At 64.8% G+C, this 55867-nt stretch carries 55 protein-coding genes, 1 tRNA gene and 2 pseudogenes (2 of these 58 only partly in view); 34 read left to right on the top strand and 24 right to left on the bottom strand.

All coding sequences use genetic code 11. The annotated features are described in order from the left end of the window. The 3 genes in view from ACU5E9_RS05655 to ACU5E9_RS05645 are tightly spaced (at most 16 nt apart) and all read left to right on the top strand, a layout consistent with a single transcriptional unit that may run on beyond the window. A protein-coding gene (locus tag ACU5E9_RS05655; RefSeq protein WP_456812640.1) for a 3-isopropylmalate dehydrogenase crosses the window boundary here: on the top strand, nt 1-862 show its 3' portion. It extends 218 nt beyond the left edge of the window; the window shows 862 of its 1080 coding nt (coding positions 219-1080); its start codon lies off the left edge, out of view; it ends in the stop codon at nt 860-862. 16 nt (nt 863-878) lie between these two features. Further along, entirely contained in the window at nt 879-2027 is a 1149-nt protein-coding gene (locus ACU5E9_RS05650; RefSeq protein WP_456812639.1) for a branched-chain amino acid aminotransferase, read from the top strand. Beyond that, on the top strand, nt 2024-2806 hold the full coding sequence (locus ACU5E9_RS05645) for a fumarylacetoacetate hydrolase family protein (protein WP_456812638.1): 783 nt from the start codon (nt 2024-2026) through the stop codon (nt 2804-2806). Before ACU5E9_RS05650 ends, ACU5E9_RS05645 begins: the two co-directional genes overlap by 4 nt. A gap of 82 nt (nt 2807-2888) precedes the next feature. Here ACU5E9_RS05645 and ACU5E9_RS05640 read toward each other — a convergent pair whose 3' ends face one another. After that, nucleotides 2889-3479 carry a TetR/AcrR family transcriptional regulator gene (locus ACU5E9_RS05640; RefSeq protein ID WP_456812637.1) on the bottom strand — a complete coding sequence of 197 codons (591 nt, stop codon included), beginning with the start codon at nt 3477-3479 and terminating at the stop codon, nt 2889-2891. Nucleotides 3480-3672: 193 nt separating this feature from the next. Between ACU5E9_RS05640 and ACU5E9_RS05635 the strand changes: the two genes are divergently transcribed. The 3 genes from ACU5E9_RS05635 (at nt 3673) to ACU5E9_RS05625 (ending at nt 7610) form a co-directional block, all read left to right on the top strand. Beyond that, nucleotides 3673-4713: an NADP-dependent oxidoreductase gene (locus tag ACU5E9_RS05635; protein ID WP_456812636.1), complete on the top strand. Its 1041-nt coding sequence runs from the start codon at nt 3673-3675 to the stop codon at nt 4711-4713. A gap of 48 nt (nt 4714-4761) precedes the next feature. Further along, nucleotides 4762-5466 (top strand): type 1 glutamine amidotransferase domain-containing protein, encoded by a 705-nt coding sequence (locus tag ACU5E9_RS05630; RefSeq protein ID WP_456812635.1) that lies wholly within the window; start codon nt 4762-4764, stop codon nt 5464-5466. Between the two features lie 248 nt (nt 5467-5714). Beyond that, nucleotides 5715-7610 carry an amino acid transporter gene (locus ACU5E9_RS05625; protein WP_456813501.1) on the top strand — a complete coding sequence of 632 codons (1896 nt, stop codon included), beginning with the start codon at nt 5715-5717 and terminating at the stop codon, nt 7608-7610. Nucleotides 7611-7617: 7 nt separating this feature from the next. Here ACU5E9_RS05625 and ACU5E9_RS05620 read toward each other — a convergent pair whose 3' ends face one another. The 3 genes from ACU5E9_RS05620 to ACU5E9_RS05610 form a co-directional block, all read right to left on the bottom strand. Continuing rightward, nucleotides 7618-9144: a hypothetical protein gene (locus ACU5E9_RS05620; RefSeq protein WP_456812634.1), complete on the bottom strand. Its 1527-nt coding sequence runs from the start codon at nt 9142-9144 to the stop codon at nt 7618-7620. 382 nt (nt 9145-9526) lie between these two features. Then, nucleotides 9527-10234 (bottom strand): alpha/beta hydrolase, encoded by a 708-nt coding sequence (locus ACU5E9_RS05615; protein ID WP_456812633.1) that lies wholly within the window; start codon nt 10232-10234, stop codon nt 9527-9529. A 106-nt stretch (nt 10235-10340) separates the two neighbouring features. Further along, nucleotides 10341-11471: an aminotransferase class V-fold PLP-dependent enzyme gene (locus ACU5E9_RS05610; RefSeq protein ID WP_456812632.1), complete on the bottom strand. Its 1131-nt coding sequence runs from the start codon at nt 11469-11471 to the stop codon at nt 10341-10343. 81 nt (nt 11472-11552) lie between these two features. Here ACU5E9_RS05610 and ACU5E9_RS05605 point away from each other — a divergent pair, with 81 nt between their 5' ends. The 7 genes and pseudogenes from ACU5E9_RS05605 (at nt 11553) to ACU5E9_RS05575 (ending at nt 16748) form a co-directional block, all read left to right on the top strand. After that, nucleotides 11553-12518, top strand: coding sequence for a LysR family transcriptional regulator (locus ACU5E9_RS05605; RefSeq protein ID WP_456812631.1), 966 nt, complete (start codon nt 11553-11555; stop codon nt 12516-12518). A gap of 47 nt (nt 12519-12565) precedes the next feature. Then, complete coding sequence (gene gltX, locus ACU5E9_RS05600; RefSeq protein ID WP_456812630.1) at nt 12566-14086, top strand: glutamate--tRNA ligase; 1521 nt, start codon at nt 12566-12568, stop codon at nt 14084-14086. Beyond that, nucleotides 14083-15126, top strand: coding sequence for an NAD(P)/FAD-dependent oxidoreductase (locus tag ACU5E9_RS05595; protein WP_456812629.1), 1044 nt, complete (start codon nt 14083-14085; stop codon nt 15124-15126). The genes gltX and ACU5E9_RS05595 overlap by 4 nt, the downstream gene beginning before the upstream one ends. 35 nt (nt 15127-15161) lie before the next feature. After that, nucleotides 15162-15233 (top strand) — tRNA-Gln (locus ACU5E9_RS05590). Nucleotides 15234-15429: 196 nt separating this feature from the next. Further along, nucleotides 15430-15624, top strand: a complete 195-nt coding sequence (locus tag ACU5E9_RS05585) for a helix-turn-helix transcriptional regulator (protein WP_456812628.1) — start codon at nt 15430-15432, stop codon at nt 15622-15624. Between the two features lie 142 nt (nt 15625-15766). After that, nucleotides 15767-16075: pseudogene (locus tag ACU5E9_RS05580) on the top strand (efflux RND transporter permease subunit); the annotation flags it as partial. Nucleotides 16076-16166: 91 nt separating this feature from the next. Continuing rightward, complete coding sequence (locus tag ACU5E9_RS05575) at nt 16167-16748, top strand: TetR/AcrR family transcriptional regulator (protein ID WP_456812627.1); 582 nt, start codon at nt 16167-16169, stop codon at nt 16746-16748. 24 nt (nt 16749-16772) lie between these two features. On the opposite strand, the gene ACU5E9_RS05570 is transcribed toward ACU5E9_RS05575, so the two are convergent. Next, nucleotides 16773-17378 carry a TetR/AcrR family transcriptional regulator gene (locus ACU5E9_RS05570; RefSeq protein WP_456812626.1) on the bottom strand — a complete coding sequence of 202 codons (606 nt, stop codon included), beginning with the start codon at nt 17376-17378 and terminating at the stop codon, nt 16773-16775. A gap of 99 nt (nt 17379-17477) precedes the next feature. Between ACU5E9_RS05570 and ACU5E9_RS05565 the strand changes: the two genes are divergently transcribed. After that, nucleotides 17478-18653, top strand: coding sequence for an FAD-dependent monooxygenase (locus ACU5E9_RS05565; RefSeq protein WP_456812625.1), 1176 nt, complete (start codon nt 17478-17480; stop codon nt 18651-18653). Between the two features lie 66 nt (nt 18654-18719). Here ACU5E9_RS05565 and ACU5E9_RS05560 read toward each other — a convergent pair whose 3' ends face one another. The 12 genes from ACU5E9_RS05560 to mdcA all read right to left on the bottom strand — a co-directional run bounded on the left by ACU5E9_RS05560 (nt 18720) and on the right by mdcA (nt 28860). Beyond that, entirely contained in the window at nt 18720-19514 is a 795-nt protein-coding gene (locus ACU5E9_RS05560; RefSeq protein WP_456812624.1) for a coniferyl-alcohol dehydrogenase, read from the bottom strand. 110 nt (nt 19515-19624) lie between these two features. Next, on the bottom strand, nt 19625-20524 hold the full coding sequence (locus ACU5E9_RS05555; RefSeq protein WP_456812623.1) for an SDR family NAD(P)-dependent oxidoreductase: 900 nt from the start codon (nt 20522-20524) through the stop codon (nt 19625-19627). Nucleotides 20525-20980: 456 nt separating this feature from the next. Next, nucleotides 20981-21430, bottom strand: a complete 450-nt coding sequence (locus tag ACU5E9_RS05550) for a hypothetical protein (RefSeq protein ID WP_456812622.1) — start codon at nt 21428-21430, stop codon at nt 20981-20983. 169 nt (nt 21431-21599) lie between these two features. Then, complete coding sequence (locus ACU5E9_RS05545; RefSeq protein WP_456812621.1) at nt 21600-22028, bottom strand: hypothetical protein; 429 nt, start codon at nt 22026-22028, stop codon at nt 21600-21602. A 66-nt stretch (nt 22029-22094) separates the two neighbouring features. Beyond that, on the bottom strand, nt 22095-22436 hold the full coding sequence (locus tag ACU5E9_RS05540) for an SGNH/GDSL hydrolase family protein (RefSeq protein ID WP_456812620.1): 342 nt from the start codon (nt 22434-22436) through the stop codon (nt 22095-22097). Nucleotides 22437-22780: 344 nt separating this feature from the next. Then, nucleotides 22781-23704 (bottom strand): ACP S-malonyltransferase, encoded by a 924-nt coding sequence (locus ACU5E9_RS05535; protein ID WP_456812619.1) that lies wholly within the window; start codon nt 23702-23704, stop codon nt 22781-22783. Next, a complete protein-coding gene (locus tag ACU5E9_RS05530; RefSeq protein WP_456812618.1) occupies nt 23701-24363 on the bottom strand; it encodes a malonate decarboxylase holo-ACP synthase in 663 nt (220 codons plus the stop codon). The genes ACU5E9_RS05535 and ACU5E9_RS05530 overlap by 4 nt, the downstream gene beginning before the upstream one ends. A 13-nt stretch (nt 24364-24376) precedes the next feature. Continuing rightward, a complete protein-coding gene (gene mdcE / locus ACU5E9_RS05525) occupies nt 24377-25204 on the bottom strand; it encodes a biotin-independent malonate decarboxylase subunit gamma (RefSeq protein WP_456812617.1) in 828 nt (275 codons plus the stop codon). Continuing rightward, the gene (locus tag ACU5E9_RS05520; protein ID WP_456812616.1) at nt 25201-26040 is read right to left on the bottom strand and encodes a biotin-independent malonate decarboxylase subunit beta; all 840 of its coding nucleotides are present in this window, start codon (nt 26038-26040) and stop codon (nt 25201-25203) included. Before ACU5E9_RS05520 ends, mdcE begins: the two co-directional genes overlap by 4 nt. Beyond that, on the bottom strand, nt 26037-26345 hold the full coding sequence (mdcC, locus tag ACU5E9_RS05515) for a malonate decarboxylase acyl carrier protein (RefSeq protein WP_456812615.1): 309 nt from the start codon (nt 26343-26345) through the stop codon (nt 26037-26039). Before mdcC ends, ACU5E9_RS05520 begins: the two co-directional genes overlap by 4 nt. Further along, nucleotides 26345-27202 carry a triphosphoribosyl-dephospho-CoA synthase gene (locus tag ACU5E9_RS05510; protein ID WP_456812614.1) on the bottom strand — a complete coding sequence of 286 codons (858 nt, stop codon included), beginning with the start codon at nt 27200-27202 and terminating at the stop codon, nt 26345-26347. The genes mdcC and ACU5E9_RS05510 overlap by 1 nt, the downstream gene beginning before the upstream one ends. Next, nucleotides 27202-28860 (bottom strand): malonate decarboxylase subunit alpha, encoded by a 1659-nt coding sequence (gene mdcA, locus ACU5E9_RS05505; protein ID WP_456812613.1) that lies wholly within the window; start codon nt 28858-28860, stop codon nt 27202-27204. The genes ACU5E9_RS05510 and mdcA overlap by 1 nt, the downstream gene beginning before the upstream one ends. Before the next feature lie 105 nt (nt 28861-28965). Between mdcA and ACU5E9_RS05500 the strand changes: the two genes are divergently transcribed. Further along, nucleotides 28966-29880 carry a LysR family transcriptional regulator gene (locus tag ACU5E9_RS05500; RefSeq protein WP_456812612.1) on the top strand — a complete coding sequence of 305 codons (915 nt, stop codon included), beginning with the start codon at nt 28966-28968 and terminating at the stop codon, nt 29878-29880. Nucleotides 29881-29889: 9 nt separating this feature from the next. On the opposite strand, the gene ACU5E9_RS05495 is transcribed toward ACU5E9_RS05500, so the two are convergent. Then, entirely contained in the window at nt 29890-30678 is a 789-nt protein-coding gene (locus ACU5E9_RS05495) for an SGNH/GDSL hydrolase family protein (protein WP_456812611.1), read from the bottom strand. 169 nt (nt 30679-30847) lie between these two features. Between ACU5E9_RS05495 and ACU5E9_RS05490 the strand changes: the two genes are divergently transcribed. Together ACU5E9_RS05490 and yidC are read left to right on the top strand one after the other, a co-directional pair. Then, nucleotides 30848-31786 (top strand): alpha/beta hydrolase, encoded by a 939-nt coding sequence (locus ACU5E9_RS05490; RefSeq protein ID WP_456812610.1) that lies wholly within the window; start codon nt 30848-30850, stop codon nt 31784-31786. A 120-nt stretch (nt 31787-31906) separates the two neighbouring features. Continuing rightward, nucleotides 31907-32755: a membrane protein insertase YidC gene (gene yidC / locus ACU5E9_RS05485; RefSeq protein ID WP_456812609.1), complete on the top strand. Its 849-nt coding sequence runs from the start codon at nt 31907-31909 to the stop codon at nt 32753-32755. 27 nt (nt 32756-32782) lie between these two features. Here the strand turns inward: yidC and ACU5E9_RS05480 are convergent, their stop codons facing one another. Together ACU5E9_RS05480 and ACU5E9_RS05475 are read right to left on the bottom strand one after the other, a co-directional pair. Further along, entirely contained in the window at nt 32783-33283 is a 501-nt protein-coding gene (locus tag ACU5E9_RS05480; RefSeq protein ID WP_456812608.1) for a MarR family winged helix-turn-helix transcriptional regulator, read from the bottom strand. A gap of 132 nt (nt 33284-33415) precedes the next feature. After that, entirely contained in the window at nt 33416-34036 is a 621-nt protein-coding gene (locus tag ACU5E9_RS05475) for a TetR/AcrR family transcriptional regulator (protein WP_456812607.1), read from the bottom strand. A 142-nt stretch (nt 34037-34178) separates the two neighbouring features. Between ACU5E9_RS05475 and ACU5E9_RS05470 the strand changes: the two genes are divergently transcribed. From ACU5E9_RS05470 to ACU5E9_RS05460, 3 genes and pseudogenes are all read left to right on the top strand, one after another. After that, nucleotides 34179-35312, top strand: coding sequence for an alkene reductase (locus ACU5E9_RS05470; protein ID WP_456812606.1), 1134 nt, complete (start codon nt 34179-34181; stop codon nt 35310-35312). Next, a pseudogene (locus ACU5E9_RS05465) lies at nt 35251-35598 on the top strand (alpha/beta hydrolase); the annotation flags it as partial. The gene ACU5E9_RS05470 and the pseudogene ACU5E9_RS05465, both read left to right, overlap by 62 nt. A gap of 14 nt (nt 35599-35612) precedes the next feature. After that, the gene (locus tag ACU5E9_RS05460) at nt 35613-35930 is read left to right on the top strand and encodes an alpha/beta hydrolase fold domain-containing protein (RefSeq protein ID WP_456812605.1); all 318 of its coding nucleotides are present in this window, start codon (nt 35613-35615) and stop codon (nt 35928-35930) included. Nucleotides 35931-36085: 155 nt separating this feature from the next. Here the strand turns inward: ACU5E9_RS05460 and ACU5E9_RS05455 are convergent, their stop codons facing one another. Beyond that, a complete protein-coding gene (locus tag ACU5E9_RS05455; RefSeq protein WP_456812604.1) occupies nt 36086-36616 on the bottom strand; it encodes a TetR/AcrR family transcriptional regulator in 531 nt (176 codons plus the stop codon). Between the two features lie 140 nt (nt 36617-36756). On the opposite strand from ACU5E9_RS05455, the gene ACU5E9_RS05450 reads away from it, so the two are divergent. Beyond that, entirely contained in the window at nt 36757-37701 is a 945-nt protein-coding gene (locus ACU5E9_RS05450; RefSeq protein WP_456812603.1) for an alpha/beta hydrolase fold domain-containing protein, read from the top strand. 3 nt (nt 37702-37704) lie between these two features. On the opposite strand, the gene ACU5E9_RS05445 is transcribed toward ACU5E9_RS05450, so the two are convergent. Further along, complete coding sequence (locus ACU5E9_RS05445; RefSeq protein ID WP_456812602.1) at nt 37705-38298, bottom strand: TetR/AcrR family transcriptional regulator; 594 nt, start codon at nt 38296-38298, stop codon at nt 37705-37707. A 113-nt stretch (nt 38299-38411) separates the two neighbouring features. On the opposite strand from ACU5E9_RS05445, the gene ACU5E9_RS05440 reads away from it, so the two are divergent. Further along, entirely contained in the window at nt 38412-39515 is a 1104-nt protein-coding gene (locus ACU5E9_RS05440) for an SDR family oxidoreductase (protein WP_456812601.1), read from the top strand. Nucleotides 39516-39655: 140 nt separating this feature from the next. Here the strand turns inward: ACU5E9_RS05440 and ACU5E9_RS05435 are convergent, their stop codons facing one another. After that, nucleotides 39656-40705, bottom strand: coding sequence for a LacI family DNA-binding transcriptional regulator (locus ACU5E9_RS05435; protein ID WP_456813500.1), 1050 nt, complete (start codon nt 40703-40705; stop codon nt 39656-39658). Nucleotides 40706-40845: 140 nt separating this feature from the next. Here ACU5E9_RS05435 and ACU5E9_RS05430 point away from each other — a divergent pair, with 140 nt between their 5' ends. The 10 genes from ACU5E9_RS05430 (at nt 40846) to ACU5E9_RS05385 (ending at nt 53084) form a co-directional block, all read left to right on the top strand. Continuing rightward, nucleotides 40846-41859, top strand: coding sequence for a LacI family DNA-binding transcriptional regulator (locus tag ACU5E9_RS05430; protein ID WP_456812600.1), 1014 nt, complete (start codon nt 40846-40848; stop codon nt 41857-41859). A 291-nt stretch (nt 41860-42150) separates the two neighbouring features. Further along, a complete protein-coding gene (locus ACU5E9_RS05425) occupies nt 42151-43587 on the top strand; it encodes an ABC transporter substrate-binding protein (protein ID WP_456812599.1) in 1437 nt (478 codons plus the stop codon). 90 nt (nt 43588-43677) lie between these two features. Then, nucleotides 43678-44583 carry a carbohydrate ABC transporter permease gene (locus ACU5E9_RS05420; RefSeq protein WP_456812598.1) on the top strand — a complete coding sequence of 302 codons (906 nt, stop codon included), beginning with the start codon at nt 43678-43680 and terminating at the stop codon, nt 44581-44583. Then, complete coding sequence (locus tag ACU5E9_RS05415) at nt 44576-45505, top strand: carbohydrate ABC transporter permease (protein ID WP_456812597.1); 930 nt, start codon at nt 44576-44578, stop codon at nt 45503-45505. The genes ACU5E9_RS05420 and ACU5E9_RS05415 overlap by 8 nt, the downstream gene beginning before the upstream one ends. A gap of 67 nt (nt 45506-45572) precedes the next feature. Then, complete coding sequence (locus ACU5E9_RS05410) at nt 45573-46958, top strand: Gfo/Idh/MocA family protein (RefSeq protein ID WP_456812596.1); 1386 nt, start codon at nt 45573-45575, stop codon at nt 46956-46958. Further along, a complete protein-coding gene (locus tag ACU5E9_RS05405) occupies nt 46958-48415 on the top strand; it encodes a tagaturonate reductase (RefSeq protein ID WP_456812595.1) in 1458 nt (485 codons plus the stop codon). Before ACU5E9_RS05410 ends, ACU5E9_RS05405 begins: the two co-directional genes overlap by 1 nt. Before the next feature lie 48 nt (nt 48416-48463). Then, nucleotides 48464-49849 carry a glucuronate isomerase gene (gene uxaC / locus ACU5E9_RS05400; protein WP_456812594.1) on the top strand — a complete coding sequence of 462 codons (1386 nt, stop codon included), beginning with the start codon at nt 48464-48466 and terminating at the stop codon, nt 49847-49849. 56 nt (nt 49850-49905) lie between these two features. Further along, nucleotides 49906-51450 (top strand): UxaA family hydrolase, encoded by a 1545-nt coding sequence (locus tag ACU5E9_RS05395; RefSeq protein ID WP_456812593.1) that lies wholly within the window; start codon nt 49906-49908, stop codon nt 51448-51450. Further along, nucleotides 51450-52451: a sugar kinase gene (locus ACU5E9_RS05390; RefSeq protein ID WP_456812592.1), complete on the top strand. Its 1002-nt coding sequence runs from the start codon at nt 51450-51452 to the stop codon at nt 52449-52451. The genes ACU5E9_RS05395 and ACU5E9_RS05390 overlap by 1 nt, the downstream gene beginning before the upstream one ends. 3 nt (nt 52452-52454) lie before the next feature. Next, the gene (locus tag ACU5E9_RS05385; RefSeq protein WP_456812591.1) at nt 52455-53084 is read left to right on the top strand and encodes a bifunctional 4-hydroxy-2-oxoglutarate aldolase/2-dehydro-3-deoxy-phosphogluconate aldolase; all 630 of its coding nucleotides are present in this window, start codon (nt 52455-52457) and stop codon (nt 53082-53084) included. A gap of 63 nt (nt 53085-53147) precedes the next feature. On the opposite strand, the gene ACU5E9_RS05380 is transcribed toward ACU5E9_RS05385, so the two are convergent. Beyond that, on the bottom strand, nt 53148-53708 hold the full coding sequence (locus ACU5E9_RS05380; RefSeq protein ID WP_456812590.1) for a TetR/AcrR family transcriptional regulator: 561 nt from the start codon (nt 53706-53708) through the stop codon (nt 53148-53150). 94 nt (nt 53709-53802) lie between these two features. On the opposite strand from ACU5E9_RS05380, the gene ACU5E9_RS05375 reads away from it, so the two are divergent. Both ACU5E9_RS05375 and ACU5E9_RS05370 read left to right on the top strand, forming a co-directional pair. After that, on the top strand, nt 53803-55278 hold the full coding sequence (locus ACU5E9_RS05375) for an MFS transporter (RefSeq protein WP_456812589.1): 1476 nt from the start codon (nt 53803-53805) through the stop codon (nt 55276-55278). Further along, nucleotides 55275-55867, top strand: partial view of an alpha/beta hydrolase fold domain-containing protein gene (locus ACU5E9_RS05370; protein WP_456812588.1) — the 5' portion only. The gene runs 466 nt beyond the window's last position; only the first 593 of its 1059 coding nucleotides appear in the window; its start codon is at nt 55275-55277; its stop codon lies off the right edge, out of view. Before ACU5E9_RS05375 ends, ACU5E9_RS05370 begins: the two co-directional genes overlap by 4 nt.

Raw genomic sequence — 55867 nt, 5'->3', positions numbered from 1 at the left:
CGGCGCCGTCGGGGGAGTGCCCGGCGACCCGCGGCTCAAGAACGCGAACATCGAACGCGGGCTGCTGCTCAAGCTGCGCTTCTCGCTCGACCACTACGTGAACCTGCGCCCGAGCGTGCTGTTCCCCGGCGTGCCCAGCCCGCTCAGCGAGCCCGGCGAGGTCGACTTCGTCGTCGTGCGCGAAGGCACCGAGGGTCCCTACGTCGGCAACGGCGGCGCCATCCGCCAGGGCACACCGCACGAGGTGGCGAACGAGGTCTCTGTGAACACCGCCTACGGTGTCGAGCGTGTGGTGCGCTACGCGTTCGAGGTCGCGCAGAACCGCCCGCGCAAGCGTCTCACCCTGGTGCACAAGACCAACGTCCTGGTCTTCTCCGGCAGCCTGTGGCAGCGCATCGTCACCGAGGTTGCCGCGGAATACCCCGATGTGGCCGTCGACTACCTGCACGTCGACGCGGCGACGATTTTTCTCGTCACGAATCCGAGTAGATTTGATGTCATCGTCACGGATAACCTCTTCGGCGACATTCTCACTGACCTGGCAGCGGCAATCAGCGGCGGCATCGGCCTGGCGGCATCCGGCAATATCAATCCGGACGGTCGTTTCCCCAGCATGTTCGAACCGGTACACGGTTCGGCACCAGACATCGCGGGCCGGCAGTTGGCCGATCCGACGGCGGCGATCCTCTCTGTCGCGCTCCTCCTCGACCACCTCGGTCTTGCGGATGCGGCGGCCAGGGTGAGCGCGGCCGTCACGGCCGACATCGGCGCCCGCACCTCCGGCAGCGCCGCCACTGGGCCACGATCCACCAGCGCCGTCGGCGATGCCATCGTGACCCGCCTGACCGACACTCCCGCCTAATCACAAGGGACTCCACATGAGCCAGCAGACCACCACGTTCCCGCTCGAATTCGAGCTCACGCCGTCCGAGACCGCGCGCACCAGCGCTGCGCGCGAGACGATCCTCTCCGACCCGGGCTTCGGCAAGCACTTCACCGACCACATGGTCACCATCGACTGGACCGTCGAGGAAGGCTGGCACAGCGCCCGGGTCACCCCGTACGGCCCGCTCCAGCTCGACCCCGCCTCCTCCGTGCTGCACTACGGCCAGGAGATCTTCGAGGGCATGAAGGCCTACCGGCACGCCGACGGCTCCATCTGGACCTTCCGCCCGGAGAAGAACGCCGAACGCCTGCAGCGCTCCGCGCGCCGCCTCGCCCTGCCGGAGCTGCCGGTGGCCGACTTCATCGAATCGATCAAGCAGATGATCGCCGTCGACGGCGACTGGGTGCCGGATGCGCCCGAGACCAGCCTGTACCTGCGCCCGTTCATGATCGCCAACGAGAGTTTCCTCGGCGTGCGGGCAGCACACAAGGTGGGCTACTACGTCATCGCCAGCCCCGCCGGCGCCTACTTCACCGACGGCGTCGCCCCGGTGAGCATCTGGCTGTCCACCGAGTACTCCCGCGCCGGCCGCGGCGGCACCGGAGCGGCAAAGTGCGGCGGCAACTACGCCGCATCGCTGCTGCCGCAGCAGGAGGCCTACGACAACGGCTGCGCCCAGGTGCTCTTCCTCGACGGGGAGACCGGCACCCACATCGATGAGCTCGGCGGCATGAACGTCTTCTTCGTGCACGGCACCGACACCCTCGTCACTCCGCGCCTGACCGGCACCATCCTCGAGGGCGTGACGCGGGACAGCATCATGCAGCTCGCCCGCGACCGCGGGATGACCGTGGTGGAGCGCGACATCACCGTCGACGAATGGCGCGACGGCGTCGCATCCGGTGAGATCACCGAGGTGTTCGCCTGCGGCACGGCCGCCGTGGTCACCCCGATCGCGCAGCTCAAGGGCAAGGGCTTCACCATCGGCGACGCAAACGCACCCGCCGGGGCGATCACCATGGCACTCCGCCAGGAACTCACCGACATCCAGTACGGCCGCCTGCCCGACCGGCACGGCTGGTTGTTGCGCCTGGACGAGGCATCGAACGTCGCCACCGCGGGAACCGAGGCGACCGCGTGAAGATCGCCCGGTACAGCCACGCCGGCACCATCGCATTCGGCATCGTCGACGACGATGAACTCGTCGTCCTGACCGGGGACCCCATGTTCGCCGGCTACAACCCCACCGGGCAGCGCCTGCCGCTGGTGGATGTGGCGCTGCTCGCACCGGTCATCCCGCGCTCCAAGGTCGTCGGCCTGGCCGGTGCGTACTTCGCGGATGCCGCGGAGAAGGCAGCTGCACTGGAGGCCCCAGGCGGTCTGCCCGAACCGCGGTTCTTCCTCAAGCCGAACACCTCGGTGGTGGGTCCGAACGACCCCATCGTGTTGCCCGCGCAGTCCGGCGATGTGCGCGTGGAGGGCGAACTGGCCATCGTGATCGGCCGGATCACCAAGAACGTCAGCGTCGCGGATGCGCCCGGCGCGATCTTCGGTTACACCATCGCCAACGACGTCACCGCCGTGGACCTGCAGCAGCAGGACGGCCAGGCGGCCAAGGCGAAAAGCTTCGACTCCTTTTGCCCACTCGGCCCGGTCATCGACACCGAGTTCGATCCGGACACCGCCCGCATCACCGGCCGGGTCAACGACACCGAGTTCGGTGGCGGCGACGTTGCGCTGCTCGGCCACTCGATGGCCGAGATCGTGTCCTACGTCTCGCACGCCTTCACCCTGCTCCCCGGCGACGTGATCCTCACCGGGTCGCCCAGCGCCGCCCGCGAGGTCACCGACGGTGACACCGCCGCGATCGAGATCTCCGGCCTCGGCGTGCTCACCAACCCGGTCCGCAGCGCCCCCTAAGCCTCAACTGTTCCCCCACCGGACAAGTGGTCCCGGCACACCGGGACCACTTGCCCGCATGGGGAACAGTTAGCGGGCTCCGTCAGGACGTCGGGAACCAGGCACGGACCTGGTCGGCGGCGGTGAGCAGCAGGGCGGTCGATTCGGCGGCGTTGACCCGGGCGAGGAGCATCGCGCTCATCGACAGGGACGCGAGCGTGCGCACCCGTTCGTCGGTTCGCTCGGCGCTGGCCTCTCCGGCGCCGACTACGGCGTTCCGGAGCGCCGCGGCGAGTTCGGTGCGGTACGCCTCGACGACCTCGCGGGCGGGTTCGTCGTGCGCGGCGAGGCCGGTGGCGCAGTTGACCAGGAGGCAGCCCCGCCGGGGGGAGTCCAGCGGCAACCGGCCAACGGCCGTGCGCAGCTCGTCGAAGTACGCCAGAAGTTCGGCGCGACCCGCCCTATCCGCTTGGAGGCCCTGCAGGCGCGGGCGGATGACGGTGTCGCGGTAGTCGGCGACGGCGGCGTCGAAGAGGCCCCGCTTGCTGCCGAACGCGTGGTACAGGCTGGACCGGTTGACGCCGGTGGCCGACTCGAGGTCGGCGAGGGATGCCCCGTCGTAACCGAGGTCCCAGAAGACGTCGCGGGCGGATTGCACGACAGTCGTGCTGTCGAACGTCTGGAGCCGTCCCATGATCTGCCTGCCTTCCGTCCGCGAACGCCTGGTCTGTGTCGATGCGGGTGTTGATGCGGGTGTTGCTGTGAATGTTCTGTACTGCTCGTTTCACTATAACCGATAGCCCGGCTATAGTAAAACGATCGGTGCAGAAAGCGAGCGGCGTCACAAACGCTGCAGGGCACCCACCTCGACCAGTTAGGAACTCTTCATGACGACTGCCACCAGTACCCAGATCCAGCTCGCGGCCCGGCCCACCGGTTGGCCCACCGCCGCCGACTTCAACACCGCCGTGATCGACCTCCCCGAGCTGACCGCCGGCCAGGTGCGCGTCGTCAACGACTACATCTCCGTCGACCCCTACATGCGCGGCCGGATGAACGACGTCAAGTCCTACATCCCGCCGTTCGTGCTCGGTGAGACCATGAGCGGCGGGGCCGTCGGCCACGTCGTCGAGTCCACCGTCGAGTCGGTGCCCGTTGGCAGCCTGGTCGTGCACCAGCACGGCTGGCGCGACGTGGTGCAGGAAGACGCCGCGGGATTCCGTGTGGTTCCCGAGATCCCGAACGTTGCGCCATCCGCCTACCTCGGCGTGCTCGGGATGACCGCGCTCACCGCCTACATCGGCCTGCTCGAGGTCGCCAAGTTCAAGGCCGGCGACACCGTGTTCGTTTCCGGCGCCGCTGGTGCCGTCGGCAGCATGGTCGGCCAGATCGCCCGGCTCAAGGGGGCCGCCCGCGTCATCGGGTCCGCCGGAACCGATGAGAAGGTGGCCCTGCTCACCGAGAAGTACGGCTTCGACGCCGCGTTCAACTACAAGACCGGCGACATCGACGCCCAGCTCGCCGAGGCTGCACCGGACGGCATCGACGTGTACTTCGACAACGTCGGTGGCGACCACCTCAGCGCAGCGCTCGGCGCGTTCAACGACGGCGGCCGGGCAGCGCTCTGCGGCGCGATCTCCCAGATGAACCGCACGGATGGCCCCACCGGCGTGCAGAACATGGTCAACATTGTCACCCGCGGCCTCACGCTCACCGGCTTCACCATCGGCAACCACCTGCAGCACTTCCCGGCGTTCACCGAGCAGATGGGCGCCTGGTTCGCCAATGGGGACATCGTCTTCGACGAGACCGTCGTCGACGGCCTCGAGAACTCCGTCGAGGCGTTCCTCGGGATGCTCCGTGGAGAGAACACCGGCAAGATGGTCGTCAAGACCTCTGCCGTCGAGTCGACCACTGCCGCCAACTAGACGTCGCAGTCACCCCGTACATTTACTGAACCAGACACTGGAGAACCTATGACTTCCGTACTTTTCGTCGTCAGCGCTGCTGACCACTGGACCCTCAACGACGGCAGCCTGCACCCCACCGGGTACTGGGCCGAGGAGCTCGCCGAACCACACCGCCTCTTCACCGAGGCCGGCTGGGCGATCACCATCGCCACCCCGCAGGGCGTCGCGCCCACGGTTGACGAGGGCAGCCTGGCAGCCGGCGCCACCGGCGGAGAGGACCGCTCGACGGAACTCCGCAGCTACCTTGACTCGATCCCCGCGCTGAAGAGCCCGTCCTCGCTCGATGACATCACCGCGGCCGACTACGACGTCGTCTTCTACCCGGGCGGGCACGGTCCGATGGAGGACCTCGCCGTCGACACCACCAGCGGCAAGATCATCACGGACACGATCACGTCCGGTCGCATCCTCGGCGTGCTCTGCCACGCCCCGGCCGCCCTGCTCGCTGCCGAGGCCGCCGACGGCACCTGGCCGTTCCTGGCCTACCGGATGACCGGCTTCACCGACGCCGAAGAAGCTCTCGGCGGCTTGGCCCCGAAGGCGAAGTGGCTCGTGCAGGCACGCCTGACCGAACTGGGTGCAGCCTTCGTGGAAGGGCCGTCGTTCGGGGAGCACATCGAGATCGACCGCAACCTCTACACGGGCCAGAACCCCGCATCCTCGGTGGCACTTGCCACCGCCATCATTGACGCGGTGGCCGCCCGGAAATAACCGCTGCCGACCGCGGAGACGGACCCGCCCGCCCGGATCGCGCGCGGGACGCCACGACCGGACACCTAGCCCCAGACGCGTCTGAGGGATAGACCGGGACGTGGGACTCAATCCTTCCCGGGCGCGTCTCGGCGGGGGTGAGGCGGAAGGGAGCCACGGTGGAACGAGCGGACCCATCCGGAATTCCGGCGCGGGTTCCCCGCCCGCTCGCCGTGGCGGCTCCGCCCGGTCGCCTCGCCGGCTGGCTGATGCGCGATCGGGTGCAGCCGGTCGGCCCCGAGGCCGCGGAGCACGGCGGCTCGACCCACTCATGGTGGCAGGTGATGTGCCTCACCGGCGTCGACTATTTCTCCACCCTGTCCTACTTGCCGAGTATCGCCATCGTCGCCGCCGGGGTGCTGTCGCCGCTGGCAACCGTTCTGATCGTGATCCTGACGCTGCTCGGGATGCTCCCGATGTACCGGCGGGTGGCGGTGGAGAGCCCGAACGGTCAGGGCTCGGTGGCGATGCTCGAACGACTATTGCCGTTCTGGCGCGGCAAGGTCTTTGTGCTCGTGCTCCTCGGGTTTGTGGCGACCTCCTGGATCATCACCATCACGCTGTCCTCCGCGGATGCCACGGTGCACCTGCTGCAGAACCCGTTTGCTCCCGAGGCCCTCAGTGGGCATGCCGTGGCCGTGACAGTCGCTTTGCTGCTCATCCTCGGCGGAGTGTTCCTGCTCGGGTTCCGGGAAGCCGTCACCGTCGCAATTCCGCTCGTCGGCCTGTTCCTGCTGCTCAACGCCGCCGTCATCGCCGTCGGGCTGGCGGAGGTCTTCACTCGGCCGGATGCCCTGACATCGTGGCTGGCCGCCGTCGCCTCATTCGGCGGCAGTCCGGGCGACATCGTGCTGCCCGTGCTGCTGGCCTTTCCGTTGCTCGTCCTGGGGCTGTCCGGCTTCGAGACCGGGGTGAGCATGATGCCCCTCGTGGCCTCCACCGGGCGCACGGCAGCCGACCGGCTGGCATCGCGGGTGCACAACACCCGCAAGCTCCTCACCCTCGCCGCCTCCATCATGAGCGTCTATCTGATCAGCAGCAGCGTCGTGACGACGATTCTCATCCCCGAGGAGGCCTTCGACGAGGGTGGTCCGGCGAACGGGCGCGCCCTGTCTTATCTCGCCCACGAGTACCTGGGCAACGGCTTCGGCAATCTCTACGACATCAGCAGCATCTTCATCCTGTGGTTTGCCGGCGCCTCCGCGATGGCCGGCCTGATCAACATCGTGCCGCGCTATCTGCCCGGATACGGCATGGCGCCGGAGTGGAGTCGCGCGGTGCGCCCCGTTGTCCTCGTCTACACGGGGGTGAGCATCCTGATCACCATCGGCTTTCGGGCGAGCGTGGACGCTCAGGCCGGTGCCTACGCGACGGGCATCCTGGTGATGATGGCGTCGGGCGCGATCGCGGTCACGATCTCGGCGGTCCGCCGCCGGGCCCGCCTCTCGGTCGCAGGCTTCGGCGTGCTCAGTGTCGTGCTGCTGTATGCCCTCGGCGCAAACATCGTGGAGAAGCCGGACGGCATCATGATCTCGGCGCTCTTCATCGCCGGCATCATCCTGGTGTCGCTGGTGTCCAGGGTGTCGCGCACCACCGAGCTGCGGGTGGAAAGCGTTGAGTTCGACGCGCAGGCGCGGCAGTTCATCGCCGATTCGCTCGCCTTCGATGGCGCGCTGAATGTGGTGGCGAACAAGCGGAAGAACGGCAGCGAGCTCGAGTACGCCGAGAAGGAGCAGGAGCAGCGCGGCATGAACCCGGTGCCGGGTTACGCCGACGTGCTCTTCCTCGAGATCGAGGTCGTCGACCCCTCGGGATTCAGCGACACCCTGCACGTGCAAGGTGTGGAGGTCGGCACCTACCGGGTGCTGCGTGCGCAGAGCCCCGCGGCACCGAATGCGATCGCTGCAGTGCTGCTCGCCCTTCGTGACGCCACCGGGGTTCGCCCGCAGGCGTACTTCGAATGGTCGGAGGGTAGCCCGGTCGGTCATCTGTTGCGCTACCTGTTGTTGGGCCAGGGGGACACCGCGCCGGTGGTGCGCGAGATCCTGCGCGAGACCGAACCCGAGCCCGCCCGCCGCCCGGGTATCCACGTGGGCGGAGGATGACTAGCGCTCAGAACGGCGGGTTTTCGGGTACCGGTGCCGACGGGTGGCGCTTGGGCTGGTGCCGGGGCATCAGATACATGTCGTCCGCGGGTCGCTTCCGATTTTTCGGTCCCACCGTCGGCAGCTTCGGCCGTGGTGGTGCGATCGGGTTGGCCGGGTCGGTGCGGTAGGTCCGGTTCCCGGGCGAGGTCCAGACCAGGACCCCGCCGGGTTCCTGGATGACCGACCATTGCGAGAGGTGTTTGAGCCTGTGGTGGCCTTCGCAGAGGTGGGCGAGGTTGTCCAGGTCGGTACCGCCGTCGTATTGCCGGTCCTGGGTGTGGTCGATGTCGCTTTTCACCGCGGGGCGGGAGCAGCCGGGGAACCGGCAGGTCTCGTCCCGCATCCGTAATACCTTCCGCATGCCTTTGGTGATCTTCTGCTGCTTCTTGTCGATGGAGAGGATCACCCCGGATTCGGGGTGGGTGAGCACGCGGGTGAAACTCGGCGCGTTCGCCGTGATCCGCCGGGCCGCCTCAGGCGAAATCGGCCCGTATCCCTCGAGGGTGGCGGGTTCCTCATCCAACCCCAGCAGGGTCATCACCGGCACGGTGATCATCACGGTGCCGCGGATGCCGGCGCCCATCCCGCTCGGCGTGATGCCGTCCAACAGGAGCGCGGCGGTGACGTCGGCGCGGAGCTGGTCGAGAGTGCGGGCGGGCGCTTCGTCGGTGACCGCTTGCTCGATTCCGAACGACGCCCCGGTCCTTTCGGCTCCGTCCCCGGTGCTCGCTCCGGATGGAGTGGCGGTTCTCGTGCCGCTATCGACACTGTCGCTGGCTGGTGCCGGGTCGCCGAGCTTCTTCAAGCCCGTGGCCGTGCTGGTGATCCGGTCCCAGGCGGCCTTGGTTTGTTCGGCGGTGCCGTACCAGTGCAACCAGCCCATCCCGTCGTGCGCGGGCTCCCAAAACGTGCGCCGCTCCGTCAACGCGTCCTTACTGCGGGTCACGATCGACTCCGGATGCCGTCTTTCCCGAAGCCGGCGGGCCCTATCCTTGAATCGGCCCACCGGCTGCGACTTCGCCACCGGCAGCACGGCCTCCTCGAACGCGGCCTGCTCCGCATCGGGGATGGCGCGGATCTGATCGAGCAGGGCGGTCGCGTGCCGGTAACTGATCTCCCCTTTCGACAGGGCATCGAAAGTGAGCGGTGCGTAACTGTAGAGGAACCGGGCCTCGTCGAGTTGATGCTCGATGGTGCGTTCGGCGGTGCGAGTCAGACACGCGGTCTCGGTCACGATGGTGCGGCGGGCGATCTTATGCTCGTCCCACCTCGCGTACGCGGCGGCGCGGGCCTGGTCGTCGGTCATGGTGGCCGCGTTCCGGTCCGCCGTCGCGATGGACTCCCGGTCACCATGCAGCCGGGACGAGACCCGGGGGTCTTCGCTCCAGTCCTGCAGTTCCAGCAGAAGCTCGATCCGACGAGCCTGCGCCTGCGCGATGACGCGGTCTTCCGCCGCAATCCGCTCGGTCTGCTCGGCCAGTTCATCGCGCACCCGCTGATCCATGGTGGGATCCGGTTGGTACGACTCGGGCGGTGCGGTTGGCGCGGGCACCGACGTGGGTGCGGGTGGGATGTCTGGGCCTGGGTTGGGTTCGGGTGTGACTATGGGCGATTGTGGATCTTGTGGATCGCGTTCCGGAGAGTGGTCGTCATCATCCGGAGCGGGCGGTGGTGCCTGATCGGGGCTACTCATAGTGAGATCGTCTCACCTACCACTGACATTCCTGCCCGCCCGACCGACCCCATCCGCGTCCCGTGAGAAGAACCCCACAAAAGGCGAAAATCTGGGGTTTAGCTCATGGCTCGCGGGAGGGGCTGGGCCGGCTCACGGGACGCGTGCGAGCCGGCTCAGCTGTGCGGAGCGGCTATTGTGCTCAGCGCGCACTGACGAGAGCGTTCTCCGCCGCTTCGGCGATCGTGTCGGAGACGACTCCGGCCTGGGTCACGTACCCGGCGTGGCTTGCCGCGACGTTGGTGATTTTCGCTCCCATGCGCTGTGCCATGTGTTGCAGCATCGCCTGGTCGAATGCTTTGTCGTCCGTCCCGATGACTGCCCAGCTGGGCTTCACACGCCAAGCCGCGGTCGTTATCGCCGTGCCGAACGCAGACATATTGATGGGCACCTGGGCGTCGCGAAGGAAGGCCGCGTCGGCATCGGACGCATCCGCCGCGAAGCCGACCTTGAACTTGTCGTGATTGAGGAACCCGTACCCGTCGTCGGCGACGTCGATGACGAAGTCCGGTGTCGGCGCGAATCCTTCGTATTGCTGGGAGGTGGTCTCGCCAGAGTCGGGTGCGAGTGCCGACACGTAGACCAGCCCGGCCACGTTCTCGTGGGATCCCGCCTCGGTGATTACCGTGCCTCCCCACGAGTGGCCGACAAGGATCGTGGGACCATCCTGCATGTTAAGAACCCTCGTCGTGGCCGCGACGTCGGCCTCCAGCGAGGTGAGGGGGTTCTGCACAACTGTCACGCGGTATCCGCGACCCGTCAGGTTGTTGTACACACCGCGCCACCCCGAGCCATCGGCAAAAGCGCCGTGGACGAGTACGACATTCTTGATTGATTGATCTGTGCTCATGATGCCTTCCGATTCGTCTCAACACCCAGTTTTGGGTGCATGCGTCGTCGCCGGAAATTTCCGGCAGTGCGCAATATATTGCGATCCTGCCGGTCTCTGAATGTGTTCAGGCTCGAAGTGCGGCCAGGACCGCGTCGACGTCGGAGGCGGTGTTCCAGATGTGGAAGCCCACGCGGGCCCGACCGGCGCGGCCGGAGGCTGTGATGCCGTCGGCGCTGAGGCGGGCCAAGTCCGTGCCGTCGGCGTCCGACCAGGTGACGATCGCCTGATCCCTCACGGGCAGGCCGAGTGCCTCGGAGAGAGCGTTGCCGAGGCCGACGTTGTGCGCATACACGGCGGCCGGATCGAGCCGGGTAAAGAAATCGAGAGCGACCCGGGCGCCCACCCAGGCCGGCCAGGCCGGCGACACATCGAACCGGCGGGCGTCGTTCGCCAAGTGCATGATCGGGCCGTAGCAGGATGCCCACGGGTCGTCGCCCGCGAACCAGCCGGCCTGCACGGGCCGCAGCACCTCCGCCAACCCGGGCAGCACCGTGAGGAACGCGGCACCCCGCGGCGCGCCCAGCCACTTGTAGGAGTGGCAGATGGTGGCGTCGAAGTCGCCGGCGTTGACGGGGAGCCAGCCGGTGGCCTGCGTCGTGTCGCAGAGCGTGAACGCACCCACCGCGGCGGCGGCCGCGCTGATGGCGCGCGCATCCGCTATCTCACCGGTGGCGGACTGCACGAGCGAGAAGGCCACCAGCCAGGTGCGCTCGGTGAGTGAGCCGGCGAGCTGGGAGACCGGCACGTGCCGCACGGTCACCCCTCGGTGCTCCTGCTGCAGGAACGGGAAGACCATCGACGTGAAGTCGCCGTCCACGCACACGACCTCCCGGCCGGCGGGCACGGATGCCGCCAACACGGCCGCCATCACCGACGCCTGCGATCCGATTGCCACCCGGTCGGCAGCGACGCCGACGAGCCCGGCGTAGAGCTCCCTGGCCCGGTCGATGTCACCTTGATAGTGCGCAGGGGAGGCTTCGCCCCGGCCCCAGATTTCGGCGTCAGCACGCAGCGCCCGCGCCGTCTCCATGGTGGGGAGGCCGGAGGTGCACGCCGCAAGGTAACGCGTAGTGGTGGGGGAGTATGCGGCCCGCGCCTCCGCAATCGTCAGTGAAGCGGGTGTCGACTGGCTGGCCAGCGGGCGGGGCTGTGCGGCTCGCTGGCTCGGGGCAGGGCGCGGGACGCTGAATTGCATGCTTCCAGCGTCCCGCCGCTCGATCCATTCGGCAATGCCCAGTGCTCGATCAGTTGCATAACCGCACGTTATGCTTCGTGCATGGCCGAGAATATCAACCGTGCACTCGACGTAGATTCCCACGCGCTCCGCATTGTGCACCGCATCAACGAGTTGGGCTCGATCACCGCGGCGGCCCGCTCCCTCGGTTACAGCCAGCCCGCGGTGAGCCAGCACCTCAAGCGGCTCGAGGCCCGGCTGGGACTGCCGCTCGTGGCCAAGTCTGGCCGTGGCGTTCGACTCACCGAGGCCGGCCGCATCCTGGCCCGGCACGCCGCCACCGTGACCCAGGCACTGGATGCCGCGGCGGGGGAGCTCAGTGACCTGGCCGGCCTCCGCAGCGGCCGGGTCACGCTCGCCGCCTTCCCCTCCGCCTCTGCCACGGTGATCCCCACCCTGCTGCGCGGGCTCTCCATCCGACACCCCGGCGTGCAGCTGAACTACGTCGAAGCCGAGCCGCCCGAGGCCGTGCGCGCGGTGCGCGACCGAACCGCCGACCTCGCGATCACCTTCAGCTACACCGGCGACCAGGCCGACCCGCACCGGCAGAGCGCCCAGGGCCTCACCGTCGTTCCGCTCTGGCGCGACGAGATGCTGGTGGTCGCGCCCCGGGAGCACCCTCTGGCCGCGCGGGACCGCATCGACCTGGCCCGACTCGCCGACGAGCAGTGGATCGGCGGCTGTCCGCGTTGCCGCGCCCACCTGCTCGACCTAGCGGCCCGCAGCGGGTTCACCCCGAGCATCTCCTACGAGACCGACAACGTCGTGGCTGTGTTCGGCATGGTCGCGGCGGGCCTGGGCGTGGCGCTCGTTCCCGCCCTCGCCATCGCCGCGTCACCGTTGCCGGCCGGCATCGTCGCCCGGCCCACCTCCGGCGGCGACTTCCGCACGATCCACCTCGTGGGCACGGATGGCGCCGACACGGTGCCCGCGGTGGCCGCCACCATCCGCGCCATCGGAGAGATCGACGCCGACCCGTGGTCCCTGGTGGGGGCCGGTCACCACTGAACCCGCACGCCCCGGTGATGGCGCACCCTCGGTAGGATGAAAGCCGTATGTCTACTACAACTGAGCACCCGTTCTCGACCGCAACCGGCACTGATGTGCGTGTGCGGTTCTGCCCCTCGCCCACCGGAACGCCGCACGTCGGCCTGATCCGCACGGCACTGTTCAACTGGGCGTACGCCCGGCACAACGGTGGCAAGTTCATCTTTCGCGTGGAGGACACCGACGCCGCCCGCGACAGCGAGGAAAGCTTCACCCAGCTGCTCGAGGCGATGCGCTGGCTGCGGCTGGACTGGGACGAGGGTGTGGAGACCGGCGGACCCAACGAGCCGTACCGCCAGTCCCAGCGCTACGACATCTACCGGGACGTGATCGCCCAGCTGATCGAGTCCGGCCACATCTACGAGAGCTTCGCCACCGGTGAGGAGATCGCCGAGCGCAACATCAAGCTCGGCCGCGACCCCAAGCTCGGCTACGACAACTACGAGCGTGACCTCACCGAGGAGCAGAAGGCCGCCTTCCGCGCCGAGGGGCGCGAGCCGGCGCTCCGCCTCAAGGTGCCCGACACCGAACTCTCCTTCGACGACCTGGTTCGCGGCGAAATCACCTTCCCGGTGGGCTCGTTCAGCGACTTCGTCGTGGTGCGCCCCAACGGACATCCGCTCTACCCGTTTGTGAACCCCGTCGACGACGCGCTCATGGGCGTCACCCACGTGCTGCGTGGCGAAGACCTGCTCTCCTCCACGCCCCGCCAGATCGCGCTGTACCACGCGCTGATCGACATCGGACTGACCACGTTCGTGCCGCGCTTCGGCCACCTGCCCTACGTGATGGGCGACAAGAACAAGAAGCTCTCCAAGCGCGACCCCGAGTCGAACCTGTTCCTGCACCGCGAACGCGGCTTCATCCCCGAGGGCCTGGTCAACTACCTGTCGCTGCTGGGCTGGTCGCTCACCCACGACCGCGACGTGTTCTCCATCGAGGAGATGATCGCCGCCTTCGACGTCGTCGACGTGAACCCCAACCCCGCGCGCTTCGACCTCAAGAAGGCCGAGTCGCTCAACGGCGACCACATCCGCCTCCTCGAGCCGGCCGACTTCGCCGCACGCGTGGTGCCCTACCTCGTGAACGCCGGCATTCTCACCGAGCCGCTCAGCGACACGGAGCAGGCCATCCTCACGGCCGCTTCCCCGCTCGTGCAGGAGCGCATCGCCCTGCTCGGGGAGACGCCCGACATGCTCGGCTTCCTCTTCGAGCCCGCGGACAAGCTCGAGCACCAGGCGGATGCGCTCAAGTCGCTTCCGCAGAACGCCGCCGAGATCCTCGCGGCCGCGACTGCTGCCCTCCGCAACATTCCCGAAGCGGATTGGAAGCACGAGCTCGTGCACACCACGCTCACAGAGACCCTCATCGACGGCCTCGGCCTCAAGCCGCGGGTGGCATTCGGCCCGCTACGTGTGGCAGTGTCGGGTCGCAAGATCTCCCCGCCGCTGTTCGAGTCCATGGAGATCCTCGGCCAGGCCGACTCGTTGGCGCGCCTGGATCGGCTCGCGGCAACCCTGGTGTCATGACGCTCGACGGTTCACTGAACTCCGGTGCCGGCAGCGAGCCTGCTGCCGGTGAGGTGAGCGTTGAAGCGCCGTACGACGTCGTGATCATCGGCGCCGGGCCCGCCGGCCTCGCTGCCGGGCTCAGCCTCGTGCGCGCCCGCCGCCGCACCTTGATGATCGACAGCAACCGGCCCCGGCACTCCGCCACCCTCCGGTCACACGGCTTCATCACCCGCGACGGCGTGCCGCCGCTCGAACTGCGCCGCATCGGCCGCGAGGAGTACGAGGCCTACCCGGCTGCTGAGTTCCACGTGGGGCTCGTGCGGTCGGTGGAGGAGTACTCGGCGGACGCCGACGCCTCGGTGCGGTTCACCGTCTCCACCAAGGGCATGCGCGGCGAGAAGAACCGCGTCGTCACCGCGCGCACCGTGCTCATCGCCACGGGCCTGGCCGAGACGCTGCCGGGGCTGCCGAGCATCCGCGCCTGGTACGGCACCAACCTGCACAGCTGCATCGCCTGCGACGGCTACGAAGAGGCCGACCGGGCCCTCGCCCTGATCGGCGAGACCGACGACCTCGCCGAGCACGCCCTGCTCATCTCGCAGTGGACCGACGACCTCATCGTCTTCACCAACGGCATCGGGCAGGTCTCCGCCGCCGATGAGGCGGCATTGGCCGCGCGGGGCATCCGCGTCGACCGGCGCCCACTCACCGATGTGGTGGGGGAGCGCGGCGCCATGACCGGAATCCAGGTCGCCGACGGTGATTTTGTGCCGCGAGACGGCGGTTTCGTGCGGCCACGCTACGCTGCCGCCGCGACGTTTGCGGGTTCCCTGGGCCTGAAGACGGATGCCGTGGGTCTGCTGGTCGTGGACGCTCAGGGCCGCACCTCGGTGCCCGGTCTCTACGCCGCCGGCGACACCACTCCGCCCGGGCCGGAGCAGCTGCTGGTGTCCGCGGGCGAGGGTGCGCGCGCCGCCGTGGCGATCAATCGCGAACTTCTCGGCCCGCTCGCGACACACCCTCCGCTCAATTTGGCGGCCCGTACCGAAGTGGGCTAGAGTTACTTTTCGGCGCGGTTCTCGGACTACGCCATTGGGGTATGGTGTAATTGGCAACACGGATGATTCTGGTTCATTTGTTCTTGGTTCGAGTCCAGGTACCCCAGCAGTAGCAGACGCAGGATTCCGCGGCGAAACAGCCCATCGCCCCTCCTCCCGATCAGGCCCAAATCGGCCACTGTGACCAGAAATGGACCAGAAACCCCCGTGCGGGGCCCCTCTCGCACTAAGTTGCCCGGGAGAGTACGGACCTGTCCCGGCTCAGTCGGATCGCTCGCGGTGCAGCGCGCACACCTTCTGAGTATGGACGCGACGGCACAGATCACTACGACGTTTCTCACCCAGCGTGAGGTCGCTGAGTTGCTCCGGCTGCCTGAGCGCACCCTGGAAGACTGGCGACTTACCCACGCTGGTCCGCCCTACCTCAAGCTCGGCCGGCACGTACGTTACGACTTTCAGGACGTACTCGGCTGGGTTCAGGAGCACCGCCATGGCTAGGCCACAGATCGCTGCCGGCGTGCTGGGCACCATAGCTGTGAGTGTCCTTCCGAACGGCCGGTATCGAGCCCGAGCATCCCTCCGTGACGACGGCGGTGCCCTGCATCGCCTTTCCGCGGTTGCTCGACGCAGCTATTGACGGGCGCGTCAGCGACTGCGACCGATACTGATGACCGCGCTCGCTACGATCTTCGCCCTCGTCCCGATGGCCCTGGGGATTCCCGGATCGAGCGGTTTCATCTCGCAGGACCTTGCTATCGTCGTGATCGGCGGCCTCACCAGCTCGACGGCGCTGACGCTCATCCTGGTACCCGTGCTGTACCGGCTCTTCGAGGGTCGCCACGAGCGCCGTGCGCACAAGCACTCGATCAAGGTCAGCGCTCCGGCAGTCGATCTCGTAACGCCCCGCGGGCAGCACGGGAACGTCAGGGCCCAGGGCCGCCCGCGGTAGAACCCGCTGTTCGAGCACGATAACGTCGTGTGGAGGGAAGGCCGAGTGAATCGCGCGGTTCTTCCCTCCATTTCTCGGAAGGACCAGCGTCATGGCTAATGGGCGTCCCGGGCGCAACCGAAGCGCCGCCTCCTGGCAGGCCATTCTCGAGGCCACGCGTGACGAACTCGCGTCGGAGGGGTACGACAGGTTATCCATCGACCGCATCGCATCGGCCGCGGGCGTCGGCAAGCAGACCGTCTACCGGTGGTATCCGTCGAAGAGCGCCTTGGTGGCCGAGTGCATGCTGCGTGGCTATGTCATGAATCCTGACGTCGAAATCGCCGACACCGGGGATGCCCGCCGCGACATTGCTGCGTGGGTCGACGACTTCGCGAACGGAAGTCAGTCGTCGCTCGGAGCGGCTCTCATCCGTGGCGGCACCGCTGCGGCGGCGGAAGATGAAGAGATTGCCGCCCGCTATTCCGAGGTGATCAATAAGGCAGAGTCGGCAATTGCCGCACGGATCGAGAAGGGTGTCGAACTCGAGCAGCTGTCTGCCGCTACGCCGGCCGTCGTAGTAGCGGAGATCCTGATGGGGACACTCGTCTACCGGGTAGTCTCGCGTCAAGAGATTACCCCGGAGTTCGTCGCCGAACTCGTCGGCGTCGTGTTCGGCGACGCCGCGGTGTAGGACGGGCGAGATCCGGGGATGACGCTACGCGCGCACCGCCCGCAGGATGAAGCCAGTCGCTTCGTCAACGATCGCGGAGTGTTCGTCTTCTGCGAGTGCGATCTGGCGCACGGCGGCGGCCATGATGCCGCTGATGAATGCGAGGTCGAGCTCGGTGTTGGAGGGCGTGCGAAATTCGCCCGCGCGTGCGCCCTCCGAGAGAACTCTCGAGATGCTGGACTGCACGGCATCGATCGAGGCGGTCGCGATCGCCTGGTCCTCCACCTCGAGCGATCCGACCTGGGCCTGCAGGACGAACACGCGATGAGTGCCGCGAGTGAACGATGTGAGAAGGAAGCCGATCACCGATCTCAGACGCTCCGAGGCGCTCATTTCGGCAGCTTGCACTAACGCGTTGACCTGCTCGTCGATGCCTGTTGTTGACCGCCGCACCGCGGCGAGGAGCAGAGCAGCCTTGTCGTTCGCATAGTTGTAAACGGTGTTTCGGGCGACGCCGGCACGGTTCGCGATGTCGGCCATGGTGATGCGCTCGTAGTCGCGCTCGTCGAGCAGGTGGTCTAGCGCGTCGAGAAGCGACTCGAGAACGAGGTGGCGGTGGCTCGCGAGATTCGAGGCCAGTAGTTTCGGCATCTAACAATTATCGACGATGTGCAGCTCATTCACATCTTTTCCTGTGCATCGTGTCGTAATCTTTTACGACAGCGCGTCGTAAAACTGAAAGGGTACACAGTGAATAGCAAGAAGAGGGTCCTGATCGTTGGCCTCGGAATCGCGGGCATGGCCACGGCTGTGCGCATGAAAGACGTGGGCTGGGAGCCGGTGATCATCGAGCGTGCTTCGGAGCGACGATCCGGCGGATACTTCATCGGACTGTTCGCCGAGGGACGGGAAGCTGCCGAACGCCTCGGCGTGCTCGATCACATCACCCGGGAGAACCCTGTCGGCAGCAAGACGTGGGAAGTCGATTCCGAGGGAGAACGCAGGCTGAGCATCGGCTTCCTGGATCAGCCCGGTTCGCCGCGGGGTGTGTTGCGAGGTGACATCGAGGCGGCCCTTTGGGGGAGGGTGAACGACGAGATCGAGGTACGATTCTCGGTCTCACCGGAATCGATCAGCGCTCTTCCTGACAGTGCGCGTGTGGTCCTCAAAGATGTGATCACGGGCGTGTTGACCGAGGAATCCTTCGACCTCGTCATTGGGGCCGACGGCCTGCGCTCGACGGTGCGGCAGTTGGCATTCGGCCCTCACTCGTCGTACATGAAGCCGTTCAATGCCATCGTCTGTGCATTCGCGCTCAACAGTCAGGTGCCCCGGTTCACCGATCGCGACGGGCTGGTTCTCGCAGAACCCGGCCGCTCGCTCTGGGTTTTCCCCTTTGGCGATCGGCCGCCCACGGCGCTGCTCACCTACCGCACTAAGAACGAGAACGCTGAGTTCGCACAGCCGCCAATCGACACGCTGCGCGCCCGTTACGCCGGAGTAGACGGTGACGGCGCGATCGCCCATGTGCTCGACGAACTGGAAGGCGCACCTGATTTCCTGTTCGACTCCGTACATCAGGTGAAAATGCCATCGTGGCACAAGGGCCGCATCGTCGTTTTGGGCGACTCGGCATGGTGTCTCACGCTGTACTCGGGGATGGGCGCGACCGCCGGTCTCCTCGGCGCGGACGAGCTCGGCAAGGCGCTCGAACAGAACCCCGACTCGATCGAGACCGCCCTGACCGAGTGGGAGACCGCGCTGCGACCCTTTATCAAGAAGCACCAGTTTTCGGCGTACATCAAGGGCCAGGTCTTCGTGCCGTCGAATCAGTTCCTCGCCCGCGTCCGCGGCAAGGTGATGAAGAAGCAGGGGCAGAAGGTCCGTGCCAACCGGTCTGAGGCTGCCCGGGTGCTCGTTCACTAATCCCCGATGACAAAAGGGCCCTGCGCGAGCAGGGCCCTCAGGCGTCGTCGAGCTAAGGAAAAGCGGTTACCAGATCGAACCCGCGAGGTTGAGTGACGCCCAATAGCCGCCGTCGACAGCAATGTCGGCGCCGTTGACGTACGAGGCGGCTTCGCTGCCGAGAAACAGGATGGGCCCGGCTTGCTCTTCGGGTGACGAGCGGCGTCCGCTCGGCACCAGCACCGGGTCGATGCTGGCTGACGTGTAGGCGTCCTCGATGGCGTCGAGCATTGGCGTCTGCACTGCGCCGGGGCTGACGGTGTTAATGCGAATGCCCTTCGCGATCAGCAGTTGCGACTGCTGCATAGTCCAGACGTCGAGCGCCTCCTTTCCAAAGGAATAGGCGTGACCGGCACGCTCTTCGTTGGCCGCGTACCAGGCGGACCCGCCGTCAAAGTCGGGAATCGCGAGCAGGTCGAGAATCAGCTCGCGCTTCGTGCGCCAGCCGTACCCACCGTCTGACGAGACATTCACGATTGCTCCGCCCGAGGGGATGTAGGGGATGATCGACTCGGTGAACAGGCGCGTACCCAGGAAATTGACCTTCAGGATGTCGGTACTCGCCAGCATCGGCGTCGCTCCCGCGCAATTGAAGAGCACGTCGACGCGGCCACCGATCTGCGACGCGGCCGCCGTAATACTCTCCGGGTCGGAGAGGTCTAGGCGGACGTGACGCGCCCCTTCGACGGCGGGAGGTCGGCTTCCGACGCCGATGACCTCGGCGCCGAGGTCGGCGAGAGCTTGCGCGGTCGCCTTGCCGATTCCCGACGATGCTCCGCTGACGACGACTCGTTTGCCGGCGTAGGTTTCGAATCCTGACATGGGTGCTCTCTTTCGTTTGTTGCGCAGGGTGTTGGGTGGCGGGTGGTGCGGTGGCACGATGCGACGCCCGGGACCGGCGCAGGAATCCGAGCGTCGCATCGGCGGTGGGGTCAGGCGAAGAGGCCAGCCGGGACTGCTTCGTCCAGCTCGTCCAGCGTCCAGAATGCGCGCAGGTCACCGTCCTTGAAGATTTCCGCTCCGTCGTCCGGGTGGTTCCAGCGGGTGACCTTCGAGCCGGTGACGGCGAAGACCTCTCCGGAAACGTCCTTCGCGGCATCTGTGCACAACCAGGTGAGCATGGGTGCGATGCGGTCGGCCGGAGGGAGGTAGAAGCTGCCGAACTCGTCTTCTGAGATGCCCTGGGCGCGCAGCGCCTCATCCATCTGGTCCTTGTACAGATCGAATGCTCGAGTGCCCGCCGCGGGAGCGTAGGAGTTGAACGTGAGTCCGGTCCCGCGGTACTGGTTGGCAAGATCGTGGGAAAGCCCAATGCTGCCGTTCATAACGATTGCGGCGATGGGGCTGGCCTGCGTGCCGCGGGCGATCTCCGACGTCGCGAATAGCATGCGGCCCCAGCCACGCTCGACCATGTGGGGCACGGCAGCACGCGCGAGCCAGAACTTTTGGCTGAGATAGAGATCGACCATGAAGTGCCACGATGCGTCGTCGGCCTGGATCCCGGCAAGTGCGCCCTGCACGACCGCGCCAGCGTTAGCGACGACTATATCGATCGATCCGAAGCTGTCGAGTGCGGTCTGAACCGCGTTGGCGCAGCCTTGCGCGTCGGCGATCGAGTCGTAGTTGGCTACGGCCTTGCCGCCGGCCGCGACAATCTCAGCCACGGTCGCGTCGGCGGCTTCTGAGCTCTTGCCTTCGCCCATCGCGCTCGTGCCCAGGTCGTTCACGACGACGTTGGCGCCCTCGGCGGCCAGCCGCAGTGCCAGTTCCCTGCCGATTCCATTCCCGCTACCGGTCACGAGAGCGGTGCGGCCAGTTAAACGATTACTCATTGCTTCGTCCTTACACAGTTGGCGGTCCGGCTGGTGCCGGAGCTGTCGCTGTCGCTTTGGACCGTCTCATTGGTGGCATGACGGTCGAACCGACGCTACCGAGTCTTTCACTTACGAGACTTCTTGTCTTGAAAAGCGGTCAACGCACAACCAGCTCCCAGTCTGGGTCCGCAAGGGTATTGCCGGATGACGCGATCGCAAGCGGACACGTGCGGTGCCGTCAGCCTGCTCCTGATCTACGAGCCTCAGTGGTCGAGGGCGTCGAAGCTCGTCGTGATAACCGGATCCCGCCAGGCCGACGTTTCGTCAACCTGATCGGCAGCGAGCGTTAGCACACCTTTTTGCCCGACTGGAGTCACGCCACACGAGCGAGTCTGGTGGTGGACTAGTGCAAGTGGGCCACGAGCAGCACGCCGACCACGACGAGCGCCAGGGCCAAAAGCAACGCCGATGAGATCAGCCGTTGGACCGGACGAAGCCCACTGCGATGCGACGCCACCAGGAAGATGAATACCAGTGTGAGTGCATAAACACCCATTCCAATCCGCAGGGCCAGCTCGGCATCAAGGATTCCCAGCCCTGCGGCGGCGAGTAACAGCAGTGGAGCGGATGCCGACCCCAGGGCCCCAGGGCGATGCGTGCCATTACCCCGGTTTCTGACCTGTCGGGTGACTGTTGGTGGTTGACTTGATGCGACACGACCTCGGCCAGGAAGCCCGCTGCTGAGATGCCCAAGATTCCAACGGCCACCGCGACGAATGCTTCCCAGGCGGTGCTGTGGCCGGTGGCGGTAATGGCCGCCAGGATTGCCAGGCCCGTGAAGGTCGCGTAAATGCGCTCCTTCAATGCCCGGGTGCGGACGTCGATAGCGGATTCGGACAGCGGTTCTCCGTGTGCCGTACTCATGATGTCGTGGCGTTCATCGGAACAGCGGTGCCGTCGAATGTGGTGCCGATGAGTTGGATGACGACGATGATGGGGTCTCCTCGCAGGTCAGAGTGGGCGGATTACAACGACAGTAACGGTCTTGCCGGTATGTGGGCCGCTTTGCCGAGCCGCGGAGCTCACTAGCGGATCAGGGAGAAGCCGATGAGTGTGGATCCAATCGTCTGTGACCGATGAAGTGGGTGATGAGGTCGGAGATGATGGTGGCTCCGGTGTCGTTGGGGTGGACATGGTCGGTGAGGAGGGTCAGGTTCCGTCGGGCAGAGATGCGCTCCCACGGCCGCCGCAACACTAGGCGAGCAATTGCCGATGAATACATCGCGTTTTTCGTGACGTCGAACGGGGTTGCCGTCGCGCCGGGAGGTAGGGCGCCGAGCATCCGCTCGTAGAGGGGCAGGACAGGTAGGCCGCGGGACCTCCAAATAGAATGGTGGGCGGCGTTGTATTCATCGACGCGGCAGTTCTCGGCGATGACCCGGACTTCGCCGAGGATAGGGATCTCGATCAGGACGACCGCTGCGCTCGTCTCCGATGCCAGGCGATCGAGAATGGTCTCCATTATTTCCCGGTACCACTCGAGCGAGGGGTCGTGGGGGAGGTGCTGGTCCTTTCGGTAGTCGTCGGGTCATTGCGTGCTGATGTGCGCGGCGACGTCGTTGGTGCCGATGAGGATCGTAACGACTTCAAGTTGGCAGGCGATGATGGCATCAAGGCGTTGTAGCAGGTTCCAGGCAAGGTCGCTGTTGATGCCGGCGTTGACGAACTCGTAGCCGTCGGCCCCGAGTCGGTCTTGTAGGAGGCTGAGGCAGCTGGCGCTCATGAAGCCGTGGGTGATGCTGTCACCGGCGCAGACGACGACGGTGTCGGTCTGCCGATGCCGTCCCCATGCAAGGAACGCGTCAGGGCGGATCAGCCGTTGGAGCAGGCTCATCATGTCACCGTCGCCAAGCCGGGTGCTGTCAGTCATAGAGATGCGCGAGCCCCTCGGTAATCCGTGTGAGTCCGACTTCGAACGCCGGGTTCAGCGGTTCGTTCAGCGTGGAGGAGTGCACCTCAACTTTTTTGAGATGACAGTTCCCGGGCGAATTGCTCGCCTGAGGAGCGAAGCGAGTCAGCCTCGGCGTTGACGAGGCGGGACGGAGAGAAGCGTGAGACGTCCTTAGCTTCGGCGAAGGTGCCGATCAGTTCTTTGCGACCGAATCTGAGGCACCCGAGAGCAAAACCCGGGCCGGTGTCGTGGCCTAGTTGCTCATCCGTGGAGGTCCTGGGCGAATATTCAGTAACGCGACATGTTGGCGGTGGCGAGCGCTCTCAGGTTCCGCCCGCGGATCGCCGGGACGCAACTCTGAACGTAATGTCCTGGATGCTGGTGGTGTCCGCGGCCAGCGCGAGGTGATCGCTTTGGAGAGCGGGCAGCAGTGCCCGGCCCGGTACCGCCTGGATCCAGGTGTCCACACCTCTTTCTTCGAGGATCGCGACAGCCGTCGACCACTGCACGCCTCGCGTGATCGACTCGACCAGTTCAGCACGGAGCTTCGCCGCGGAAAAGATGGTCTGCCCGGTTAGGTTGCCTGCAATGGGCAGAGCCGGTTTCCGGATGGTGACGACGGCGAGTGCCGCCGCTACAGCGTCGGCTGCCGGTTGCATGAGCGTGGTGTGCGCGGGCACGGTGACAGCCAGTCGAGTCACGCGTCGCGCGCCCTCGGCCCGCAGTTGCTCGCCGAGTAATTCGAGATCGGCGTGAGTACCCGAGGCTGTTTGTTGGGAGGGACTGTTCACATTGCTCAGCCAGACCCGCTTGCCCTCGCGGCGTAGTCGCGTCGCCGCGGTGTCGACTGTCCGGATGCTGAGTCCATCTATCGCGATCATGCCGCAGTCCGGCGGGCTGGCTAGCGCCATCGTCCGGGAGCGGACGTCCACCAAATGCACGGCGTCGGCAAAGTCGATCGCTCCTGCGGCAACTGCCGCCGTCCACATCCCGAGCGAATGGCCGGCGAAGAAATCAACGTGAAGCCCGGCGAGCTTGGCAGCATCGGCCCATGCAGAGCCGGCAATAAGCAGTGCGAGCTGTGTTCCACGAGTGCCGGCGAGCGACGCTGCCGAGTCCAGTGCGTTCGCGTTCTCGTCGAGCACCTCGGCTGCGATTCCCACGAAGTCGATGGTGCCTGCGGGGAGAGCGCTGAACATCCCTTCGTGCTGTTCACCTTGCCCGGGAAAGAGTACGGCGACGCTCACAGCACCGCCAGCCAGGGGTCGGAACAGAGTTGAGGGCCAGTCTTCGTGCGCAGGGCGACCAGGGTTCCTCCCTCACGCACCCACTCGGACAAGGCGAAGGCGCCGACCGGAGTGACGATTTGGACGTCATTGCGGCAGCCGATCTGCCCCGCGCGTTCAAGGAACCGCGTCGCCGCATCGAGGTCGAGGGGAGTCGGCGCGGTGATAACGATGTCTAGGTCGCTCGTTTCCGTGACCGTCGGCTGTCCCGTTACGAGTTCGAAGGCGACGCTCCCGGCTGGCCCCCAACGGATGTCGGAGCCATGCTGCAGATATTCATCCTGTTTGACGGCAGCCAGCGCACGGAAGGCCGGTAGTGATGACCGCGGAGCGGAGGGGGTCAGCGGGACCATTTCCGGCGTCACGACCAGGGTGACTTGCGCGCTCGGCACAACGGCGGCGAACCGTTCCGATCGGTTGGTTCCTCGGATTCCGATCGGAACCATTTCGACGTCGCTGAGCGCCCGTCTGACGACGGCCCACCCTCCGGGGTCCTCCGGCGGCACACTCGACGCGATGGCGGTCAGAGCTGCTGGCCCAAGCGTCGTTCCGTCGGGTGCAGTGAGAAGTCGCCGGTCGAGGATGTAGACCAGGTCGTGAGGGGACGTAGCGTGGGTCACGGTGCCACGGTTCTTACGCGTCCCACGACGCCGAGACGCGTTCCCGCACGAGACGAGACGCGGCGCGTTGACTGCGCGCGGGGGTGGAATCCAGCCGTGAGGCCAGGCCGGTCCCATCCGCACGGGCGCTCTGTGTCGCGTCAGTGAGGGCGTCAATGACGCGCAGGACGTCGGCGTTGGAGGGAGTGGCCGGACTGTTCACGGGAATGACAGCGTGCACGGCGCCGAGTTGGGCGAAGGACGCGCCGTCGTAGGCGGTTGCCGGCACGATCTGGGCGATGTCGTCCAGCTCGGCGACCGTGCGACGGGTGATCCTCGCGGCGGACTGTTTCGACATCACCTGCACAACGATCCCATCGTGGTCCAACAGGACAATGCGGTTGGCTTGGAGGCCGATGGCGAGGAACGCGCCAGAGATTGCCTTTCCGACCACCAGCGCCGTGACCGGATGCCCGGCGAGGCGAGCTGTGGCCAGTGCATTCGCAGAAGCGGCCAGAGACTGGTGGATGCCGGCCAGCTCCTCAACATAACCGTATGCCTGGCTGGGGACGTCAACGAGGACGATGATGGGGCGCCGCAGGTCGGCCGCCGCATCCTCGTGCACGATTCCCTCGATCGCCTGAGCGAACCCCCATCCTTCCTCGAGTCCCATCTCGCCGTTCCGGGCGCGGGGGAACCGTGCTCCAGGGTTGGGCACAACGGCGATGAGCGCCGCTCGGTCGCCGTCGACGCCGGTACCGCCAACGAGCACACTGGACGGCAAGTCCATTGAGTGGGGGCGGGTGACCGCCAATGCGTCGAACCACACCCGTCCGAGCTGGCTTGCTGCGTTCTCGGTCATCGTGCGGCCTCCGTGGTGAGTGCCCGGAGGTCGGCGGGCGACGGCCTGATGTCGGGGTTGATCTGGTTGATAAGTCGCCGGTTGGCGGCGATGAGCTCTGACCTCACTGGTTTGCTGTCAGGGTGGTCCCAGACGCCGTGTACCGCTTGGGTGATCTGGTTGACATCGTCGTCGGTCAGAATTTCCGCTTGACCGACCCCGACCCGCTGGCTACCGCCGATGATCGACCAGATCAGGGGTCGATCTGATGCGTCGAGCTCGGAAACTCCGGCTTCGGTTTCGATGACTTCTGGTCCGTTGAGACCCATCCGCGCGCCGGGCGTCATGACCAGGTGGCTGGTGAGTCCGGCGGCTATCGCCATGCCACCGAAGCAGCCGACTGTGCCGGCGATGACACCCACCACCGGTCCGAATCCGCGCAGTTCGACTATTGCGGCATGGATCTCTGCGATCGCAAGCAGACCGAGGTTTGCTTCTTGTAGGCGGATGCCTCCGGTTTCCAGGAGGATGATCGCGCGCGTCGGGATCCCGTTGCGGTTGTCGGTGATCGCACGCTCAAGGCTGGCGGCGAGTTTGGCGCCGGAGACTTCGCCAATGCCGCCGCCTTGAAAACCGCCATCCAACGCTACGACGACGGCGCTGACGCCTGCGACGGTGCCGCGGCCGATGACGGCGCCATCATCGCTCTGGGGAACGATCCCCTGAATGAACAAATGCGGCGATTCGACCTTGACAAATGGGCCGAGGATTTCACGGAATGAGCCGGGGTCGAGGACGGCGCGAACCCGTTCACGGGCCGTCAGCTCGGTGAACGCGGGGCGGATGGCGATATTCATCGTTGGCCGGCTTCCCGCGCGAGCTCAAGCGCCTGAGCCAGCCGCAGAGAGACCATGCCGGGGGTGGCTCCGAAATCGTTGATTTCGTAGTCGGCCAGCACCGCGGACTGCTCGAAGAAGCGGTCGAGCACGTGGCGCCAGATGGAGTCGAAACCGTCGATGCTGGTTCGCACGAGAATATCCGCCGTATCGCTGTCGGGGGTCGGTGTCATGACGATCTCAAGGTCACCGGAGGAAACCGCGCCAACGTGCACGGGGCGCTGCAGTCTTTCAGATGCCGCGTAGCTGAAGGTGAGTGTTTGCATCAGTGGTCCTGGTTCGTGGTGTCGGTGGTGTCAAGGAAGAGTGCGAGGGCGAGCATGTCAGCGCTTCCTCCGGGTGAGACGCCCCGGAGGGCAAGGCCTGCGTCGAGGCGGGCGAATGCCTGAGCGCCGGCTGCGGTGCCTGATCCCCCGAGGGTGAGAACGGCCGTGGCCGTGACCTGCGCGAAAGTGAGGGCCTGTGTCCCGCCGCGGCCGAGGATGCAGGTGTCGTCGAGATGGGCGATGGAGGTGAGCAGGGCATCCAGTCGCGCCGTGTCTTCGGCGGCGCCCTGCGCCCGTCTTGTACTCAAAACGTGCAGGGCGTCGACGGCGTGAGGGAAGCCGGCACGCGCCTGAGCGATGGCCCCGCCGACCCCGTACTGCTGCCGGACCAGGGATCCTCGCGTAGGCAACGTGGCAGAGTCGTCGTCGTGGGTTGCGATCCGCCCGACTTTTTCGGCGATGACGTCGACGGGGGAGTGGGGCAGAGCTGCGCGCGCGGCAATCGCGAGGCCGAGCGCCCAGATTGCGCCACGGTGGGTGTTCACCCCATCGGTCTCGGCCATCATTGTGCGCTCTCCGTCTCGTCCGATGGCGGCCAGTGTGGTGCGGAGTCGTCGGTCGTCGTGCCCGCTTCGGCCTTCAGCAGAGAGACGCCGGAACGTCTCGCGCAGCGACAGCGCCGAGCGCACCATGAGATCGAGGTTCATGTCCTCGTGTACTCCGGCGCCGCGCCGGTCCACGAGTGCCGGTTTGGGCGTGAGCAGGGCCTCGTCGATCAGCGCGTTCACTGCGGCATCAGCGAGTTCATCATCCGTGGCACACGTACTGGTCGGCCGTGTCGCGCTGAGGAGAGTCATCACCAGCTCCGGAACTTCGCTGGTGGTTCGTACAGGCCGCCGGACCAGGTCACTAGGTCTTCGATGCTCCGCGCAGCCAGGAGACTGCGACGGGCATCGGTGCGCCGTACGCCAAGGTCCTCTGGGAGGGCAATCACACCGTCACGGCGGAGCCGGTCGCGCTCTTGCACGGTCGAGGATCGACCGAGCGGCCCGGCTCCGGCCAGCGCGGCAACGGCCTGGCGGCGTTCTTCGAGGTCGCGGGCCTTATAGAGGTAGGCGACGCCTTCTTCGCTGACCACGTGGGTCACGTCATCTCCGTAGATCATGACCGGCGCGATGGGCATCCCGGCCGTTGTTCCCACCTCGATGGCGTCGAGGTGCTCGACGTACTTCGGAATGCCTCCGGTGCCGTAGGTCTCCGCGATCTGGACGACGAGCTTGCGTCCGCGGCGCACGCCGAGCCGGCCGTCGCCCTCACTCATGCTCAGCCAGGCGGGTGTGCTGTGCCGGCGGCCGTGCGGGTCGTTGCCCAGGTTGGGTGCTCCTCCGAATCCGGAGAGGCGGCCGGAGGTGACGGTGGAGGAGTTCGCGTAGGCGTCGATCTGCAGGGTCGACCCGATGAACATATCTGTGGCGTACAGGCCGGCCGCCTGCGAGATCATCCGGTTGGAACGCAGCGAGCCGTCCCTGCCGGTGGCGAATACGTCAGGGCGCGCGGCGACGTACTTCGACATGCCCAGCTCCCCGCCGAACGAGCTGACGCTCTCCACCCACCCACTCTCGATTGCGGGAATGAGAGTGGGGTGCGGGTTCAGGGCGAAGTTGCGGGCTATGCGGCCCTTGAGGCCGAGCTGCTCGCCATACGTGGGCAGCAGCAGTTCGATCGCTGCCGTGTCGTAGCCGATGCCATGGTTAAGGCTGGTGACCTCGTGCCGCTCGTAGACACCGCGGATGGCGAGCATCGCCAACAACACGTGCACGTCGGTGATTTTTCGTGGGTCGCGGGTGAACAGCGGCTCGACTTCGTACGGGCGGTCGGCGACGATCACGAAGTCCACCCAATCACCGGGGATGTCGACGCGGGGTAGGTCGCCGTCATCGACGAGCTCGTTCACTTGGGCGATGACAATCCCGTTGCGGAACGCAGTTGCCTCGACGATGGTGGGCGTGTCTTCGGTGTTGGGCCCGGTGTAAAGGTTTCCCGCTGCGTCCGCCTTCTCGGCGGCGATTAGAGCGACGTCGGGGATGAGATCGACGAAAAGCCTCGAATACAGCTCTAGATAGGTGTGGATCGCACCGACCGTCATGGTGCCGTCAGCGATAAGAGCGGGGACCCGAGCTGATTGTGCTCCGGCGTAAGAGAAGTCGATCTTCTGGGCGATGCCCTTCTCAAAGATGTCGAGGTGTTCCGGGCGAGAGATGGCCGAGATGAGCATGTGCAGATCGTGGACGATACCCGGATCTACATCGGCGAGGGCGCGGGAGAGGAAATCAGCCTGCTTCTGGTTGTTGCCCTCGAGGACGACTCGTTCCCCGGGAGCAATGACCGCCTCTAGCAGGTCGACGACCGAACCTGTGTCGACGACTCGTCCGCGGGCGAGCCGTGCCACGGCGGCGACTTTGGCAGCCTTGCGCTGTCGACGTGTGTCCCACTGCCTCGATGATGTGCCGCTCATGACGATTCTCGATTCGATTCTGCGTGAGCCGGTTTCGGCCCGTAAAGAAAGACTGTGGGAGATCTCATGTTTCGGCAAGGAGGAACGAATCAGTATCATTCATTTATGAATAATAGGGTCGACTTGTCGATACTCGCGCCGGGTCTTACCCAGCTCGCGGCGCTGGCAGTGGAGCACAATGTGACTCGCGCAGCTGCGCGGACGGGAACAAGCCAGCCGACGCTCAGCCGTGCGATTCGCCGGTGGGAGGAGAGTCTCGGAATCGGGTTGATCGAATCGCACGGTAGGGGTGTGCGGCTGACCGAGGACGGACAGGTGCTTGCAGTCGCCGCGCTGGACGCGATAAGGCTCATGGAGACGGCGTTGGCGAGGGTGCGCGGCGACGGACCGGAACAGTCGCTGACGATCGGTTTCCTTCGATCGCTCGGCCCGACCGTGGTGGGGGAGTTGGTGTCCTCGTTCCTGCACCATGCGCCGGACGTGATCGTCGCGCACCGGGAGCTGTCGACCACTGCCATCCTCGACGCGCTGGATGCGGGAGAGATCGATGTGGCGATCACGGCACCCAAGCCTCCGGCGCGGTTCGCGTGGCTCCCGTTCGGCTCCCAAGCGATCTCCTTGATGGTTCCGGGATCACACCCCCTTGCGGCGCGCCACGAGGTGCAGCTCGCTGAAGTTCGCGACGAGAAATTCCTCGCACTGAATCACCAGTACCATGCCCGTCAGGTGGCCGATATGCTGTGCGCGGCCGCCGGATTCACCCCGCGGATCGTGCTCGAGGCCAACGACCTGATCACCGTGGCCAACTACGTCGGGGCCGGTCTGGGAGTGGCGATCGTCCCGGCGGATTCTTCGACGCATCCACGCACCGTGAACGTCGCGATCGCTGATCAGGGCGCTCGTCGAGAGTTCGGGCTAGCCTGGGATCCTGGCGTGACCCATGCGGTGGCCACCCAATTCGTCGCGCACGCGGAGGCGCTGGCGAACCGCTACCCGCACTGGGCCGACATCGATCTTTAGCGGTGAGCCTTAGTCAGACAGCACGGCGGCGAGTTCCCACGCAACCGCCCGCATGCCAAGTTCGTTCGGGTGGAACGAAGCTGCGGTCCTCGTCATGTCGGGCTCGAAGTCGAAAACCCAGGGTTCAGCGGAACTCAGCGCATGACCGGCACTGAGCGCAGAGACTCGCACTAACTCCGCACCGGTGCGCTCGGCTGCGAGCGTGTAGGCGCGACCGAGCGCCGACTGGATACGAAGAAACGCGGCTCGCTCGTGCGCGGTGAAGGGCGACCCGATTGAGTCGGGAGTGTTCGCATCGAGCACGGTGAGGTAGTCCACCAGGATCACGCGCGCGGACGTTGCACGGGCTCTCGCGGCTTCCACGATCCTCGCCAGTCCATCGGCGGTGAGCTCGATATCGGCCACGCTCGGAAGGGGGATACCCTCGGCAAACCCAGGCTGCATCATCGTAGCGATCGGTCCCTGCGGATCCATGCGCTTCCAGGCGGTATAGAGCATTGACCCGGCGTACTGGAGGTCGTTCCCGCCCGCGGTGATGGTCACCACGTCGGCGTCTGCGGGGACGCCCAAGATCTGAGGCGGGAACTCCACTGACAGCACCGTCTGAGGGACGTCGAGGATCGTCGCGGTGGTGGCTCCGGAGACGGTGAGGTCGGTGAGTTCTGCACCGAGATCTTCAGCAAGCAGGTGTGCGTAGTTGCGCGTCGACCGCATCGCCGCCTGGTCTTCGAACGGTGCCAGCCCGGGTCCTGCTGCGAAGGAGCTGCCGAGTGCTGAGATGTGTCGGTAATTTGCCATGCATTGATCGTGACCCGCACGACCTTCGGATGCCAACTCTGGATCGGAGCATTCATTCAGGAATGCATCATCTGAAGGTGACGGTGGGTGGCGACTTTCGACTGGGGAGATTACCTTCTAAATACGAGACGCTACGACTCGAAATTATCGCACTAGCAAGGAGCTGTCGATGACCCCGACGAGAAAATTCCCCATCCCCACGACGATCAGTGCGCAGGCACAGGCCGCGCTGGCGGCACCGTCTGCGCCGGCACCGGTATACCCGCCACTCGACGACACTGAAGGGTGGCTCACAATGATTGCCGAGACTGACTCGTTCATCACGAGTTTTCTGGGCGGTGTAGAATTCCCGGTCACCTCCGACAAGAAAAACGTGAGCGGCGTGCCTGTTTATGAGATTCGTAGCCATGAGGTGCCCGCCGACCAGGCGTCACCAATCCTGTTGGAGATCCACGGCGGTGGGCTGATGACCGGCGGCGGCGACGCCACCCGCTTGCTCGGGTCGTACAACGCGGCCATTTTCGGGATGACGGTGTGGGCGGTTGACTACCGAATGCCGCCGCTGCATCCATACCCAGCGGCGCTCGATGACTGTATGACCGTCTACCGGGAGCTGTTGGAGGCACACCGTCCGGAAGACATCTTTGTCGGTGGAGGATCAGCCGGGGGAAACCTGGCGGCCGCCCTGCTCCTGCGCGCGAAGGATGAGGGGTTGCCGATGCCGGCGGCGTTGCTTCTGCGCACTCCCGAGATCGATCTCACTGAATCAGGCGATTCCTTCGTTACCCTCGACGGGGTCAACGATGGCCTCCGCAGCCTCATGCCCGTCAACCTCCTTTATGCGGGAGGCCATGACCTGACGCATCCGTACCTCAGCCCGCTGTTTGGCGATTTCACCGGATTCCCTCCTACTTTCGTCCAGGGTGGCACGCGCGACCTCTACCTGTCGAACAGCATCCTCATCCACCGCAAGCTACGGGCCGCCGGTGTCGAGGCTGAGCTGCACGTGTTCGAGGCGATGCCCCATCAAGGTTTCGGTGGGTCGCCCGAAGATCAAGACATGGCTGCCGAAATGCGCCGGTTCCTTGACAAGTACCGTACGTCCTGACTTGTGCAGAAGGGCGGCATTCATAACGGCAGCCCGACGGACGGCGGAGAAGCAATTAGGTACGAGCTAACATTAGCCATAGGCTAACTTTATTCATTTTCGTCTACGATTGGACCACTCATGGGCCTCCTCGATACCGTGCTCTGGCCCATTAAGTGGGTGATCGAGGCCATCCTTGTCGCATTCCATACCGGCTTGAGTGCTGCTGGCCTCGACGCAAGTGCCGGCCTGACCTGGGTGCTCTCAATTGTCGGTCTTGTCCTCGTTGTTCGAGCGGCACTCGTGCCGATCTTCGTTCGTCAGATCAGGAGCCAAAGGCGAATGATGGAAGTCGCCCCGCAGCTGAAAAAGATCCAAGACAAGTACAAGGGCAAGACCGACCAATTCTCGCGGGAAGCCATGTCGCGGGAGACGATGGCGCTGTACAAAGAGACGGGCACGAACCCGCTGGCTTCATGTCTTCCTCTGCTGGTCCAGATGCCGATCTTCTTCGGCTTGTTTTCTGTTCTGCAGAATGCCCAGCACGAAAAGGTCGGCGTCGGGCTGCTCAACATAGACCTCTCCCGATCCTTCGGCGAAGGTATTCTGTTCGGTGTCGCGCCGCTGAAGGAATCAATTCAAAGCGCCGACGGCAACGGTTGGGTCATTAGTATTGCGTTGGCGATGGTGGCTCTGATGACGGCGTCACAGTTCGTCACCCAGCTGCAAATCATGTCGAGGAACCAGTCGCCGGAAATGAAGGCGAGTCCGGCTTTCAAGCAGCAACGGATCATGCTCTATCTCCTCCCGCTCGTCTTCGCGTTCTCAGGTTTCGCGTTCCCACTCGGCGTGATGTTCTATTGGCTGACATCCAACGTGTGGACGATGGTGCAGCAGTTCCTTGTGATCCGGAACCTGCCCGCGCCCGGCAGCGACGCAGCGCTCGCACGCGAGGCCCGTTTGGCGAGGAAGCGGGAGCGACCGGCCTAGGTCCGGTGGCGGGGCCGCGGCAGGATGTCAGCCGTCGAGCGCCGTATCGGCTACGGGCGAACGATTGGCGTCGAGCGCAACTCCCAGCGCTTCGAGACCTCGAGTCAGCGCGCGGAGGTCCGCCAGCGGAATCCGCTCCAGAGTTTCTGTCACCATCCGATCGGACCGAGAAGTGAGGTCACGGATGAGTGTGCTACCCATCTCAGTCGCTTCAAGGTTGCTGACTCGCCGGTCGGTGGCGCTCGGCACTCGGATGACCATGCCGCTGTCCACAAGGTGGTCGATCAGGCCCGAGGTGGTCGCAAGCGACACCTGGAGCATGGTCGCCAAGCGTTGCGAGGTGACATTTCCGCCCCCGGCAAGGACAATACCGAGCACTTTCAGCTGACGGATTGTCAAAGGAACCGCAAGGAGCACGTTCACGGCGACATTGAGGCGCACGTCCTCGATGGACTGCTCGAATGCTGCGATGCGTGCGACCAGAGCGTCACGCTCGCTCGTGATGGAGCCTGACTCTTCTTCGGGCACTCGACATTCCGCTCTGAGTAGTCGCCACCCGTCACGGAAGGATAGCTTAGTGTCGGGCTAACGTTAGCCAGTCGAGTCTACTCAATATCGTCGCCCCGGAGCGCGGAGACAGGATTGCACGCTCGTGTGAGGTCAGGAATCGATGCCTGTCACGACCTGCGCGATCTCGCTCACGGCAACGTCAAAATGTTCGGCGAGCGTGCGAGTCGTCGAGAGGCCGGAGCTCCAATCACGAGCGGCGATGTTGTAGGCGGCACCGAGCACGTGAATGATGGCGGTGGCGCGAGCCGTTCGCGCTGCATCGCTGCCCAGTGAATCAGTTGAGTCGAGGATGCTGCTCACCCAGAGGGTGAATCGCTCGCTCGCTGCCGTCAGGTTCGCGTACTCCCGCGGAATCAGCTCAGGGTTCAGATGTTGGACCATGCGTCGCATGCTTGCCAATTGAGCGTCTTGTTCACCGAGTTCGGCCAGCAGCCGGCGTATGTGATCATGAGCCTGATCGTATGCCGACACCCCCTGCCGTGGTACGGGAAGGACGAAACCATCGCTCGTCCCTTTCCTGATGCCCAGTGCGGCGTCTTCCTTCGAGGCGAAGTAGTTGAAGAAGGTGCGGCTGGTCACATCGGCTCGGTCGCTGATGGCCTCGATCGTGGTGCCGGAGAGTCCTCTCACGCAGGCAAGTTCAAGTGTGGCCCACTCGATGCTTGCCGCCGTCTGACGCTTCTTGCGTTCACGCCTCCCCAAAGTTTCCATGAGTAAATTTTTACATTTCGAATATTAATTCACAATATGAAACTTTAGGTCGAAAGACCCTTCTTGGGGGTCGCGTTGGTGGACATATTTTAAATGTGGGGAGATACATCAAGTCCCACCCAACAGTGAAAGGCCGCCTGCCATGCCCTCTCTCTTCGATGAGTTCCAGCTCAAAGACCTCACCCTGCCCAACCGGATCGTGATGGGGCCGATGACCCGGGCGAAGGCGACGCCAGAGGGCGTGCCCACTCCTCTCATGGCGGTGCATTATGCGCAGCGGGCCTCGGCAGGCTTGATCATCACCGAGGGGACCTGGCCGAGTCGTAACGGCCAGGGCTACTTCGATATACCGGGAATCGCCACCCAGGAGCAGGAGGACGCGTGGCGAGTGGTCGTCGACGCTGTGCACGCCGAAGGTGGCCGTATTTTCCTGCAGTCTGAGCACACTGGTCGTGTCGGCCACGAGATGAATAACGGTGGCCTTCAGATGGTGTCGTCCACAATCGCTCCGGCCATCGGCACCAAGATCTATACCCGCGAAGAGGGTCCACGTGACATGACGACGAACCTCCACGAGCTGAGCACCGCGGAAACTTGGGAGGTCATCGACGACTACTACAAGGCCGCGCTGCGCACGAAAGCGGCGGGCTTCGACGGAATTGAACTGCACGGCGCCTCCGGTTACCTGCCCCACCAATTCCTCTCCGACGAGAGTAACAACCGCATGGACGAGTTCGGGGGCACCCCGCTCAAGCGCACCGAGTTCATGATTCAGGTCCTCAGGCGCTTGATTGATGCTTGGGGAACCAGCAATCGCATCGCCGTCAAGCTCTCGCCGAACATCCGGTTCAATGGCATCGCCGAGAACGAGGTTGAAGACACCTACTCGATCCTGCTGGAGCGACTGAACGAGCTGGACCTCGCTTACGTCTCCTTCCAGACTCCGGAGAGCCTGCGGAGCCTGGCTAACGAGGCCAACCCCGACTTGGCCGACGGTGAGATCTGGCACCGATTCCCGTATGAATTCATCCGCGAGCGTTATAACGGAACTGTGATCGCCTCCGGCGACCTCACCAAGGATCTCGCCCAAAACGCGTTGGACTCCGGCAAGGCCGACCTGTTCGTTTTCGGCCGCGCGTACATGTCCAACCCCGACCTGGTCGAGCGCATGCAGAATGACTGGCCACTCACGCCCGTAGACATGGCCCGCGGGTATGGCGGCGGCGCTGAGGGATATAACGACTACCCGGCCTGGAAGGAATCTGTCCTCTCGTAGGTTGACGAGCCTGATCACCCTATTGTGGAACGCCACGTCCTATATCGGGGTCGGTGCCGCCATGTTGAATATCCATGGTGGTGGCATGGTCATCGGGGCGGCGTCCCAGGACGATCAGCACATGGCCGAGATCTCCCGCGGCCCTGGAATCGTCGTAGTGTCGGTCGAATACAGAGTGGCACCGAAGAGTCCGTTCCCCGCCGCCCTCGACGTCCACCTCTTCGCCTGGAACTTATTACTCGAGTCAGCCGGTGTACACGGCGTGGACCCGGCACGAATCGCCATCGGCTGTTCTGCCCGATGCTCGATGACCGCACCGCAGCAAACCGCGACCTCGATGCGGCGCGGAATCGGCTCTGGAACAACACGTCGAACCGGGCCGGCTGGAAAGCCTATCTGGGGCAGGACCCAGGAGTTGGCGCGCTCGCGCCGTATGCGGCGGCATTGCGCCGCAGCGACCTCACTGGACTTCCGGCGACGTGGATCGGAATTGGCGATATCGAATTGTTCTACGCAGAGAGCTTCGCCTATGCCGTAGCGCTTCGTGGCGCCGGAGTCGAGACCACACTCGACGTGGTCCCTGGCGCTCCGCACGCATTCGAATCGATCGCATCGTAGACTCAGCTCGCCATTGCCTACAGGGCGCGCGCACACATGGCTTCAGAGACAGCAAGTGAGTCCTGGCGCACCAATCCTCCGGAAGAGACGCTCTGACTCCGGCACATCAGCCACGATCCTGGCGGAGTGACTTGGGACCGGCAGCGCGTCCAGTTTCAGCTGGCGATGCCGGATCTGAGGACCGCGATGACAGCCGGGATCCTAGCAACGTCCTGGCGGCTGGTGCCCACGTACACGATGATCCCCATCAGTAGGTCGACCGTCGCTGCCAGGTCCGCGCTCTCCGAGATCTGCCCGGCCTGGACGGCCTCGGTAAGGCGTGCGTTCAGGTCAGTCAGCGCAGGCCGCCCGAACGCCTCAGCGAGTTGCGCGCCAAGCATTGGTTCCGTTGCGCCGATCGCGGTCGCGGTTCGCAAGACCTCTCCGTACGGCCCGTGCATCGCGAGGGACACTACCCCGAGCCAGGTACGCAGGTCCGACCAAACGTCCGGCGTGCGTGGGACTTGGTTGCGGGGTACGTCCAGGAATCCGTCGAGTATCGCGTCGGCGACCACGGCGGACTTCGTGCGCCACCACCGGTACAGGGTGCGCTTTGCGACCCCGCTACCGGCGACGATCGCTTCCATGGTCAACGCGTCGTAGCCGCGCTCGGTGAACAGGTCGGCCGCCACCGTGAGGATCTTCACCCGTATTTCAGGGTCGCGTGGGCGCCCGCGCTTCGGCGGCGTAGCTTCCCTAGCGCTCACGGTGCTGAGAATATCACCGGGGCTTGCATTTAGGAGACGATACGTATTCAATTGGCCGTGTCCACATCAAAGGAGATGTCATGACCGAATCCATCAGCCCCCCGCCCGCCCCCAGTTTCCTGAGCGATGCCGCCCGTGCGGGGCTGGAAGTCCCCATCGTGCGAATGCCGAATCCGGTGCTCGACGACGCAGCGGGCTGGACGGCGATGATCGAACAGACCGACATCATGATTGCGCAGATGCTCAGTGGGATGACACTGCCAATGGCCTCGGAGCTGAAGGACGTCGGCGGGGTCCCCACCTACGTCGTTGTGCCGGATGGTGCACCCGCGGGCGACGACTCCCCGGTTTTTCTCAGTATCCATGGCGGTGGACTCATCATGGGAGGCGGTGACCTCACCCGGGTGATGACTGAGATCAGCGCGCTCAGCGCACCCGTCGTGCACTGGGCGCCGGACTACCGGATGCCGCCCGCGCACCCGTACCCGGCCGCTTTGGACGATGTCGTCGCCGTCTACAAAGCGCTTCTCGACGTGCGCGACCCGTCAAGAATCATCGTGGGTGGAGGTTCCGCTGGGGGCAACCTCGCGGCAGCGCTGCTGCTGCGCGCCAAGGCGGAAGGACTGCCGATGCCCGCTGCGCTGGTCCTGCTCACTCCGCAGGTGGACCTGACCGAGTCTGGGGATAGTTTCGTCACTCTCGCCCACGTCAGCGTCGGGCTGCAGAGCCTGCGGGACTCCAACCTCCTTTATGCCGGCGGCAACGATCTGTCCGACCCGTACCTCTCTCCGCTGTTCGGTGATCTCGCGGGGTTTCCACCCACACTGCTGATCTCCGGCACCAGGGACCTGTTCCTGTCCAACACGGTACGGATGCACCGCAAGCTTCGCGAATCCGGTGTCGAAGCAGACCTGCACATCTTCGACGCTCGCCCGCACGCCGGCTATGGAAACGCCCCGGAAGAGGCGAACGTATCGGCCGAAATCGGAGCTTTCGTTAACAAGCAACTCTCGATCGCCGGCTGAATCCTATGCTTCCGGCGTCGCAGAAGAACTCGCCAAGAGAGCGTCGACGATTCCAGTCAGGCTTGAGGAAATGGGCAAGCCTGCAAGCAATCGAAAAAGCACCGTTCCCATCAGGGCGTCAGCGATGGCGACAGGATCAACCGCTGCGGACAATTGCTCGGCGGCCTGACCGGCACGCAGTCGAGCAAGGAGTGCCTCGTATTGCGGGCCCGTGCTGTGCTCGTAGAGCCTGCCGGCTTCCTGGGAATCGTCCGAAGCCGCTGAAGCCAAAGCGCGTACGACCTCACGCGCTGCGGGGTTGGCCAACGAATCGGCGGTCGATAGGACCCACGCTTTGAGATCCGCATCGAGCTGGCCAGTGTCCCTGACCGGGGGAGCGGCCAGGTCAAGGAATCCTGCTATGGCGGCATCCGCCAGGATCAGGGCTTTTGACGACCACCAGCGGTAAATGGTCTGTTTCCCAGCGCCTGCTCGAGCGGCGATCGCCTCAATCGTAACGTTGGAATAGCCGACTTCGGCGGTCAGGTCGGCAGTCGCCTGCAGGATCGCCAAGCGTGTTGATTCGCTGCGCGGCCTTCCGGCCCGGACCTCTGCCATTTCTCGATTCTACGGTCTATGCTCGCATAACGAGACGCACGGTCTAGAAACATGTACCGGTTACCCGATGCGCTCGAAGCAATCCACCTGAACCAATGAAAACGGAGATTTCGATGGCAAACCTCGACAAGCCTCTCACTGGCAAGTCCTCGATTAACGAATGGCTGAAGCATCCTGTGGGCGGGCCGCTGCTGCGCAATATGCTCGCGGCCGGGGGACAAGCTGAATCGGCGCTGAAGCCAGTTCGGATGCTCGCCCTGCAGAAGCTCGTCAAACTCAGCCAGGGACAGATGCCCCAGTCGGTGATTGACGACCTCATCGCGCAAGCCAATGGTGGCGAAGCCCCCGCCGAGTCCCTCGCAGACGACGCGAGCGATGGTGCCGTTGGTCCCATCAACCTGCCGTCGAAGCTCAGAGGTGAAGTCGTCGTCGTCATCGGTGTCGGCGGTATGGGTGAGCTCATTGCACGGCGTCAGGGTACGGGGAAGCGCCTCCTGATCGCGGACTTCAACCAAGATGCCCTCGACCGGGTGCGCACCGCGTTGCGCGGGGACGGTTACGACGTGACCGACAAGAAGGTTGATGTCTCCTCGCGTGAATCGATGGCCGCACTCGCCGCCGCGGCAGCCGACCTTGGTCCCGTGTTCCAGGTTGTGCACACCGCGGGGCTCTCACCTGTTCAGGCATCCGCCGGAGCGATCATTGCCGTCGACTTGGTCGGCGTCGCGAACATGCTGGAGGAATTCTCTGGAGTTGTCGAGGCGGGCGGGGCCGGCCTGGTCATCTCCAGCATGGCCGGTTACGGGATCGAAATGTCGTCTGAGGATGAAGAAGCTCTCGCGAACGACGACCCGGCGAGCCTGCCCAAGTTGCCGTTCATCAGCGCATTGACTGATCCGGGCACTGCGTACGGTTACGCCAAGCGCGGCAACATTCTTCGGGTGGAGGCCGCGAGCGTTGCTTGGGGCCAGAGGGGGGCGCGGGTGAACTCGATCAGCCCGGGAGTGATCTCCACGCCGCTCGGCCAGCAGGAGCTTGACGGCGAACACGGGGACGTCATGCGTGCCATGATCGAATCTTCCGGCGCCGGCCGACTCGGCACACCGAACGACATCGCAGACGCCGCGGCGTTCCTGCTCGGCCCGACTGCCTCGTTCATCACGGGCACCGACCTGCTTGTCGACGGCGGAGTAGTCGGCGCCCGTAGCGCCAACTGAAACATCCCGTTCAAGATGATGTAGGTCTCTGCACATGAGTGTCCGGGCCGCACCCTTGGTGCGGCCCGGAGCCGCCCATCGCCGAGGGTCGAGTTCGTGCGGGCCCGTTGTTTCGCCGGACTGAAGAGGTCGAGAGGGTGCTAGCTGCGCGCTTTCGACTGCGCGTCACGGACGAGCCGAACGCTGTCCCGTCGCACGAGTCGTGAATGAAGCTCGCCAAGCTCAATGTTTTCGTCGTCGAGCGCGGTGGTCACGGCGCGTCGCCCGGCTGCTCGCAATTGGGTGTCCACAGTCGTCAGGGCGGGCACAATCACGCTGGCCTGCGGGAGGTCGTCGAACCCGGTGACGCCGACCCGGTCCGGTGGCAGGTGTCGATCTCGAATCGCAGCGAGAGAGCCGACGGCGAGTTCGTCGGCCACCGCGAGAATGACGTCGACCGTGCCATAATCGCTCAGGATTGTGTCGGCGGCCTGGTATCCGCCGTCATGTGTCAAATCGGATGCCTCGACGATCGGGGTCGGGCCGTCGGTCCAGGAATCCAGAGCCCTGCGAAGAGTCTCTGCGCGGAGGTTTTCGGCGGGGAAGTCCCCAGCGACGCCAAGAATCACCGGGTGCTGGTAGCCGGCCGCGCGAACATGGCCGGCCACCGCGAGTGCCCCAGCTTCGTCGTCAAGGTGAACTTCAGGTATCCAATGCGAGGCTGACGATCGTCCAATGGACACGAGTCGCCCGCCAGTGGTGGCATAGCGAAGCACAATGGGGTCGGTGGCGAGAGAGGCGAGTTGCTCGCGGCGCGTGGCGATAATCAGCGCGCGCGGACGGAAGCCGATCATGGTGCGGACGGCGGCAGTGAAGGTGCCGACCTCGGCCGAACCGCTGCTCATCATGACGGTGAGCCCGCGCTCGTCAGCTACCTCGAGGACACCCGCGCTGATGGCGCCAACATGTGTCTCTCTGAGCCGGTCGGCAACTATGCCGATCAGTGCGCTCGATCCGCGAGCCGTCATTTGCGCGACAGCGTTCGGTTGATAATCGAGCCGACGGGCCGCATCGGTCACCCGTGCTACGAGATCTGCCCGAACAGTCGAGCTTCCGCTCAAGGCGCGCGATGCGGTCGCCCTGGAGACGCCAGCAGCACTGGCAACATCGCTGAGTGTCGGCTGCCCTCCATAGTTCCGGCTTGGTGGCATGTTCACGATCATAGGGCTGTATGTGCTGTCGCCAGGCACGCCCCGCGGTTCCTGAGGGCGACTCCGTCGGCTGAGTTGGAAGCACGCCGGGTGTCATAATGGCGAACATGGCGAGTATGGGTCAACGAGGGACGGCACCTGTGACGCTGCGCGACGTTGCCGAGTCCGCCGGCGTCTCCGTGTCCACGGCGTCACGCGCATTGAACAGCTCGCCGATGTCCGTTGTGGGGAGCGCGTCAGTGCAGCGGATTCGGCAGTTCGCGATCGAGCTGGGCTATGTGCCCAACCACGCCGCCCGTGCGCTGCGTGGGAGTCGTGGCTCGGTCGTCGTGCTTGCGGACGATCCAACGACGGAAACGACTGGTGCCACCATGTCGGCTCTGGAGCACGCTGCGCGGTCGGGCGGGTATTTCGTGTCGGGCATCGCGGTCGGCTACCAGACGCAGTCGCAGATTTCGAGCGTGCGCGTGGCGCGGGCGCTCAAGCCCTTGGCCATCGTGCTCAGCTCGAGTCGGCTCACGGCCTCCGGCGCGCTACCGCAAGTTGTGGAGGAACTCGAGCGCTATCTGGCGGGCGGTGGTCGGGTCATCTCGATCGGTCCTGCGGCGGTTCCCGCAACCCGGGTTGTGACGTTTGCCGACCGTGAGGCCGGTCAGATCATGGCGCGTCACATGGTCACACTCGGGCGTTCGCGTTTCGGGATTCTTGCCGGTCCCCGAGACCACAGTGCATTCAGTGCTCGAGTTCGTGGATTTCTCGACGTACTCGACGAAGTCGGCGTGCCTCGTCGAGACGTGACCATCGAGTATTCAGCACACCGCCGGGAGGACGCGCGGATCGCCGCCGATCGCCTTGTCGCCCGCCATCAAGGTATCGATGCACTACTCGCAGCCAATGACTTGTTCGCGTTCGCGGCGCTGGGCGCAATCCGATCTGCGGGCCTCAGTACCCCCGGCGATATCGCTGTGACCGGCATCGACGATGAGCCGCTTGCCAGCGATATCAGCCCGGCTTTGACCACGTTCGCTTTCCCGTTCATCGAGGTCGGTCGCAGGATCGCTGAGCTCGTCAGCGAACCTGGGGACGAGAGAACCCACGAGCCTGTGATCGTGCACGGGACCCTTGTAGTGCGTGAGAGTACCTCTCAGGACTAGTTCCACACGGTGGAGCGACCGTCTCGGTACGCGTTACCGAGCTTCTCTGCTCCGGCTACTCACCAAGATGTCAAGCGCCAAAGAACCGTTGCCATTACAATCTTGCGTCGATTCTCAGCGAGCTCATAACGCTCGAGCCTTGCAAACACGGGCGATTGCTCTCGCATGCGCCGAATGCGTGATGAATCATTGACAATTTGAGAAACCGTTGTCATAGTTGCTCCTGACCACGTTACGAGTGTTCGTGGTTGTGAAGGTTTCAACGAAGAGGCATGAGACACAGTACGAGTCGTGTCCGCAGAGGCCGCCGGATCTACCGGCGCTGTGCGGTTAGGGCTCATGCGAGACAGCTCGTCAGCGTTGACGTCCGACATCACCCTGCATGAACTACATGGAACAAAGGAGTCTCCTATGAATCGCACATTTCGCAGAGGTCGCCGGCTTGGCGTTGTCGCCGCGGCGCTCACTGTCGTTGTCCTCGCAGGCTGCAGCTCGTCGCCCGCCGGCGGCGGTACGAACGCCGGTGGCGGCGACGAGAAGGTCACCATTCGCTTCGCCTGGTGGGGATCAGACACGCGGCACGCCATCACCAAGGAGGTCATCGACCTCTTCGAGAAGGAACACCCCAACATCACCGTTGAGCCCGAGTTTTCGGCATTCGACTCCTACTTCGACAAGCTGGCCACCAGCGCCGCTTCCGGGGACCTGCCCGACATCGTGCAGATGACGGATCCGTTCGTCTACCAGTACATCGACAACAGCCAGCTCCTGGATCTAAATGAGGTCAGCGAACAGCTACCCACTGACGACATGTCTGAAGCATCGCTCGCACCCGTCACCGTCGATGACCAGATATTCGGAGCTCCGACCGGGCTGAGCGGATTCAGCATTGTCGTTGATCCCCAGGCGTTCACCGATGCCGGCGTCGAGATCCCCGATGACACCTCGTGGTCGTGGGATGACTACATCGACATTGCCAAGGAAATCAAGGCTGCCACCGGGGTCACGGGTGCCCAGATACCGATGTACATTCAGCCGTCCACCGCCTGGATCCGTCAGCAAGGCGAAGACTGGTACGCCAAGGACGGCACGGAGCTCGGATTCAAGCCCGACACTCTCGCCGATTATTTCGAGTGGGTTCTGAAACTCCGCGACAGTGGTGCCACTGACTCGCCCGAACAAGCAGTGGAGAACCTGTCCTCGGGTGGAGCGATTGAGCAGAGCCCCATCGCACTGCACACCGGCGCCACGCAGATGCTCTCCGTGAACCAGCTCGGAGCACTCGAAGCCGCCAGCGGCCGCGAAACCGAGTTGCTGCTCTTTCCGGGAGAGGCGGACGCCGACGAGGTCGGCGCGTGGGCCACGCCTGCGCAGTACTTCACCATCTCGGCGAAGTCTGAGCACCCCGCGGAAGCTGCGGAACTCATCAACTTCCTCCTCAACACGCCTGAATCCGCATCGATCCTCAAGTTCGACCGAGGCGTCCCGGCAAGCGAAACCGTGCTCACTGCGATCACACCCGAACTCACCCCCGTTGAAACCCGGATCGGTGACTACATCACCGAGGTGACCGACCTGGACCCCTCGCCGCTGGCACGACCGAACCCCGATGCCGCATCGGCTCAGACCGACATCTTTGACCGAGTCAACCAGGACGTCCTCTTCGGGCGGATCACCCCAGAAGAGGCCGGACAGCGAATGTTCGACGAGCTGTCGGCAGCCCTGTAGAGCAGGCACTCCGAGCGGGGGCCGCGGCGCAGCGCGTAGAGGCCCCCGCTCACTTCCACTGAACCTTTGTTCACACGAGAAAGAAACACGATGTCAAAACCACGCACGGCGCGGAGCAGCGCAGTGAAGCGTGAAGAACGCGCGGCCTGGTCGTTCATGATCCCCTGGTTCGTCGGCCTACTCTTCATAACTGTCGGTCCGATGGCCGCGTCACTGTACTTCTCCTTCACCGACTACAACCTGCTGAGCCCGCCCGAATGGATCGGCATCGACAATTACGTCGAGATGGCATCCGATCCCCGGCTCCAAAAGTCCTTGCTGGTCACGTTCACCTACGTCCTAATCGGAGTGCCGCTTCTTCTGGTCGTCGCACTGTCCCTGGCCGCGGTGCTGAACCGGGGAATCCGGGGCCTCGCGATCTACCGATCCGCGTTCTATCTGCCGTCACTTCTGGGTGCGTCTGTTGCGGTCGGTATCCTCTGGCGCCAGGTCTTCGGAGTCAACGGGCTCATCAACCAGTTACTCGCTGTCTTCGGTATAGAAGGACCGGGTTGGATCTCCAATCCTGATACCGCGCTGAGTACGCTGATCATCCTGCACGTCTGGACCTTCGGATCCTCGATGGTGATCTTCCTCGCAGGACTGCGGCAGATCCCCGAGGAACTCTACGAAGCCGCAGGTCTTGACGGGGCCAGCGCCTGGCAACGGTTCCGACACGTGACGCTGCCCTTGCTTAGCCCGATCATTTTTTTCAACTTGATCCTGCAGATCGTCAACTCTTTCCAGAGTTTCACCCAAGCCTTCGTCGTCAGCGGCGGCACGGGCGGTCCAAGCGACTCCACTCTGTTCTATTCGCTGTACCTCTATCAACAGGGTTTCGGCCAGCTGAATATGGGCTACGCGTCCTCAATGGCGTGGCTCCTGGTGCTGATCATCGGCGCCTTCACCGCAGTCAACTTCTACTTCAGCAAGCGATGGGTGTTCTACAGTGACTGACCTCATGAACAAAGCCGATGCACGCGCAGACCTCGTGCAGGAATCCACCGAACGCGCTCGACTCTCTACCGCAGCCAGACTCAAGTCGGCGCGCACGGCGCGACTCAAGGGGGCATTCAAGCACGTCGTTCTCATTCTGACCGGCATCGTGATGCTCTATCCGTTGCTGTGGATGGTCGCCAGCTCGATCAAGCCTGAGGCACTCATCTTCCGTGACCCGTCACTGATTCCGAGCGAGATCGATCTCAGCCACTACACCGAAGGCTGGAACGCCCTCGGAAACCCGTTCACCCTGTACCTCGGCAACTCGATGATCGTTGTCATCGGAGCGCTCCTGGGCAACCTGATCACCTGTTCCATGGCGGCATATGCATTCGCTCGGCTCCAGTGGCGCGGCCGTGGCCTCTTCTTCGGCGTCATGGTCCTGACCCTGATGGTGCCGGTCTTCGCGGTGCAAGTGCCGCAGTACGTCATTTTCTCGCAACTGGGTTGGGTCAACACCTTCCTGCCACTGATAGTGCCGAAGTTCCTCGCGACCGATGCGTTCTTCATCTTCCTCATGGTGCAGTTCTTTCGTGGCTTGCCCCGTGAACTCGACGAAGCGGCAATCATCGACGGTGCCGGCTATTGGCGGATCTATCTCCAGGTTCTGTTGCCTCTCTCGGTGCCGGCTCTCGCCACGACGGCGATCTTCACCTTCATTTGGACCTGGAATGACTTCTTCGGGCAGCTCATCTACCTCACCAAGCCCGAACTGCAGACCGCGCCCGTCGCGCTACGGAACTTTGTGGATGCCAGCAGCGGTACGTCCTGGGGTTCACTGTTCGCCATGTCGATCGTGACTCTGGTCCCCATCTTCCTCGTCTTCCTGGTGGGACAGAAATACCTCATCAAGGGCATCGCCACGACCGGCCTCAAGTGAGTGCCACCCGGCTAGATTCCGCGCCTTCCACCTCACCAGATATTTCAAGACTCACAGGGAACTTTTCATGAACTCGACGCCCACCCCACAACTGCGCTACGCCATTATCGGTACCGGTCACCGAGCAGAAATGTACATCGACGCGATCACGGGCCCGCACTCCAACGTCGCCCGCTTGGTCGCACTGGGGGATTCGAACCCGGTTCGATCCCGCTATCACGCAGAGCGGGTGAGCGAGCGTGGGTTCTCGGTTGACGTGGTGGATCCCGACGACGTTTTCGGTCTGATCGCGCAGCGCTCCATCGATCGAGTCATCATCGCAACGCCGGACTACCTCCACGCCGACTACATCGACCGCGTGCTGCGAGCGGGTGCTGACGTCGTCGTGGAGAAGCCCTTGACGATCAACGCTGAAGGGTGCCGACGCATCGCCCAGGCTGTTCGCGACACCGGTCGCCAGGTAGTCGTGACCTTCAACTACCGCTATTCACCTCGGAACAGCGCTCTCAAACAGGTCGTGCAATCGGGGGCGATTGGTCAGGTAACCGGTGTTCACTTCGAATGGGTGCTCGACACGTCGCACGGCGCCGACTATTTTCGCCGCTGGCACCGTAACAAGGCGAACTCGGGCGGACTGCTCATCCACAAGGCGTCACACCACTTCGACTTGGTGAATTGGTGGATAGCGGACACACCGACGCGTGTGTTCGCGTCCGGCGGACTCCGGTTCTACGGCGACGTCAATGCTCGTTCGCGTGGCCTCGGTGTGCGCCCGGAACGGGGCACACACGATGGTCCGACCGACCCTTTCCAACTCGACCTGCGAACCGACCCTCGCTTGGAAGCCCTCTACTTGCAAGCCGAGGGCGTGGACGGATATCTCCGTGACCGTGACGTCTTCTCACCCGGAATCACCATTGAAGACTCGCTCTCGCTTCTCGTCGACTACGCGAGCGGGGCGACCATGACGTACTCCCTGGTCGCGTACAGCCCCTGGGAGGGGTACCGCGTGTCAATCACCGGAACCGAGGGGCGTGCTGAACTCGAGGTCATCGAACGCGCGGCCGTGATTGTCGACGGCCCGGTGGTGCTTGATCCGAGCTTCAGCACCGTGACCAGCGGCGATAACGAGGCGCGCGCGCAGCTCGAGCGACTTGTGGTCCAGCGGCACTGGGAGTCGGCACGCGAGATCACGATTGAGGCAGCGGAGGGCGGACACGGCGGGGGAGACGCTCGAATGCTCTCCGACATCTTCGACGGCCATGCGCACGACCCCCTCGGCCGACCGGCCGCATGGTTTGACGGAGTGCGATCGGTCGCGGTGGGTATCGCGGGTAATCGCTCACTCGAGACTTCCGAGCCCGTCCTGGTCGCCGACCTCGACCTCGGGCTTGACCTCGGACTCGACCTCGGACTCGACCTACTCGAGGAGCCGAGTGAGGCTTCGGCTTGATGCCAGACACAGAACGGATCCTCATGGAACGACTCACCAGCGCCATCCACCCGAAGCCAGAACTACCCACCAGGGCCATCCAGTTCGGTGAGGGCAACTTCCTCCGCGGCTTCGTGGACTGGCAACTGCAGCAGTTGAACAAGCAGGGCCTCTTCAACGGCGGCGTCAAGATCGTGCAGCCGCGAGCGGGCGGGCATGTTGCCATACTCGAGGAGCAGGACGGGCTCTACACGGTGCTGTTGGAAGGAACGGAGGATGGCCGGGAGGTACGCAGTTCCGAGGTGATCACGGTTGTCAATGGCACCGTCAACCCGTACACCGATTACCAGGCCTATCTCGACCTGGCGAACGATGACGACATCGAGTTCATCTTCTCAAATACCACCGAAGCCGGCATCGTCTTTGACGACCGGGACCAGCGCGATGGCGTTGCGCAGGCGAGCTTCCCCGGGAAGCTCACCGCGCTGCTCTTCCGTCGCTTCGAACTGGGCAAGAAGGGCTTCACCCTGATCCCGTGCGAGCTCATCGAGCACAACGGCGACAAGCTCAAGGAGACCGTGCTCATGACCGCCGCCAACTGGGAACTCGGCGACGCGTTCGTGCAGTGGGTCAACACCGACAACGTCTTCTACTCGAGCATGGTTGATCGGATCGTTCCCGGCTACCCGAAGGACCGTGCCGAGGAATTGTGCGCCGAATTCGGCTTCGACGATCGCCTCATCGTCAAGGCGGAGCCGTTCCTGCTCTGGGTCATCGAGGGGCCGGCCGGCCTGACCGAGACCCTGCCGCTGGCCAAGGCCGGCCTCAACGTCACGGTGACCGATGACATGACCCCGTACCGCGAGCGCAAGGTGTTCCTGCTCAACGCCCCGCACACCACCATGGCCTCCCTCGCCCGCCTCGCCGGCGTCGAGACCGTGCGCGACGTCATGCTCGACGCCGACTTCGGCCCGCTCGTCGACACGGTGATGTACGAGGAGATCATGCCGGTGCTCGACCTGCCCCACGACGAGCTCGCTGCCTACGCCGAGTCGGTCAAGGAACGCTTCGAGAACCCGTTCATGCACCACGATCTCGCCTCGATCGCACTGAACAGCACCTCGAAGTTCGCAACCCGCCTGCTGCCGATCCTGGTGAATTTCCAAGTGACGAACGGTGCCTTGCCATCCCGGATCACCTTGGTGCTCTCCGCGATCCTGCTCGCGTACAGCGGCGACCCGGCCTTGAACACATCAGCGGTTGACAGCGCCGAGACCACTGCCCGGTTTCATGCGGCATACGCGGGTGACAACTACGTCACGGACGTTCTCTCCGACGAGACGCTCTGGGGAACCGACCTCACGGCGATCCAGGGCCTCGTCGAGCAGGTGACCGCTGGCCTGGTCAGCCTGCGGGACAGAGGCGTACGCGCCACCCTCGCCGGCCTCCCCACCTCCGTCGTTGAGCTCCACGCCTAGGCGTGTGCAGCGACAACCGCGACGCCCTCGATTAAAGGACTGCAGATCATGCTCCTGAACGACGATTTCCTGCTCGGCACCGACATGGCGAAGAAGCTGTTTCACAACCACGCCAAGAACATGCCCATCATCGACTTCCACTGTCACCTGAGCCCGCAGGAGATCTACGAGGACCTGAATTTCGCCAGCATCACCGAGGTGTGGCTGAAGGGTGACCACTACAAGTGGCGCCTGATGCGCGCCAACGGGGTGCCGGAGAACCTCATCACCGGCGACGCCGACGACTTCGACAAGTTCTACGCCTGGGCCGGCACCGTGGAGAAGGCGCTCGGCAATCCGCTCTACGTCTGGACGCACCTCGAGCTCAAGCGCTTCTTCAACATCGACCTGGTGCTCAGCCGCGAGACCGCCCGCGAGGTCTACGACCGGGCCAACGCGCTCCTGGCCACGGCCGGGTTCTCCCGCCGCAGCCTGATCCGTTCGAGCAACGTCACCGCCATCTGCACCACGGATGACCCGGCGGATGACCTGCACTTCCACGAACTGCTGCAGAGCGAGAAGGCCTTCACCGTCGTCCCGGCGTTCCGCCCCGATAAGGCCATGAACATCCACGCTGCCGGCTTCGCCGACTACCTGGTCACCCTCGGCACCGCCGCCGGCGTCCGGATCGGCGCCTTCGCCGACATCGTCGCCGCGCTGGCCGCCCGGGTCGACTTCTTCCACTCCATGGGAGCCCGCCTCTCCGACCACGCCCTCGATACCGTCGTGTACGCCGAGGCCAGCGAGGCCGAGCTGGACACCATCGTCACCACCGCCATCGGCGGCGGCGCCCTGACTGCGCTACAGATCGCCCAGTACCGCACCGAGATCCTCAAGGCCCTCATGCGGATGTACCAGGTGAAGAACTGGACCATGCAGCTGCACCTGCACGCGCTGCGCAACACCAACCAGGTGATGCTCGGCAAGCTTGGCCCGGACACCGGTTACGACGGCCTGAACGACCGCCCCGTCGCCGAACCGCTGGCCAAGCTGTTCGACTCGATGGAGTCCGAGGATTCCATCCCGCGCACGATGCTGTACTCGCTGAACCCGAACGACTACATGCCGCTGGCCACCCTGATGGGCGCGTACCAGAAGGACACCGTGCAGAAGATGCAGCTGGGCAGCGCCTGGTGGCACAACGACACCCGCAACGGCATGCGCCTGCAGCTGCAGACCTTCGCCGACGAGAGCCTGCTGTCCAACTTCGTGGGCATGCTCACCGACTCGCGCAGCTTCCTCTCCTACCCGCGGCACGAGTACTTCCGCCGCATCCTCTGCGAGCTCATCGGCGAATGGGTCGAACTCGGCGAGGTTCCCGACGACGAAGCGATCCTCGGCCGGATGGTCGAAGACATCTGCTTCAACAACGCCCACAACTACTTCGGCCTCTAGACCTCTATTCGATGACTAGCCCGGCATTCCCGTCCACTCCTAAGGAATCGATTCTCATGTCACACATTGAAAGCATCGCGACCGGCACCTCCGTGCTGGTGATGGCCGAGGGTGACGACGTCGCCGTCGCCCTCCGGGACCTGCTCCCGGGGGAGTCCCTCCCCGTCGGGGGCGGCATCCTCACCGTCGGCACGCTTGTGCCGAGCGGCCACAAGATCGCCCTCACCGACCTCGAGGCCGGCGCGACCGTGCACAAGTACGGCCAGTCGATCGGCGTCGCCACGGCACCGATCAGCCGGGGCGAGCAGGTGCACAGCCACAACATCGGCATGGACCTCGCCGCCCGGACCCACGAGTTCGGCACCGTGCACACCGAGCTGCCCACGCCCACCGAGCGCCGCACCTTCAACGGTTACCGCCGGGCCGACGGCCGGGCCGGAACGCGTAATTACATCGCGATCCTCACCACCGTGAACTGCTCGGGCACCACCGCCAAGCTGATCGCCGACCGGTTCCGCAACGGCGTGCTCGACCAGTTCGAGAACGTCGACGGCGTCATCGCCCTCACCCACCAGAGCGGTTGCGGCCTCGTGCTGGAAAGCGAAGGCGCGCAGGTGCTGCTCCGTACCCTCAACGGCTACGCCCGGCACCCCAACATCGCCGGCGTGCTGATGCTCAGCCTGGGCTGCGAGATGACCCCGACCAGCCTGGTGCTGGCCGAGGGCGGCATGCCCAGCGACACCGTCATCGAATCGCTCTCCATCCAGGAGACCGGCGGCATGCGGAACACCGTCGCCGCCGGCGTGGCGAAGATCCTCGCCCTGGCCGAGCAGATCAACACCCGCCAGCGCGAACCGATCGACATTTCCGAGCTCGTGCTGGGACTGAACTGCGGCGGTTCCGACGGCTACTCCGGTATCACCGCCAACCCGGCCCTGGGCTGGGCATCCGACGTGCTCGTGTCGCACGGCGGCACGAGCGTGCTCGCCGAAACCCCCGAGATCTACGGTGCAGAACACCTCCTGACCGCCCGCGCCACCACCCCCGCCGTCGGCCACAAGCTGATCGACCGGATCGACTGGTGGGAGACCTACATCCACGCCAACGGCGGCACCATGGACAACAACCCCTCCCCGGGCAACAAGGAGGGTGGTATCAGCACCATCCTGGAGAAGTCCCTCGGCGCCGTGACCAAGGCCGGCCACGCCGACCTCGCCGCCGTCTACGAATACGCCGAACCGATCGACACCCGGGGCCTGGGCTTCATGGACACCCCCGGCTACGACCCGGTGTCGGTCACCGGCCTCGTCGCCGGCGGCGCCACCGTCGTGGTCTTCACCACCGGCCGCGGCTCGGTCTTCGGCTGCAAGCCCACCCCGAGCATCAAGGTCGGCACCAACACCGAGCTGTTCGTGCGCCAGGGTGACGACATCGACATCGACGCCGGTCGCATCGCGGATGGCAACGCCACCGTCGACGAGGTCGGCGCCGAGATCCTCGAGATGATCATCGCCGTCGCCAGCGGCACCCAGACCGTCAGCGAAGAGTTCGACGTCGGCCAGGAAGAGTTCGTGCCGTGGCACATCGGAGCCGTGACCTGATGAGCGGACACACAGAACCCGCCGGTCAGCCCACCGTGGTCTGCTTCGGCGAGACCATGGGCATGTTCACGCCCACCAGCTCGGTGACGCTGGACACCGCCGCCGGCTTCACCCTCGGCACCGGCGGCGCGGAGTCCAACGTCGCCATGCACCTGGCCGAGCTCGGCCACCAGGTCGCCTGGGCCAGCGCCGTCGGCACCGACCCCGTCGGAACCAAGATCATCGACGCCCTCGGCAACGCCGGCGTCGACACCCGGTGGGTCGGCCGCACCGCCGACGCACCGACCGGGCTCTACCTCAAGGAACCCGACACCGGCAGTGGAGCCCACGTGTTCTACTACCGCACAGGCTCGGCGGCATCCGCGCTGAAGATCACGGATGCCGCCGGCTGGCCCCTGGCCGGCGCCCGGTGGATCCACACCACTGGTATCACCTCGGCGCTCTCGGCGAGCTGCGCCGAACTGGTCAAACATGTGCTCGACCACGCCCACGAGTGGGGCGCTTCCGTCTCCTTCGACATTAACTTCCGGCCGGGCCTCTGGCCGGTCAGTGAAGCCGCACCGCGCCTGCTCGAGCTGGCCGCCAAGGCCACCGTCGTGCTCGTCGGTCTGGACGAAGCGGACACCCTCTGGGGCTGCGCGACCTCAGCGGACGTGCGCGCCCTGCTGCCGAATGTGCAGTACCTGGTGGTGAAGGACGGCTCCATCGACGCCACCGAATTCTCGTCGAGCGCTGACGGCACCGACACCATCACCGTCGTCCCGGCTCGCAAGGTCGACGTCGTCGAACCCGTCGGCGCCGGCGATGCCTTCGCTGCCGGCTACCTGTCCAGCCTCATCACCGCGGAGACCTCCGCGGACCGACTGGCTCGTGGGCACTCCCGCGCAGCCTGGGCGCTGGGCAGCCGCCAGGATTTCCGCCCCGGGCTCGGCCAGCGTATGTCGGCTGACGAACCCCACGGCACCAGCGAGGACGACCGTGAACTCGAACTCAGGAGATAACCCATGACCCAGTCCACTATCCAGCCGATCAAGACCACCGAATGGTTCCCCGGGGACTTCTTCGCGGTTCCCGTCATCGCCGTCTTCCGTGGCCTGTCCGCCGCAGAGGCCGTGCGCCTGTCGGTGCGCGCCTGGGATGCCGGCGTCGAGCACGTCGAAATCCCGATTCAGACCATCGACGCCGTGCCCGTGCTGCAGGCCGTCGCCGACGCCGCCGCCGAACGCGGCCTCGTCATCGGTGCAGGAACTGTGACCACCCTCGAGCAGCTCGACGCCGCCACCAACGTCGGCGTCGCGTTCACGGTGTCGCCCGGCCTCGACCCGGTGATCGTCGCCGAGAGCGTGCGCCGCGGCATCCCGCACCTGCCGGGCATCGCCACCGCCACCGAGATCCTGCAGGCCCGAGCCCTCGGCCTCACCTGGGTCAAGGCGTTCCCCGCGTCACTGCTCGGTGCGGCCTGGGTCAAGGCGCAGAAGGGCCCGTACCCTGACACCAACTTCATCGCCACCGGCGGCGTCACCGCCCTCAACGCCCCGGAGTTCCTGGCCGCCGGCACCAGCGTGGTCGGCCTCTCCGGCGCCTTCGCCGACGACGCCCAACTCGACCTCGTGCGCGCCCTGATCGCTGGCTGACCCCAGCCACAGGCCAGTTCGTGGCCCACAACCGGTGAGTCCGGAGCTGCCTCTATGGGGCTTTCACGGGGTGTGGTGCCCCAGCGCGTCGAAGCTGGCGGCGATGATGTCGTCTCGCCACCCCGACGCGTCGTCGACCTGGATGGCGGCGAGGGCAAGCACGCCGAGGGCGGCTAGGGCCGCCATAACGCGAATGGTTCGACTGACCGCCGGGATGTCGTTGTCGAAGGTTCGGAAGAGCGAGAGCCTGGTCGCTTCCAACTCTGGCGGGGTCGTGCTGGTGCCCGAGGGGACCGCTGTCCCGAGGAGCAGCGCGACAAGTCCAGGTCGGATGAGCGCCAGATCGACGAGCAGCCGAATCGCCGCTCGATCCCGCTGCGGCCCATCGGGTTGGCCCGCAAGTCTCTCTCGGATCCCATCCATTTCGATCCGGCTTTGGTCGACAACCGATGCGTATAGCGCGATCTTGTGCGGAAAGTGATGGAGCAGTCCCGCCTTCGACAGACCGATTGCGTCGGCGATGGATTGGATAGACGTTTGCTCGAATCCATAGCGCGCAAAGAGTAACGCGGCGGCGTCCAGAATGCCCACGTCGTCCGATTTAGTTTTGGAGGCGGTCGCCATCAGGAGTGTTCCAATCGTCGGGTCGGCCTCGCGGCTACGACAAACCTACCACCATGGTTGCAATACCGACCAAAATGGTTGGTATGGTTCAACTATGGCACTCACGAAACAACAAACAGCGGCAGGTCCCGATACCCGGCGGTGGCTGACCCTCTGTGTTCTCGCGCTGGCGCAGCTCATGGTCGTGCTCGACGGGACGATCGTGAACATTGCGCTGCCGTCCCTACAGCAGGATCTCGGGTTTGGGGACGCGAATCGGCAGTGGTTGGTGACCGGGTACGCGCTTGCCTTCGGCAGCCTGCTCCTGCTGGGCGGGCGGCTTAGCGACTTCTTCGGCCGAAAGAGGATGTTCGTGATCGGATTGATCGGCTTCGCTGCCGCATCCGGGCTGGGTGGCCTCGCCAACGGCTTTGCTCCGCTGCTTGTGGCACGGATCCTGCAGGGCGGTTTTGGTGCGGTCCTCGCCCCGGCGGCGCTGTCGCTCCTGACTGTCACGTTCCCCGAGAAGACCGCCCGCATTCGAGCGTTCGCGATCTGGGGTGCAGTGTCCTCCGCCGGCGGCGCGGTTGGGTTGCTGCTGGGTGGCGTCTTGACCGAATACGCGTCGTGGCGCTGGTGCCTCTTCGTCAATCTCCCGATCGCCGTCGTCGCGCTCGTCGGCACCCCGCTGATGCCGCGGTCCGGCCGGCCCATCCGTTCGCCGCTGGATCTCCCCGGCGTCGCCACCGCCGTGGCCGGCCTCGTCGGTATCGTTTATGGACTGTCCCAGGCCGAAACGTACCGCTGGGGCTCGGCATGGGTCCTGATGCCGATCATCGGCGGTCTTGTATGCCTGGTGGTGTTTGTCCTCATCGAGCGGCGCGCCGCATCGCCCCTACTGCCGTTGCGCATCGTTCTCGACCGAAATCGCGGCGGCGCCTACCTGACCAGCTTGCTCGTCAACGCCGGGCTCTTGGGAGTTTTCCTGTTCGGCACCTACTACATGTCGGGGATTCTGAAGTTCACGCCAGTGCAAACTGGTTTTGCCTTTCTTCCAACGGTGGTGACGATCGTGATAACGACCAGTCTCGCCGGATCGCGTCTAGGGTCACGGTTCGGACCGCGATCGCTCGTGACTAGTGGCGGCCTTGTTGCTACAGCGGGCTTGTTGCTTCTCTTGCGAGCCGGGATCGACACCTCGTACATTTCGGGTGTCCTTCCGGGTTTGATTGTTTTCGGTGTCGGCCTCGGCCTGATCTGGGCGCGTCTGCAGAACGCCGCAACAGCAGGCGCCGGCGCCCGTGACAGCGGAGTCGCGTCCGCAATGGCAAACACGAGCCAGCAAATCGGCGGATCCATCGGGACCGCGCTGCTCAGTTCAATCGCAGCCAGCGCGGGAGCAGCCTTCATCGTCGACAAAACGCCCACGGCCCTGCTGGCCGCACAGGCCACTGTCTACAGCTATCACGTGGCGTTCGCTGTGGCCGCCGTGTTCTACTTCGCCAGCGCCGTCATCGGTTTCACCCTATTCCGAGGAGACCTCGGGGGAGACCCCGTCAACGCTGAACCAACTCCGAAAGGCACACTTTGACTTCCTCGAGCGCCACCACCGACCCCGAGGCGACCGCCCGGTCGCTGCTGCCATTCCTGAAGCGGCGATGGGTCCGCAGCGTCGGGATAGTCCTGGCTGGTGTCATCGTGGTCGCCGGCGGGTTCACCGTGGATGCGACGGTTTTCGAGCATCGCAGTGTTCAGAGCAAAGTCATCGAAGTCGGCTTCAGACTCCTCAATGGCAAGGCGTCATTCACGGATGCGGAACAGGTCACCGACCTCATCGAAGAGCGTCGCAGGGCGAACTCAGAACCGGTGCCCGCCCCAACGGGACTCTCGTCTTCCGTCGAGGAGACCACTATTCACGGGATGCAGACATTCGTCATCGGCGCAGACGGCGCAGCCGACCAAAAGGTCGTGCTGTACCTGCACGGCGGCGCGTACATCAATCAGGCGAGTTCGTTCCAGTTCCAGATGGCTGATGAGGTGGCCCGGATCACCGGTGCCCGCATCGTCATTCCGATGTACCCACTTGCACCAGAACACCAATACGACGAGGCGTACAGCAAGCTCCTCGCCACCTATGCCGACCTGGCGGCCGATTCGGACAGCGCAGACCTGACTCTCTT

Source organism: Cryobacterium sp. AP23, assembly GCF_054075385.1.
This window is presented reverse-complemented; position numbering and strand designations above follow the sequence as displayed.

Bases quoted from the DNA above. Each gene is read 5' to 3' on its own strand.
- ACU5E9_RS05650 (WP_456812639.1), top strand. From the start codon at position 879: ATGAGCCAGCAGACCACCACGTTCCCGCTCGAATTCGAGCTCACGCCG.
- ACU5E9_RS05640 (WP_456812637.1), bottom strand. From the start codon at position 3,479: ATGGGACGGCTCCAGACGTTCGACAGCACGACTGTCGTGCAATCCGCC.
- ACU5E9_RS05635 (WP_456812636.1), top strand. From the start codon at position 3,673: ATGACGACTGCCACCAGTACCCAGATCCAGCTCGCGGCCCGGCCCACC.
- ACU5E9_RS05630 (WP_456812635.1), top strand. From the start codon at position 4,762: ATGACTTCCGTACTTTTCGTCGTCAGCGCTGCTGACCACTGGACCCTC.
- ACU5E9_RS05625 (WP_456813501.1), top strand. From the start codon at position 5,715: ATGCGCGATCGGGTGCAGCCGGTCGGCCCCGAGGCCGCGGAGCACGGC.
- ACU5E9_RS05615 (WP_456812633.1), bottom strand. From the start codon at position 10,234: ATGAGCACAGATCAATCAATCAAGAATGTCGTACTCGTCCACGGCGCT.
- ACU5E9_RS05610 (WP_456812632.1), bottom strand. From the start codon at position 11,471: ATGCAATTCAGCGTCCCGCGCCCTGCCCCGAGCCAGCGAGCCGCACAG.
- ACU5E9_RS05605 (WP_456812631.1), top strand. From the start codon at position 11,553: ATGGCCGAGAATATCAACCGTGCACTCGACGTAGATTCCCACGCGCTC.
- gltX (WP_456812630.1), top strand. From the start codon at position 12,566: ATGTCTACTACAACTGAGCACCCGTTCTCGACCGCAACCGGCACTGAT.
- ACU5E9_RS05595 (WP_456812629.1), top strand. From the start codon at position 14,083: ATGACGCTCGACGGTTCACTGAACTCCGGTGCCGGCAGCGAGCCTGCT.
- ACU5E9_RS05585 (WP_456812628.1), top strand. From the start codon at position 15,430: ATGGACGCGACGGCACAGATCACTACGACGTTTCTCACCCAGCGTGAG.
- ACU5E9_RS05575 (WP_456812627.1), top strand. From the start codon at position 16,167: ATGGCTAATGGGCGTCCCGGGCGCAACCGAAGCGCCGCCTCCTGGCAG.
- ACU5E9_RS05570 (WP_456812626.1), bottom strand. From the start codon at position 17,378: ATGCCGAAACTACTGGCCTCGAATCTCGCGAGCCACCGCCACCTCGTT.
- ACU5E9_RS05560 (WP_456812624.1), bottom strand. From the start codon at position 19,514: ATGTCAGGATTCGAAACCTACGCCGGCAAACGAGTCGTCGTCAGCGGA.
- ACU5E9_RS05555 (WP_456812623.1), bottom strand. From the start codon at position 20,524: ATGAGTAATCGTTTAACTGGCCGCACCGCTCTCGTGACCGGTAGCGGG.
- ACU5E9_RS05550 (WP_456812622.1), bottom strand. From the start codon at position 21,430: ATGAGTACGGCACACGGAGAACCGCTGTCCGAATCCGCTATCGACGTC.
- ACU5E9_RS05545 (WP_456812621.1), bottom strand. From the start codon at position 22,028: ATGGAGACCATTCTCGATCGCCTGGCATCGGAGACGAGCGCAGCGGTC.
- ACU5E9_RS05540 (WP_456812620.1), bottom strand. From the start codon at position 22,436: ATGACTGACAGCACCCGGCTTGGCGACGGTGACATGATGAGCCTGCTC.
- mdcE (WP_456812617.1), bottom strand. From the start codon at position 25,204: ATGACCGAGAACGCAGCAAGCCAGCTCGGACGGGTGTGGTTCGACGCA.
- ACU5E9_RS05520 (WP_456812616.1), bottom strand. From the start codon at position 26,040: ATGAATATCGCCATCCGCCCCGCGTTCACCGAGCTGACGGCCCGTGAA.
- mdcC (WP_456812615.1), bottom strand. From the start codon at position 26,345: ATGCAAACACTCACCTTCAGCTACGCGGCATCTGAAAGACTGCAGCGC.
- ACU5E9_RS05510 (WP_456812614.1), bottom strand. From the start codon at position 27,202: ATGACTCTCCTCAGCGCGACACGGCCGACCAGTACGTGTGCCACGGAT.
- mdcA (WP_456812613.1), bottom strand. From the start codon at position 28,860: ATGAGCGGCACATCATCGAGGCAGTGGGACACACGTCGACAGCGCAAG.
- ACU5E9_RS05500 (WP_456812612.1), top strand. From the start codon at position 28,966: ATGAATAATAGGGTCGACTTGTCGATACTCGCGCCGGGTCTTACCCAG.
- ACU5E9_RS05495 (WP_456812611.1), bottom strand. From the start codon at position 30,678: ATGGCAAATTACCGACACATCTCAGCACTCGGCAGCTCCTTCGCAGCA.
- ACU5E9_RS05490 (WP_456812610.1), top strand. From the start codon at position 30,848: ATGACCCCGACGAGAAAATTCCCCATCCCCACGACGATCAGTGCGCAG.
- yidC (WP_456812609.1), top strand. From the start codon at position 31,907: ATGGGCCTCCTCGATACCGTGCTCTGGCCCATTAAGTGGGTGATCGAG.
- ACU5E9_RS05475 (WP_456812607.1), bottom strand. From the start codon at position 34,036: ATGGAAACTTTGGGGAGGCGTGAACGCAAGAAGCGTCAGACGGCGGCA.
- ACU5E9_RS05470 (WP_456812606.1), top strand. From the start codon at position 34,179: ATGCCCTCTCTCTTCGATGAGTTCCAGCTCAAAGACCTCACCCTGCCC.
- ACU5E9_RS05460 (WP_456812605.1), top strand. From the start codon at position 35,613: ATGCTCGATGACCGCACCGCAGCAAACCGCGACCTCGATGCGGCGCGG.
- ACU5E9_RS05450 (WP_456812603.1), top strand. From the start codon at position 36,757: ATGACCGAATCCATCAGCCCCCCGCCCGCCCCCAGTTTCCTGAGCGAT.
- ACU5E9_RS05445 (WP_456812602.1), bottom strand. From the start codon at position 38,298: ATGGCAGAGGTCCGGGCCGGAAGGCCGCGCAGCGAATCAACACGCTTG.
- ACU5E9_RS05440 (WP_456812601.1), top strand. From the start codon at position 38,412: ATGGCAAACCTCGACAAGCCTCTCACTGGCAAGTCCTCGATTAACGAA.
- ACU5E9_RS05435 (WP_456813500.1), bottom strand. From the start codon at position 40,705: ATGCCACCAAGCCGGAACTATGGAGGGCAGCCGACACTCAGCGATGTT.
- ACU5E9_RS05420 (WP_456812598.1), top strand. From the start codon at position 43,678: ATGTCAAAACCACGCACGGCGCGGAGCAGCGCAGTGAAGCGTGAAGAA.
- ACU5E9_RS05410 (WP_456812596.1), top strand. From the start codon at position 45,573: ATGAACTCGACGCCCACCCCACAACTGCGCTACGCCATTATCGGTACC.
- ACU5E9_RS05405 (WP_456812595.1), top strand. From the start codon at position 46,958: ATGCCAGACACAGAACGGATCCTCATGGAACGACTCACCAGCGCCATC.
- uxaC (WP_456812594.1), top strand. From the start codon at position 48,464: ATGCTCCTGAACGACGATTTCCTGCTCGGCACCGACATGGCGAAGAAG.
- ACU5E9_RS05395 (WP_456812593.1), top strand. From the start codon at position 49,906: ATGTCACACATTGAAAGCATCGCGACCGGCACCTCCGTGCTGGTGATG.
- ACU5E9_RS05390 (WP_456812592.1), top strand. From the start codon at position 51,450: ATGAGCGGACACACAGAACCCGCCGGTCAGCCCACCGTGGTCTGCTTC.
- ACU5E9_RS05385 (WP_456812591.1), top strand. From the start codon at position 52,455: ATGACCCAGTCCACTATCCAGCCGATCAAGACCACCGAATGGTTCCCC.
- ACU5E9_RS05380 (WP_456812590.1), bottom strand. From the start codon at position 53,708: ATGGCGACCGCCTCCAAAACTAAATCGGACGACGTGGGCATTCTGGAC.
- ACU5E9_RS05375 (WP_456812589.1), top strand. From the start codon at position 53,803: ATGGCACTCACGAAACAACAAACAGCGGCAGGTCCCGATACCCGGCGG.